This is a genomic window from Betaproteobacteria bacterium (assembly GCA_016709965.1).
Taxonomy (GTDB): Bacteria; Pseudomonadota; Gammaproteobacteria; order Burkholderiales; family Rhodocyclaceae; genus Azonexus; species Azonexus amarohabitans.
In genome coordinates, this window is record JADJLT010000001.1 from 284,468 (window position 1) to 342,138 (window position 57,671).

The following is a 57,671-nucleotide window of genomic DNA, read 5'->3' on the forward strand; positions in this document are numbered from 1 at the left end:
ATGATGAACTCGACGCGAGCCAGACCGACACCGGCATTCGGCAACTGAGCGAATTCGAAGGCCAGTTCCGGATTGCCAACGTTCATCATGACCTTGACCGGGACGTCCGGCATGGCCGAAATGTCGCGCGAGGAAATTTCGAAATCCAGCTTGCCGCGATAGACGTGGCCAGTGTCGCCTTCGGTACAGGAGGCGGTGACGATATCGCCTTCGGTCAGCGTTTCGGTCGCGTCACCGCAACCGACGATGGCCGGAATACCGAGTTCGCGAGCGATGATGGCGGCGTGGCAAGTACGGCCGCCACGGTTGGTGACGATGGCGGAAGCGCGCTTCATGACCGGTTCCCAGTTCGGGTCGGTCATGTCGGCAACGAGCACGTCACCCGGCCTGACCTGATCCATTTCTTTCGGATCCTTGACGATGCGGACCGGGCCGACACCAATCTTCTGGCCAATGGCGCGACCGGAGGCGAGCACCTTGGAGAAGGACTTCAGCTTGAACTTTTCAACCTTGCCGGCACCAGCCTGCGACTGCACGGTTTCCGGACGGGCCTGCAGGATGTACAGCTTGCCGTCGATACCGTCTTTGCCCCATTCGATGTCCATCGGACGACCGTAGTGCTTTTCGATGATCTGGGCGTAACGGGCCAGCTCCATGACTTCGGCGTCGTTCAGCGAAAACTGGTGACGCAGGGATTCTTCAACTTCTTCAGTGACCACGGACTTGCCGGCAACCTTTTCGGCCGAGAAAGTCATCTTGATCATCTTGGAGCCAAGGTTGCGACGCACGACAGCGTGCTTGCCGGCTTCGAGCATGGGCTTGTGAACGTAGAACTCGTCGGGATTAACGGCGCCCTGAACGACGGTTTCGCCCAAGCCATAGCTGGACGTAACAAACACGGCATCACGGAAGCCAGATTCGGTATCTAGCGTGAACATCACGCCGGCCGCGCCCTTGTCGGAACGCACCATGCGCTGGATACCGGCGGACAGGGCGACGTCAGCGTGCACGAAGCCCTTGTGCACACGGTAGGAAATGGCGCGGTCGTTGTACAACGAAGCAAAGACTTCCTTGATGGCGTGCAGGATGTTTTCAAGGCCGACGATGTTCAGGAAGGTTTCCTGCTGACCGGCAAAAGAGGCATCCGGCAAGTCTTCGGCCGTGGCGGAAGAGCGTACGGCGAAGGACATGTCGGTAGTGGAATCGGCCACCAGGCGCTGATACTGCTCGGTGATAGCGATAGTCAGTTCCATCGGGAACGGGGTTTCCATGATCCACTGACGGATCTCGGCACCGGCCTTGACCAGGGCGTTGACGTCATCAACATCCAGCGCGTCGAGGACGGCATTGATCTTGTTGTCGAGGCCGGACTGGGCCAGGAAATCGCGGTAAGCCTGCGCCGTGGTGGCAAAGCCACCCGGCACGCGAACGCCGGTATCGGCCAGCTGGCTGATCATTTCACCGAGCGAAGAGTTCTTGCCGCCGACTTTGTCGACGTCGTTCATGCGGAGTTTTTCGAAAGGTAGGACGAGCGGTTCCATGAGGATTCCTTGCTTAGAGGTCAAATTGAAAATCAGGAAGTGGATTCGGAAAAATCGGGACTGAGACGACGGGCGGCAGTCTCGCGACGGGCGACGCTGCGCAGGGTTTGGGCCAGGGTTTCGCGGACAAAATCGATATGTGTTTCGGCGGCAGCACGGGCGGCTTGCGGCTTGCGGCCGACAATCGCGTCGTAGATGGCGGCATGCTGGTTCTTGAGCAAGGCGCCAGCGGCCGGCACAGATTTCAACTCGCCAAGATTCAGGCGAATGTTGTCGTGCATCAGGCGCAGCAGCGCAGACGACAGATGGCCGAGCAGTGCGTTATGGGCGGCCTCGCCTACCGCCTGATGAAAGGCAATGTCGGCATCCGAGCGCTGGTCCATATTCTCGTGCGAGAACGATGCATTCAGCGTCGCGAAGCACTGACCGAGCCTGGTCAGATCGGCTTCGGTCGCCCGCTCGGCGGCCCATTCAGCGGCCTGGCCTTCGATCATGCGGCGGAATTCAAGCATGTCCTCGCGCAGGTTGGGATGGCTGCCCATCATGTCCTGCCAGGGATCAAAAAACGTGGCCTCAAGCGCGTTGGTCACATAGGTACCCCCACCCTGACGGCTTTGCACCATGCCTTTGAGGGCCAACTTCTGGATCGCTTCGCGCAGCGACGGGCGAGAGACGCCAAAGTCGGTCGCCAACTCGCGTTCCGGCGGCAGTCGATCACCCGACTTCAGCGAGCCTTCCAGAATACGGCGCTCCAGAGAGGCAGCAACAGCATCGGAAATACGCGGGACCTGCACTTTATTGAGGGGCATCTGACTCGGCTTGATTGGTAAGACCACTACATTCTAAACAGCGTTCCGGTAAAGCGCAAGTATAGGATAAACCCTTGGTTGATTGACTAAGTAACGGTATTCACGTAAATTTTCAATTGTTCGAATATTGGTCTTACCATTTGACCGTTAAATAATTCACACCGGAGACAACATGAACCGACCGGAATCTGTAATGCAACGACCCACCGACGTTTACTTCTTCGCCACCTGCGTGGTTGATCAGTTCTTTCCCGGCGCCGGCATGGATGCCATTACCCTGCTCGAACGTCAGGGCATCCGCGTGCACTTCCCTGAAGAGCAAACCTGCTGCGGCCAACCGGCCTACACCAGCGGTTTTCCGGATGAGGCGCGCAAGGTTGCAGCGCACCAGCTAACGCTGTTTCCGAATGACTGGCCGGTGGTCGTCCCGTCCGGTTCCTGTGCCGGGATGATGAAGCATCATTACCCGACGTTGTTTGCTGCCGACCCGGTCCGCAAGGCACAGGCTGAAGCACTGTCTTCGCGCATTTATGAATTGACTGATTTTCTGGTCCATGTGCTGGACTTCAAACCGGCAGACCTTGGCGGCGACTGCACCGTCGTGCTGCACACCTCCTGTTCCGCCCGACGCGAAATGGGCGTGCACCTGACGGGCCGTAAGCTGCTGGGCGATCTGGCCAATGTCACCATTGCCCAGCAAGATCACGAATCGGAATGCTGCGGTTTTGGCGGCACCTTCTCGATCAAACAACCCGAGATTTCCGGCGCCATGGTCGAAGACAAGGTGAAGTCACTGAAGGCCACGGGTGCTGAACGCGTCGTCAGCGCCGACTGCGGCTGCCTGATGAACATCCTTGGCCACGCCGCCTGGAAGGACCAACAGGCAGGCCTCTCCAAACCCAGCCTGCCGGGCGAACACATTGCCAGTTTCCTGCTGCGTCGTACCGACAAAGGAGCACAAAAATGAGCGCCCGCGATCGCATTCTAGCCAAGCTGAAAGCCACGGCACCTGCTGAAAACCGCCCCGAACCCGATGTTGCCGGGTGGTATTCTGGCCATCGCCTGGTGGAAAGCGCAGCCGATAAAGCCACTCGTTTCCGCAACATGATCGAACTGGCCCACGCCGAGGTTTATGCCGTCTCGTCGGCCAACTGGGTGCAAAAACTGTGGGAAGTGTTGAGCGCCAAGGGGCTTGCCCAACTGCTGGTGTCACCCAACACCGAACACGGCCAGCGCGCGATGAACCAGCTACCGGAAAGCGGCATTGCCTGCAAGAGCTACGACCGTGCGATCGAAGCGTGGAAGGATGAAATGTTCCACCACACACCGGCCAGCCTGACCACCGCCCGCGCTGCGGTCGCCGAAACCGGCACGCTGATTCTGTGGCCGGATGCCGACGAACCGCGCCTGATGTCGCTGGTGCCACCGGTGCATATCGTCCTGCTCGATGCTGGAAATATCTACAACACCTTCTATGAAGCCATACAGACCGAAGGCTGGAAAGACTGCCTGCCGACCAACGCCCTGCTGATTTCCGGGCCGTCAAAAACGGCCGACATTCAGGTCACCCTCGCCTACGGCGCGCACGGACCGAAAGAACTCGTTGTATTGCTGATGGGAGACGAAGCATGAGCGAACATGCAATGACTTTCATGCCCTCCGAAGGCTTCCGTTCTCGGGCCAAGGATGTGGTCGAAAACCCCTTCCTGCGCCAGAGTTTCCGCGGCGCGATGGATTTCCTGATCAACAAGCGCATCAGCCAGTTTCCCGACACTGAAGAACTGGAAAGCCTGCGCACGCTGGGTGAGCACATCCGCCAGTACAACCTCGGCAAGCTGCCCGAATTGCTGGTGCTTCTGGAAGAAAACTTGAAACGCAACGGTATTCAAGTGCATTGGGCGGAAACGCCGGACGAAGCCAACGCCATCATCCTCGGCATCTGCCAACAGCACTCGGCGAAGCTGATGATCAAGGGCAAGTCGATGGTCAGCGAGGAAATCGAGCTGAACCATGCGGCGGAAGCGGCCGGCATTGGCGCTCTGGAATCGGACATGGGCGAGTACATCGTCCAGTTGGCCGGCGAAAAGCCGTCGCACATCATCATGCCGGCCATCCACAAGACCAAGGAAGAAATCGCCAAACTCTTCCACGAAAACGTACCCGGCGTTGATTACACCGACAACGTCGATGCCTTGATCCAGATCGGCCGCAAAGTGCTGCGTGAAAAATTCCGCGAGGCCGACATCGGCCTCTCCGGGGTCAATTTCGCCGTGGCCGAAACCGGCACGCTCTGTCTGGTAGAAAACGAAGGCAACGGACGCATGTGCACTACGGCACCGCCGGTCCATATCGCCGTCACCGGCATCGAGAAAATTGTCGAAAAGCTCGAGCACATCCCGCCACTGCTCTCTTTGCTGACCCGCTCAGCCACCGGCCAGAACATCTCGACCTACTTCAACATGATCTCCAACCCGCGCCAGCCGGGCGAGAAGGATGGACCGGGAGAAGTCCACCTCGTTCTACTCGACAACGGCCGCAGCCAGGCCTATGCCGACGAACAACTGCGCAAGACCCTGCAATGCATCCGTTGTGGCGCCTGCATGAACCACTGCCCGGTATATACGCGGATTGGTGGGCACGCCTACGGCACGACCTATCCCGGCCCGATCGGCAAGATCATCTCGCCGCATATGCTCGGGCTGGAGGCGACCAAGAATATGGCTACCGCCTCGTCGCTGTGCGGGGCTTGTGGCGAGGTTTGCCCAGTGAAGATTCCGATTCCTGAACTGTTGATGCGCTTGCGGGAAGAGTCGTTTTCGGCGCCTCATGCGAACCCGGCCATGGTTGGTCAGGGGGCGGGATATAGCCGCCTGATGACTTTCGTTTGGCAGGGATGGGCGGCGGTCTATCGCTCTCCGGCGCTGTATGGCGTGGTGACTTGGCTGGGGAGTCGGTTTTCATGGCTGATGCCTTCGAATCAAGGGGCTTGGACGTCTGTTCGGGTGCCGTTGAAGCCGGCGCCGAAAAGGTTGCGGGATATTTTGAAGGAACGCGGGTAATGGCGTTCCCGTTGAACGAGCATGGGGTTCCGCCTTGCTGGCGGGCGTACTTTCTTTTGGCGAAGCAAAAGAAAGTGCGCCCCGCAAGGGCGAAACCCAGTGTTTATTAAGCATCAGCAATTAACAATCCGAGCCCCCCATGAGCGAACTCATCCAGCACCTCCGTCAGCACCTGCCCGACCACCAGATCATCATCGATGACCTGCGACGCCTGGCCTATGGCACCGATGCCAGCTTTTATCGCCTGACACCAAAAGTCATCACCATCGTCGAATCTGAAAATGACCTGAAAACTGTGTTGAGCGCAGCCAAACAGCACAAAACGCCGGTCACCTTCCGCGCCGCCGGCACCAGCCTGTCCGGCCAGGCGATCACCGATGGCATCCTGGCGCTGATCGGTGAAGGGTTCGCCACCTATGAACAGAATACGGATGCGAGCAAAGTCAAGCTTGGCCCGGGCATCATCGGCGGCGAGGTGAACCGCCGCCTCGCCCCGCATGGCAAGAAAATTGGCCCCGACCCGGCATCCATCGGCGCAGCCAAGATCGGCGGCATCGCCGCCAACAACGCTTCCGGCATGTGTTGTGGCACAGCACAGAACAGCTACCGGACGCTGGCCGGCCTGCGCGTCATGCTGGCTGACGGCGCGCTACTGGATACCGAAGACCCGCTCAGTATCGATGCCTTTTCGAAAAGCCACGCGGTCATGCTCGGCGAACTGGAACGGCTGGGCTGCGACACCCGTAATAATCGACCACTGGCGGAGCGCATCCGCCAAAAGTTCAAGATCAAGAACACCACCGGCTACAGCCTGAACGCACTGGTCGATTACGAACACCCGATCGACATCCTGGCGCACCTGATGATCGGTTCGGAAGGCACGCTCGGCTTCATTTCCCGTATCACTTACAACACGGTCGTCGAAGACCCGTTCAAGGCGAGCGCACTGGTTTTCTTCCCAGACATTCGGACTGCCTGTGAGGCCGTCATTCGCCTCAAGCCACAGCCGGTATCGGCCGTTGAACTGCTTGATCGCCCTGCCCTGCATTCCGTCGAAAACAAGCCGGGGCTGCCTGCGATCATGCGAAAACTAGGGGAGGAAGCTGCAGCGCTACTGATCGAAGTCCGCGCTGCCACGGTCGACGGGATAAATGAGCGAATTTCGCAAGTTCATGCGGCCATGGAAGGCGTTGCCACCGTCGAGCCGGTGCAGTTCTCGACCGACCCGGCGACCTGCGAGATGTACTGGAAAGTGCGCAAGGGCACCTTCCCCTCGGTCGGCGCCATGCGCCGCGCCGGCACCACCGTCATCATCGAGGACGTTGCTTTCCCCATCGCCTCGCTGGCCGACGCCACGCTCGATCTGCAGGCCCTGCTCCGTCACCACGGCTACCACGAGGCGATCATTTTCGGCCACGCGCTGGAAGGCAACTTGCACTTCGTCTTTACGCAGGACTTTGGCGATCAGACCGAAGTCGACCGCTACGCCCGCTTCATGGATGACGTTTGCGATCTGGTGGTGAAGAAATACGACGGCTCGCTCAAGGCAGAGCACGGCACCGGCCGCAACATGGCCCCCTTTGTCGAAATGGAATGGGGCAAGGACGCCGCCGACCTGATGCGCAAGATCAAGCGCCTGTTCGACCCGGACAATCTGCTCAACCCCGGCGTCATCCTCAACGACAACCCACAGGCTCACCTCGAAAACCTGAAACCGATGCCGGCCGCCGAGGACATCGTCGACCGCTGTATCGAATGTGGCTTCTGCGAACCGCTCTGCCCATCGCACCGGCTGACCCTGTCGCCCCGCCAGCGCATTGTCAGCGTCCGCGAACTGTCGCGCCGTGCCGCTGCCGGCGAGCCGGCAGGCACGCTTGGCGAGGATTACGCCTACATGGGCCTCGACACTTGTGCCGGTTGCGGCCTCTGTTCAACGGCCTGCCCGGTCGGCATCGATACCGGCGACCTGACCCGTCGCCTGCGTGGCCGCAAGCTGGGTGCCACAGCGCGTGCAATCAACACCTGGACCGGCGAGCATTTCGGCACGCTGGCCAATGCTTCGCGCCTTGGCCTCACGGTGGGTCACGCGGTTTCCGGCGTGCTCGGTGACAACGTCCTCGGCCGCATTTCCGGCGGCGCCTGGAAGAAAAACATGCCATATGCCGGCAAGGCCCCAACGCCACGCGCTACACAAGGCGACCCCGTCGTCTATTTCCCGACCTGCGGTGGCCGCATCTTTGGCCCATCAATGGCCGGAGACCAGCAACTGGGTGACGTGATCATCGAACTGCTCGGCCGTGCCGGCTACGCGCCCATCCTGCCGGAAGGCTTCGACCAGCTGTGCTGCGGCCAGATGTTGGCCAGCAAGGGCATGGCTGAAGAAGCCGACAGCATGTCCAACACACTGGAAGCGGCACTGATGAAAGCCTCGGCCAACGGCAAGTACCCGGTGATCATGGATGCCAGCACCTGCACCGCCCGCATGCAGCAACATCTGTCCGGCCGCCTGAAACTCTACGACTTCCACGAATTCGCTCACGACGCCCTGCTGCCACGCCTGATGATCCAGAAACAGGCTGGTCCCATTGCCCTGCACGTCAATTGCAGTGTGAAGAAGTCTGGTTCGGACGCCAAGCTGAAAAAGCTCTTGACCGCCTGTGTCGAGCAGGTCGTTGAACCTGCTGGCGTTACCTGCTGCGGATTTGCCGGCGACCGTGGTTTTGTCGTGCCGGAACTGAACCGACATGCCTTGCGCAAGATTCATGACGAACTGCCGGCCGCCTGCGGCTGCGGCGTCTCGACCAATCGCACCTGCGAAATCGGCCTCACCGCCGAGACCGGGCGCACCTATCGATCCATCGCATACCTGCTTGAGGAATGCAGCCGAAAGGAGAGCAATTTGACCTGCTGACGAAAAAACAGCCCAGCAGAAGGGGTTCTTGCACTGGGCCGAAAACTGAGACAAATCTGACACTAAAACGGTCACGCCACCCGTCTGCGCGCCAACGCAGCGAAGTGGTCAGACCAGATTCTAAAGGAGTTTCTCCATGATCTGGCAACAGATATATGATCCATTGGGCAGCATCGGGCTGTCCGCGTTACTGGCGTCCGTACCGGTCGTCGTCATGCTGGCTGCATTGGCATTTTTTCATGTCAAGGCCCACGTCGCGGCCATCCTTGCGCTCGTATCCGCCCTGCTCATTGCCATCTTCGGCTTTGGGATGCCGGCCTACATGGCCACCGATGCCGCCATGTTCGGTGCCATCAACGGTCTGGTCCCCATCGGCTGGATCGTGCTCAACATCATCTTCCTGCATCGCCTGACCACTGAAAACGGCTCATTCAAGGTGCTGCAGGACTCCATCGCCGGCATCACCGATGACCGTCGTCTGCAACTGCTGCTGATTGCCTTTTGCTTCGGTGCCTTCTTCGAAGGTGCTGCCGGCTTCGGTACGCCGGTCGCCGTCACCGGCGCCGTGCTGATCGGCCTCGGCTTCTCGCCCCTGGCCGCTTCAGGCCTGGCGCTGATCGCCAACACCGCGCCTGTAGCCTACGGTGCCCTGGGCACGCCGGTCATTACGCTCGCCAAGGTCACCGGCCTTGACGAGATGATGCTGTCGTCGATGATCGGTCGCCAACTGCCGTTCTTCTCGCTGCTCGTTCCGTTCTGGCTGATCTGGGCCTTTGCTGGTCGCAAGGGCATGATGCAGATCTGGCCGGCCATCCTGGTGGCCGGTGGTTCCTTCGCCATTGCCCAGTTCTTGGTGTCCAACTACCACGGCCCGATGCTGGTGGACGTTATCGCTTCCCTGGTTTCCATGGCCAGCCTGATCGCCTTCCTGAAAGTCTGGAAACCCAAAACGGTGTGGACATCGGCCAAGTTGATCGGCCACGAGGAAGACGGTGGCGAAGCCCATCCGCTACCCACCGATATCCCGCAAAAGGCCGACAAGGCCGCCGTTCGCCGCGCCTGGATGCCCTGGGTCATTCTTACGGTATTCGTCTTCGTCTGGGGCTTGCCCGAATTCAAGAAGGCCGTGGATACCTTGCCAGTCGTTGAAAACAGCCAGCCTGTACTCGATGCGAAGGGGCTACCCAAGCGCGCCGGTAATACCTTCTTCGCGCCAGTCTTCAAGTTTGAAGACATTCACGAGAAGATCGAGAAAGTGCCGCCCGTCGTCACCAAGGTCAAGAAGGAAGAAGCCGCCTACAAGCTGAACTGGTTCACCACGACCGGCACCGGCATCCTGCTTGCCGCGCTCTTCGCCGGCCTGATGATGGGATATCGTCCCATGCAACTGGTCAGCCAGTTCGGCAAGACCGTGTGGATGGTGCGCTACTCGCTGACCACCATCGTGGCCATGCTCGCCCTCGGCTATCTGACGCGTTTCGCCGGCATTGATGCCACGCTCGGTCTGGCCTTCGCCTTCACCGGTGTTTTCTACCCATTCTTCGGCACTTTCCTCGGCTGGCTGGGTGTGGCGCTGACCGGGTCCGATACGGCCTCGAACGTGCTGTTTGGCGGCCTGCAGCGGACGACCGCAGAACAGCTGGGAATTTCCCCCATCCTGATGGCCGCGGCCAACAGCTCGGGTGGCGTGATGGGCAAGATGATCGATGCCCAATCCATTGTCGTCGCCTCAACTGCCACGCACTGGTATGGCCATGAAGGGGAGATCCTGCGCTACGTCTTCTTCCATTCCATCGCGCTGTGCACCCTGATGGGGTTCTTCATCACGGCTCAAGCCTACCTCTGGCCTTTCACGGCCATGGTCCTCAAATAATCCGGAGCACTGACCATGTATCAAAAAATATTTGTCGCCATTGACGACAGCCCGACGGCCCAGAAAGCCCTGGCCGAAGCCATTGACCTCGCCGGCAACGCCAAGGCTGCGCTGTGCATCGCTCATGCCGCCGACGAAAGCCTGTTAGCCCAGCATGGCATGGGCCTTGGAAGCTATATCGACGTGGAAGGGACCAAACAGGCGATTCGCGATACTTCGCAAGCACTGCTCGAAACAGCTGCGGCAAAAGCCACCGCTGCTGGCGTCACAGCCGAGATTCGGCTGCTTGAAGCCAGCAACCAGCGGGTCGCCGAGCAGATCGCAGCCGGCGCCGCCGCCTATGGCGCTGACCTGATTGTGATCGGCACCCACGGTCGGCGCGGCTTTGCCAGCCTGCTGGTGGGCTCGGTCGCTGAAAATCTGGTGCGTATCGCAAACACATCACTGTTGATGGTGCGCGACCAATAAACCGCCATGGCAGGGCGTGCAGTCCAGACGCCCTGCCAGCTGCGGGAATTCCCCACATGGCGCCAATCATTAACTTTGCTACTTTTCGTTGCTATATCTTTTTGCCGAATCCTGTCTTAGTCCTCTCTTTGGAGAATAGCCATGTATAAAAATATTCTTGTCGCCATTGACGACAGTGAAACCTCGCGTTGCGCGCTGAAAGAAGCGCTGCACATCGCCAGGAGCAGCAACGCCAAGCTGTACATCACGCACGTCGCGGACGAGACGCTGCTCAGTATGCACAGCCGCACGGTGTCGACGACGCTGGATTTCAACCAGGCAGTTAGCGCAATTGCCGATGCCGGCCGAAAATTGCTGGATGAAGCGATGCAGTCAGCCGCTGGTGTCAACGCCGAACCGCTGCTGCTTGAAGCGCTCAATCGTCGCATCTCCGAAACGCTGGCCGACAAGGCCAAAGAATTGAATGTTGACCTGATCATCATCGGTCGGCATGGTAAACGCGGACTGGCCACGCTCATTCTTGGATCGGTCGCCGAACAACTCGCCAGAATCGCCCACGCCTCCGTACTTCTCGTCAGGAAACACTAAATGTCTCAGGTACCGCTCGACAGCAACAAGGATGAACCTCTCCGCAACGACATTCGCCTGCTCGGCCGAATTCTGGGTGATACCGTTCGCGAGCAGGAAGGCGAATCCGTTTTCGATATCGTCGAGCGCGTCCGGCAGACCGCCGTGCGCTTTGCCCGTGACGGTGATCCGGCCGCCCGCGACGAACTTGCTGCCCTGCTCGACCCCTTGCCAGGCGATACGACACAGGCCGTTGTCCGTGCCTTCAGCTACTTCCTGCAACTGACCAATATCGCCGAAGACGAACACCACATTCGCCGCCGTCGCGCCTACGACCTGGCCAACTCGCCCCCACGCGAAGGAAGTTTGATTTTCGCGCTGGATTCCCTGTCGACCGCAGCCGTCTCACCGGAAGCCATCGCCGACTTCTTCGCCCATGCCATGGTCGCCCCGGTGCTGACCGCCCACCCGACCGAAGTCCAGCGCCAAAGCCTGATCCGCAATCACCGGGATCTGGCCCGCCTGCTCGACCAGCGTGAGCGCCTGCAGATGACGCCGGAAGAAGAAGCCGACAACGATCTCGCGTTAGCTAACTCCATCCTGACCCTATGGCAGTCGCGCATGCTGCGCCCGGTACGCCTTAAGGTGCTGGACGAGGTCAAGAACGGCATCACTTATTTCAAGGAAACCTTCTTCACCGAACTGCCGCGCCTTTATATCCAGGCCACGCAGCAGCTACAAAAGCGCTACCCGGACAAAAAATGGGCGCTGCCGCCCTTCTTCCGTATTGGCAGCTGGATCGGCGGCGACCGCGACGGCAATCCTTTTGTCACCGCAGAAATCCTGCGCGAAGCACTGCGCCTGCAATCGGCCGCTGCCCTCAATCATTACCTCGATGAAATCCACGAGCTGGGCGGCGAACTCCCGCTCTCCGAGCTGCTGGTCAAGGTTACGCCGGAACTGCTGGCGCTGGCCGAGCACTCGACCGACCATTCACCGCAACGTGCCGACGAGCCCTACCGCCGCGCCCTCTCCGGCATCTACGCTCGCCTCGCTGCCACCTCCCGCGTGCTGGATCAGGTTGAGCCCGTTCGCCATGAAATCGGTCAGGCCGCGCCCTATGCCACGCCGGAAGCCCTGCGCGCTGATCTGAAGGTTCTGACCAATTCGCTGAAGCTGAACGGTAGCGCCAACCTGGCCGGTGGCCGCCTGCGTCGACTGATGCGCGCGGTGCAGGTTTTTGGCTTCCACCTGGCGCCGATCGACCTTCGGCAGAACTCCGAAGTCCATGCCCGGAGCGTCGCCGAACTACTCGCCGGTGCCGGTCGCTGCCCGGATTACGAAGCACTTTCCGAAAACGAACGAATTTCCCTGTTGACCGCGGAAATCACCACGCCACGTCCGCTTTACTCGCCATACCTGAACTATTCAGAAGAAACACAGGGCGAACTGGCCATTTTCTTCTCCGCACGCGAACTGCGCCAGCGCTATGGCGACGCCGCGCTACCCAACTGCATCATCTCGAAAACCGATGGCGTGTCGGACCTGCTTGAACTCGCCCTATTGCTCAAGGAATCCGGTCTGCTCTTGCCGGGCGCCAAGCCACAGCTCAACGTCAATATCATCCCGCTCTTCGAAACCATCGAAGACTTGCAGAAGAGCGCCGCGACGATGGCCGGCGTCTTCGCAATCCCCGCCTACCGCGAACTGATCACCGGCCGTGGTGATGAGCACGAAGTCATGCTCGGCTACTCCGACTCCAACAAGGACGGTGGCTTCCTGACCTCTGGCTGGGAACTCTACAAAGCCGAAATCCAGCTGGCGCAAGTTTTCAAGCAGCACAGTGTTCGTCTGCGGCTGTTCCACGGTCGCGGCGGCTCGGTTGGCCGCGGGGGCGGCCCGACATATCACGCCATCCTCGCCCAGCCGGCTGGCGCCGTTTCTGGCCAGATCCGCCTGACCGAACAGGGCGAAGTGATTTCGACCAAATACGGCAACGCCGACACCGGGCGCCGCAACCTCGAAGTGCTGCTCGCCGCGACGCTGGAAGCCAGCCTGACCGACCATGAAAACAAGGTCGAGCCGGCCGAAAAATTCCATTCGGTCATGGACGAGCTATCGCTACGCGCCTTCAACGCCTATCGCGGCCTGGTTTATGAAACACCGGGTTTCACGACCTATTTCCGCCAGTCGACAGTGGTTTCTGAAATCGCCCTGCTCAACATCGGCAGCCGCCCTGCCTCACGCAAAGCTTCGGAGCGCATCGAGGATCTGCGCGCCATTCCCTGGGTCTTCAGCTGGGCGCAATGTCGCCTGATGCTGCCGGGCTGGTATGGCTTCGGTGCTGCGGTCGACGGCTATTTATCGGCCAATCCGGAAGGGTTGACCACGCTGCGCCGCATGGTCAAATCCTGGCCTTTCTTCCAGAGTCTGCTCTCGAACATGGACATGGTGCTGGCCAAGACTGACCTCGCCATCGCCTCCCGCTATGCCGAACTGGTCACCGATGCCGAACTGCGCGAGCGTATCTTTAACCAGATCAAGGCCGAATGGGCACTGACCAAAAAGCACCTGCTGACCATTCTAGAACAGGTCGACTTCCTCGCCGACAACCCCATGCTCAAGCGTTCACTGCAACTGCGCTCGCCCTACATGGACCCGCTCAATCACCTGCAGGTCGAGTTGCTCAAGCGTCACCGCGCTGGCGAAACCGACGAGCGACTAGCCCGGGGCATCCACCTGAGCATCAACGGTGTGGCTTCCGGCTTGCGCAACAGCGGTTAAAATTACGGAATGCCTACCACTATCAAACGCACCGTATTTTTCGTGTCCGACGGCACAGGCCTGACGGTCGAAGCCCTCGGCCACAGCCTGATGACCCAGTTCGAGGATATCGAGTTCAAGCAAATCCGCATCCCTTTCCTCAAAACCGTGGAAAGTGCCCAGGAGGCTGTTGCCCGAATCAACGCGCAGGGTGAGTCCGATGGCATGCGCCCCATCGTGTTCACGACGCTGATCAATCATCAGTTGTCCGAGATCGTCCATCAATCCGATGCCTTCTGCCTATCCTACTTCGCCTCTTTCCTGGCACCACTGGAAGCCGAACTCGGCAGAAAATCAAACCACACCGTCGGCCGCTCGCACGGGTCGGCCGAGAGTTCGGAATACAAATCGCGCATCGAGGCCATCAACTACACGCTGGCCCACGACGACGGCATCACTGACCGCGACCTGGAGGAAGCTGACGTCATTCTGGTGGCAGTCTCGCGCTGCGGCAAAACGCCCACCTCGCTCTATCTGGCCATGCAATTCGGCCTGAAGGCCGCCAACTTTCCGCTGATTCCGGAAGATTTCGACCGCGGCCGCCTGCCAAGCACCCTCGAAAGACATCGCTCGAAATTGTTTGGCCTGACCATCCAGCCCGAGCGACTGACGCAAATCCGAGAAGAGCGCCGTGCTGGCAGCAAGTACGCGTCGCTGGCCAATTGTCGTTACGAGATTGCCGAAGCTGAAAAAATGATGCGTCGTGAAGGCATTCGCTGGCTGGATTCGTCGACCAAGTCGATCGAGGAAATCTCGACCACCATCCTTCAGGAACTCAAACTGCGTTGAGCAGCAAGTAACCCAGATGCGCAGCGTTCATTCCGCTGCGCTTCTTTCTTTGGTGTGCCCTATTTCAGGCGCGCAACTTCCTCCGGTTCGACACGAATATGGGCCATCATCCCGTGGTCTTCATGCTCGAGAATATGGCAGTGATAGACAAAATCACCGACCTGCGTAGCACCCAGCGGGACTTCAACATAAATGCGTCCGCCCAAGGGCACGGGAAAAGTGTCGACCAACCGGCCATCCGCCGGTGGACTGCTGACGCAGACGTTTGGGCCGGTAGCGCCAGGGCTGCACCCGAGCGCGTTATCGACACGCAGCACCTTGAACTTCATCTGGTGGATATGGAAGTTGTGCAACTCCCGATTGACACTGGCCGCATCTCCGCCCGCCCCGGCGATGTCATCAGCGAGCGGGTTGGCGATAATCCAGGTTTCCGTTCTCCCCGCCCTTGTACATATCTGCGGTTTCGGTCCTTGATTGTCAATGCTTCGGGTCTTGGCGGTATCCAGGGCTAGCCGCGTAATCGTTCCCTTGAGGTCGGGATCGTTCACCTTGATGCGATCCGCCCCGATGACGAACTCTTCGGTCGGGCCTTTATCGGGAATGTCGACCCGGCGAATGTTGACAACAACTAGACGAGCTTCATCGGATGCCAGTTTGCGCAAATCCTCTGCCGTACAGGGGTCACCCATGGGCATGCCAGCATGGGACATGCCGGAATGGTCATGGAAAACACTGCTGAACTGAGCCTTGACGTCAGCAATATTGGCTTTGATTTCCCGCGTTGCCTTGATGATCTGATCCGCACCACCGCTCTTCACAGTGATTCCTTCTGCAAGCATCCTTGCTGACCGCATACTGGCGCCATTTACAGGCATCGCCAAGGCATGCGTGCCGAGAGCAACCTTGCCGAGCACGACGGCTGGCCAGGCGTCACCTTCCGTTGCGAGAGAACCTGTCACCATGCCACGTGTAATCAGGCGTGCAGCATTACCCGCGCCACCCGCAGCAACCCATTGTGGCTTGACCAGCACGTCGATCCGACTGGCCGGCATCATCACGATGGGCTTGGTGCCGACCTGGGCGGGGCTCATGCTGGAATTGTCCTGAGCGATATAGACGCCGTCCCGCGAGAGCAATTGCATGTTGAGTGGGGTTTGCACCGCACCGCTAGAACCGGCGACCAGTTGGAGCGTATATGTCGTGTTGGCACTGGTGTTGGCAATATGCCAGATCTCACCTTCCGGCTTGTCCAGTGTCATGGTGGGCAAGACTTGACCATTGATGGTGAACAGCCATTTGGCATCGACACCACCGACCGTACCGTTGCAATAGCCTTCGTAATGCTCAGCTGATACGGTTGTATCACAATCCGGCAAATCATCTCCGCCGCCCTTTTGAAAGGTTTCCCACCCTCCATTTGCAAGCGTCTTCTTGAGAGGGAAGTCCTTGAGCATCATGAAACGCTCGCTACCGCGGTGGACCAGAAAATTATCATGCCCCCTGACCCAGATGAGGCCTGCGAGTCCGGCACCGACCTGATCGGTCGCCGCCTTGTGGATATGAGGGTGATACCAGAAGACACCTTCCGGATGGCTTGCAGGAACCTTGATGCGATAGTGGATCGAATCCGGCCGCGATGCAGTCGCCAAAGTATGGCAATACTCCCAAGCCTTTGCGTTTGGCTGGTTGATCTGATCGGTCGGTACTGAACAGACAAACACGTTGTCGCCAACCGTCCCCACAATCTGGTCACGCCCGTCCTTTTTGACCGTTTTGACACTTGGACTGACGATCATCCCGTGCGTGTGCAAATTGACTGCAGTCAGCCTGGAATCAGCATTACTGAGATGATTCTTCAGACTTATATCAAGGGTATGCCCTGCCTTAACACGCCAGACTTCTGGAACAATCGAGCCATTAAAGGTCAATGTATTAGCGACATTTAGCTCGCTGCCATCCGGTAACGAGAACGTGCTGGGAGTCTGACTGGCGGTCAAGTCGATTGACAGTGTTTTCAACCCGGGGTGACAGTTGCTGCTTCGTGTAGCGCTCGTGAAACGGTCTGAAATGATGCTGGAGCAAAGATTATCTTTCACAATATCTTTTAACTCTGCAGCATGGAGCCAGGACACGGTACTGACAAGGCCGATGCCCAACCAAATTGAAGTCTGCTTGATCACTATTTTCTCCTGATTCTGGCCGAACACCGGCCACTATCCTGAAATTGCCACGCAGGCCGACACCCCTCCGGCCACCGACTGTATCTCCTGCCTTGATCTTAACCACCAAGCAAATTATGACGCTTGCGAAATATGCTAAAAAAATTATTTCAGCAATGCCATACGCCAATGTACTTTCGCATACATCGCTACTGTCAACGGGGAAAAACATGAAATTTTGAAAACGACGATCTGCTGGAACAGGAGCGTCTGAGATGGCACCGAATGCGGGTTTCAGTTCAAAGGTCTGGCTTGCCTGCGCAGAGCCGACTAAATTCGGCCTTAAATATCGATGCGGCGATCAGGCCAATCGTCTCCGCATCATCTCGAAAAGACAAATGGCCGCTGCAGCCGCCACATTGAGCGATTCGACCGCGCCCGGCATCGGAATACGAATTCTGAGCTGGGCGGCGGCCAGCAATTCGGGGCTGACGCCTTGCCCCTCTGCCCCAAAAACCCAAGCCAGCGGCCCGTCCCAGCGAGCGTCATAAAGAGACGTGGCTTCCTCCAGTGTGGTCACCGCCGTCGTACCTTGATAGTCAGCCATGAATCCAGCCAGATCTACGTCTTCATGGATCGCCAGCGCAAAGTGAGCACCCTGCCCGGCACGCAAAACTTTGGGTGACCAGGCCGAAGCACATCCCGTCGATAGCAAGGCCTGGCCGATACCGGCCGCCGCAGCCGTACGCAGCAGGGTGCCGACATTGCCAGGATCCTGTACGCTATCTAACAAAATTGCGTTTTTTTCCCGGTTGACCGTGGCAATCGCCGTCGGCATCCTGGCGACGGCCAACAAACCACTCGGGGTATCGACCAAGCCAAGATCACGCAGCAGACTGTCGGCCAAAACTACCGTGTCGCGACCTTCGACAAAGACAGAAATCTCACCGCTCGCCAAAGCCGATTCGGCAACGATCAGTGTTTCAACCGGGCCAAATACAGCCTCGTAGGCCTCGACCAGATGCACGCCGTCAAGCAGCGTCTGCCCGGTTTTCCGACGCTCTCGCCCGGATTCAGCCAGCCGTTTCAGCGACTTGAAAAACGGGTTGTCGCGCGACTGAATCAGTTTCATAGCAGGGAAAGTTGCTTTGCCACCGGACCGAAGCTGCGGCGATGAACCGGCGAGGCGCCATGTTCCTGAAGCGCCTGAAAATGCGCTGCCGTCGGGTAACCCATGTGGCGGTCAAAACCGTACATTGGATATTGGGCGTGCAAGACCTGCATTTCCGCATCACGCACCGTCTTGGCAAGAATCGAGGCGGCGGCAATCGAAGCGATCTTGCCATCGCCCTTGACCACGGCTTCGCACGGAATATCCAGCTGCGGGCAACGGTTGCCATCGACCATGGCGCTGGTCGGCCGTACAGTCAAACCCGCTACCGCCCGCTGCATGGCAAGCATCGTGGCGTGAAGAATGTTCAGGCGGTCGATTTCTTCGACCGAGGCTGAAGCAACCGCCCAGGCGATAGCTCGCTCGCGAATCAGCACTGCCAGTGCATCACGCTTTTTTTCGCTCAGTTTCTTGGAGTCATTGAGGCCGGGGATTGGACGTAACGGATCAAGAATAACTCCAGCCGCCACCACCGTTCCCGCCAGCGGCCCGCGCCCCGCTTCGTCGATACCACAGACGAGGCCGGGCGGAACGATCAGTTCAGGCATTCAATGACCGCATTGGCGGCCTTCTCGGCAGTATTCTGGCGCAGCTGCCAATGCATGTCGGTAAACGCCTCTTCAACCGCCTCGGCATTTTCCTTGTCCTCATACAACTTGATGAGTGCCTCCGCCAGATTTTCCGGCGTTGCCTCATCCTGCAAAATTTCCGGCACGACATAGCGCCCGGCCAGCACATTGGGCAAACCAACATAGGGTTGATAGGCCATGCGTTTCATCAGCCAATAGGAAAACTTGGCGATCTTGTAGGTAATGACCATCGGCCGCTTGATCAGCGCCGCCTCAAGCGTTGCCGTGCCGCTGGCAACCAGCGATACATCAGCCGCGCCAAGCGCATCCTGGGCGTGACCGAAGAGCAGGCGAAACGGAATGTCAGCGGCTTGCTGGCGATAAATCGCCGCCTCGAATAGCAGGCGCGTCTCACGGGTGGTTAGTGGCACAACAAAAATCGCGTTGGGCAGGAAACGTTCGCAAATAATCTTCGCAGTCTGCACGAAGGTATCCGCCATCATTTCCAGTTCGCCCTTGCGACTACCTGGCAACATGGCAAAAATTGGATAGTCACGTGGCAAGGCCAGCTTTTCGCGAACCACCTTCTTGCTGGTTTGCATCGGAATGATGTCAGCCAACGGATGGCCGACATAGGTCACCGGAATATTCTCTTTTTCATAGAGCGGTGGCTCCATGGGAAACAGGGCGAGAACGCGATTGACCGCACTGCCAATCTTCTTGATGCGCCCGCCACGCCATGCCCAGATCGAAGGGCTGACGTAATGGATGGTGCGTACCCCGGCACTCTTCAAAGCGCTTTCCAGCCCCAAATTAAAATCCGGGGCATCCACACCGATAAAAATATCCGGCTTCAGGTCCAGCAAGCGCTTCTTCAACTGACGGCGAATACCGGCAATTTCGCGATAGTGCTTAAGCGCATCCCAATAGCCCATGACCGACAGCTTTTCCATCGGCCACCAGCTATCGAGCCCCTGCCCCTGCATCTTCGGCCCGCCGATGCCGTAGAAAACGGCATCGGGCAAACGCTCCTTGAGCGCCGCGATCAGGTGGCTGGCCAAGAGGTCCCCGGAGGGCTCTCCTGCCACCATGGCAATACGTACTGCGCTGCCCATATCAGCGAATGATGCCTCGCTTGGAAACCTCAAGGAAATCGACAAGACGCTGAAGGTCGGGCTGGGTCTTGGCATCTTCCGCCAGCTTCACCTTGGCCTCTTCAAGCAACAGCCCGGATTTATAAAGCGTACGGTACGCTCGCTTGAGCGAAGTAATCGAGTCGGCCGTAAATCCCCGACGCTTCAACCCCTCGACATTGATACCATAAGGCTGAGCCGTGTTACCAGCCGCCATCAAATACGGCGGAACATCCTGAAGGATGACGGTACTCACCGCAGTCATGACGTGAGCACCAATACGGCAGAATTGATGCACCCCGGTGAAGCCACCAAGAATGGCCCAATCCTCAACAATTACATGGCCAGCCAATTGCGAGTTGTTGGCAAAGGTAGTCTTGTTACCCACTTGGCAATCGTGAGCAATGTGGACGTAAGCCATGATCCAGTTGTCGTCACCAATCCTGGTAACGCCAACATCCTGAATCGTACCGAGATTGAAGGTACAGAATTCACGGATGACGTTCCGATCTCCAATTTCAAGGCGTGTAGGCTCACCGGCGTATTTCTTGTCCTGCGGAACCTCGCCCAGCGAGCAAAACTGAAAAATTCGGTTGTCGCGACCAATTCGGGTATGCCCCCGAATAACGGTATGCGGACCAATGGCCGTGTTGTCGCCAATCTCGACATCCGGACCGATGATGGAATAAGGGCCGATCTCGACGTTCGCGCCAATTTTGGCGGCCGGATCGACAATCGCGGTCGAGTGAATCATTTCAGAGAGCCCGCTGCGCGCACATCAGGCGCGCTTCAGCTACCAATTGACCATCAACGCGAGCCTCAGCCTTGAACTTCCAGACGCCGCGCATTTGGCGTTCAATCTGGGCATGCAGGTGCAATTGATCACCCGGTAAAACAGGCTTCTTGAATCGTGCCTCATCAATCCCGGCGAAATAAAAAACAGTGTCAGCCGACGGCTTTTCGGCCATCGACTTGAACGAAAGAATACCCGCAGCCTGAGCCAGTGCTTCCATGATCAACACACCTGGCATGACAGGATGATGCGGAAAATGCCCTACAAAAAATGGCTCATTGATAGTCACATTTTTGTAGGCATGGATTGATTTGCCCAGATCAATTTCTACAACACGGTCAACCAGCAGGAACGGGTAACGGTGTGGCAGATGCTCCATGATTGCTTGAATATCCATTTAATCAGCCCTCTATGTCTTTTTCTTTAAGTTGTTTCTCAAGCTGGGAAACCCGTTCCACCAGTTTGGACAAACGACGGATATGCGACGCATTACGCATCCAATGCTCATAGCTATCCAACGGAAAAACGCTGGCGTAAACCCCCCCGGGTTCGACGATACTACGCATTACCGTTGATGCACCGGAAATCGTGGTGTTGGGCGCCAGACTCAAATGACCGCTGATCATACTGGCCCCGCCAAGAATGCAGTGCTCACCCAGCGTGGTACTGCCAGCCATGCCCGTACATCCGGCGATGACAGAATATGCACCGATGTTGCAATTGTGGCCAATCATGACCAAATTATCGATCTTGCAGCCATCGCCAATGACCGTATCATCCAATGCGCCCCGATCAATGGTGGTATTGGCACCAATTTCCACATCGTTACCAATGGAAACTATCCCAATCTGCGGAATCTTGACCCATTCCTTGCCGTCTGGCGCAAAACCAAATCCATCTGCACCGATCACAACACCCGAATGAATAATTGCACGCTGACCGATACGGCAACCATGATAGATCGTCACATTGGGGTAGAGGAGGCTACCTTCCCCGATTGAGACTCCATCGCCAATTACGCATCCAGCATGGATGGTAACGTTCTCGCCGATGATTACATCCCTACCGATACAAACATTCTGTCTAACCGATACGGAATCGGGCAAGATCGAATCGACAAGGGCTGAAGCGTGAATACCATTCGAAGTGACAACAGATGGATTCAAAAGTGTCGCAACTCGAGCGTAGTAGGCATAGGGGTTGGCAGTCACAATACGCGGCCCGCCAAACCCTTCAGCGGCATCCGGCGCAAGTATCACCGCCGCTGCACCCGTCGTATTCAGCTGGCTTCGATATTTGCGATTGGCCAGGAAAGCAATATCACCCTTACCTGCCGAAGCCAGCGTAGCCACTTGCGTAATAACTGTTTGGCCGTCTCCAAGCACATCGCCGCCCAATTGGGCGGCGATGTCGGCAAGAGTCCATCCAATCTCGCCTTGGCCAATCATTACTTGCCTTCCGACAATGCCTTGATCACACGCTCCGTAATATCCAGGCGTGGGCTAACCCAAACGACATCCTGAAGAATCAGGTCGTATTTTTCCGTTTCAGCGATCTGCTTAATTGCCTTATTGGCCTTTTCAATGACCGCAGCATTTTCTTCGTTTTGGCGAAGATTTAGATCTTCGCGGAATTCACGCTGACGGCGCTGGAATTCGCGGGAAATTTCACCAAATTCTTTTTCCTTCGTGCGACGCTCACTCTCTGCCATCGTCACAGAATTCTTTTCAAGATTCTCCTGCAATCCCTGCAACTGCTTGGCCATCCGCTGAAGATCCTGATCACGCTTGGCAAACTCACCTTCCAACTTCTTGGCAGCTTTCTGAGCAGCTGGTGCGTCGCGGAAGATACGCTGCGTATTCACATACCCAACCTTCAATTCCGAAGCCAGCGCACTGGTAACGAACAACGCGGAAAGCAAGGATGCGAGGACAATAGACTTGATTTTCAACTTGATACTCCTGAATTAAAACGCCGTGCCCAACTGGAACTGGAACATCTCCGACTTGTCGTTGGCTTGTTTGTTAAGCGGCCGACCAATGCTGAATTTTAGCGGACCTATTGGTGAAATCCATGCGGCTGAAATCCCCGTAGAATAACGAAGCCCACCGGCGCTTTGATCACCATTACTGCCATAAACCTGACCCGCATCTACGAACCAGCCCATCCTGAAACTCTTTTCCATGCCGGGAACACTCCACAGCAATTCGGCATTGCCAATTACGCGACGATTCCCACCGACCCGATAGTCGGCTCCGCTAGTCAAGTCGTGCGTAATTGGCCCAAGGCTGGAAGCTTTGTACCCCCGGACCGAACCAATACCGCCCGCATAGAAATTCTTGAAAAACGGTAGTGCTTCACCGCCGTATCCAGCTGCATAACCAACCTCACCGTTCAGCATCAACGTAAACTTCGAATTCAGCGGAATGAAGTGCTGCAGCTGATAGGTTGCACGGTAATAGGTCAGGTCGCCACCGGGAACAGCAACTTCTAAACCAGCTTTTTGAAAAGTACCCTTTGTTGGGAAAAAATAACTGTCTTTACTATCACTTGTCCAGTTCAACGTCACTGGAATTGACAATTTGGTCACAGACGGATTGTTGGGATAGCCAACATAGTCTTTGTAATACTGCGGACTGTTGTCAAACGCTGTAACTTTGGTGGAATCGATTCCCAACCCAAACCCGAGCGACTCTTTTTCACCAATCGGAAAACCGAAACGAAGACCGGCACCAGTGGATGCAGAGCTGTAAGTAGCAATTGCAGTGGAAGTAGTATTTACCGTTCGGTGATAGATATCAAAACCCTGACTTACACCATCTTCCGTAAAATAGGGATTGGTATAGGAAAAGACATACGTCCGGTAGGATCGAGCAGAGTTAACCTGAATCGCGACGTTATTTCCGCTACCCATAAAGTTGTTCTGAGCGATTGATCCGGAAAGTATGATTTTGTCAGTACTGGAAGTACCAACGCCCAGCATCAAATTCCCGGTCGGCTTCTCCGTAACGCTCACATTGACGTCCAGCTGATCTGACGTTCCTGAAACAGCAGGCGTCTCAACCGAAACATCGCTAAAGTAACCCAAACGGTCTACACGCTGCTTGGAGGCTGTCACTTTCTCGGCGTCATACCAGCCGCCTTCCATCTGGCGCATTTCCCGACGAATGACTTCGTCACGTGTTTTTGTATTCCCGGCAACGTTAATACGACGGACATAAACACGTTTGCCCGGATCGACAAAGATGGTAAACGCTACGTTGCGCTTGCTCTTGTCGATTTCCGGTGCAGCGTTTACGTTGGCAAATGCATAACCTTCCTTACCAAGACGGTCACTGATTGCCTTGGTTGTATCGTTGAGCTTTTCGCGTGAAAAAACGTCCCCCGCCTTGACGCCAACCAGCTTCCTCAGATCATCCTCGGGAATCGCGAACTCCCCGGCCAATTTGACTGAAGAGACTTGGAAACGCTCACCTTCAATGATATTGACGGTGATATAGACGTCTTGCTTGTTCGGAGAAATTGAAACCTGAGTCGACTCAACAGAAAACTCCAGATAGCCCTGATTCATATAAAAGGACTTCAGTTTTTCCAAATCGGCCGAAAGTTTTTGACGAGAATATTGATCGTTCTTGTTATACCAGGTCAAAAGTCCCGGGGTCGTTAGTTCAAACTGGCTTAGCAGTTCCTTTTCGGAAAACGAATTGGCGCCTACCAGATTGATCTGCTTGATCTTCGCCGCAGAACCTTCTTCAATATTAAAGTTGATGCCGACACGATTACGCTCCAGCGGCGTTATCGTGGTTGTGATATTGGCTGCGTACTTTCCACGGGTCAGATACTGTCGTTTAAGTTCCTGCTCGGCTTTTTCCAGCAACGCCCGGTCAAAAATACGCCCTTCGGCAATACCTGTTTCCTTGAGAGCCTTGAGAATGACGTCTTTTTCGAATTCTTTCAGCCCGACAAAGTTCAGTGTGGCAATGGCTGGCCGTTCCTGAACAACAATGACCATGACGTTATTCTCGACTTCGACACGGACATCCTTGAAGAAACCGGTGGCAAAGAGAGCCTTGATCGATTGAGCAGCCTTTTCTTCGGTCAGCGTTTCACCAACCTTGACGGGCAGATAGCCAAAGACCGTACCAGCCTCAGTGCGCTGAATGCCTTCGACCCGGATATCCTTAACCGAAAAAGGTTCGAACGCCAAGACTGGCGCAGAGAACAGGCTGACGATCAGAACGGACAGCAGTGATTTTTTCATTATTCAGCCGTTAAACAGGCGGGTCAAATCATTAAAAAAAGCGAAAGCCATCAAGGCAAATAGCATGGACATTCCAACTTGCAGCCCAATTTCCATGGCTCGCTCCGAGAGCGGCCTGCCCCTGATGACTTCTATCATATGATACAACAAATGCCCCCCGTCCAGCACCGGGATGGGAAGCAGATTCAAGACACCAAGACTAACGCTAAGCAGTGCCATGAACTTCAAGTAGTAGTCGAGCCCAAGACGCGCTGACTGTCCCGCATAATCAGCAATAGTCACAGGTCCCGATAAATTCCGCCAAGAGACCTCACCGATCAGCATTTTGCCCATCATCACCAAACTGAATACCGACTGATCCCATGTTTCATTTAGTGCCTTCCCTGCTGCGGCCACAAATCCGTACCTAACAAACGTCTTGATATGCCGACGTGGGGTGGAAGGTTCTGCGACTGCCACCCCAATTTTTCCGACCATTTTCCCATGCTCGGACACCGCCTCTGGTAACACATCAACCGTAACAATTCCGCCTTGACGCTCCAGCTTCAGGCGCAAGGAACTTCCCTTAAAATCACGAATAGCTTCGACGAACGCATACCAAGATGAAATACCTTGTTCGTCAATCGCCAATACCCTGTCATTCGCCTGTAAACCAGCTCGTTCCGCCGGACCATTGGCCACCACTTTACCAATAATCGGGGGGAGATCGGGACGATAAAAACGAATGCCGAGGCGCTCAAGAGGATCACCTTCCCAGCCACTCTCGCCTACCGCTGCCAAATAAAGATGGTGAGTGGCAATGTCACCATGCTCGTTGATCACCTCAAGCGCTACGCTTTCCTGACCAACTGTATTTTTCAGGAGCAGCCATCTCAGGTCACTCCAGGTAGTCACCAAATGACCATCAACCGCCCTCACCTCGTCGCCATTGGCCACTGAAGCCATGGCGGCCGGGGAAGCGACAGGCGGCGTCCCCAGTATCGGTAGCAATTCATCGCTACCGTGCATAAAAATCGCCCAATACAGCAGAATAGCCAATGCAAAATTGGCCAACGGACCGGCGGCAACAATTGCACTTCGTTTTCCAACGCTCTGGCGATTGAAGGCGCGATGACGCTCTGCTTCAACCACCTCACCTTCGCGCTCATCAAGCATTTTTACGTAACCACCCAACGGAAAAATACTGATTGCCCATTCAGTCTGATCTACGCCAAGGCGTCGCTTCCATAACATGCGCCCGAAACCAACGGAAAAACGCAATACCTTGACGCCGCATAGCCTGGCCACCAGATAGTGCCCAAACTCATGGAAAATAATAAGGACGCCCAGAACGACTACAAAGGCAGCGAGATAGAACAAGAAACTATTCACGCGAAGCTACGGTCATGTACCATCTGGCGAGCAACCCGGCGGGCCTCGGCATCGGCAGCAAGCACATCAACCAGACTACCCTCCGGACCGGCCGGCAATGATTGCAGGACCGCCTCATCAAGCTGGGCAATACCCAAAAACGGCAAATTGCCATCAAGGAATGCTGCAACCGCAACTTCGTTGGCTGCGTTCAGGATAGCTGGTGCCGTGCCACCTTCCCGCAAAACATCATAGGCCAGTTGCAGACATCGGAAGCGTTCAAAATCGGGCGCTACGAAATCGAGACGAGCGATCTTGAACAGATCGAGTGGCTCGACCCCTGCCGCGATACGTTCAGGCCAAGCCATTGCGTAAGCGATCGGTGTCCTCATGTCAGGATTCCCCATCTGGGCCAGAACCGAACCATCGATATATTGAACTGCCGAGTGGATAACGCTTTGCGGATGCACGACGACCTGGATCATCTCAGGCGGCGCATTGAATAGCCAATGCGCCTCGATAACCTCCAGTCCCTTGTTCATCATGGTAGCGGAATCGACCGAAATCTTTCGCCCCATCACCCAGTTGGGATGAGCACAAGCCTGATCCGGCGTAACGCCAGCCAAATCCTCCAGCGGCGTATTCCGGAACGGACCGCCAGAGGCTGTCAGTAATATTTTCCGTACACCGCACTGATCCAACCCGCGTGTGAAATCGATAGGCAATGACTGGAAAATCGCATTATGTTCGCTGTCGACCGGCAAGAGCACTGCGCCATTTTCGCGTACCGCATGCATGAATAGCTCGCCAGCCATGACGAGCACTTCCTTATTGGCCAACATGATCTTCTTGCCTGCCTTTGCTGCGGCGAGGGTAGGCTCCAGACCGGCCGCACCGACGATGGCTGCCATTACGGCATCGACCTCGGGTGCTGACGAAAGGTCGACCAGCGCTTTAACGCCATGGCGAACTTCTGTTTTCAGACCTGCGGCGACGAGACGTTCGGCCAATTGGGCTGCAAGCTTTGCATCACTCAACACGGCAAAATACGGCTTGAATTCAAGGCATTGCTCGAATAATTTGTCGATTTGGCTATGGGCGCAAAGAGCGAAGGCTCGATAGCGGTCCGGATGACGACGAATTACGTCAAGCGTGCTGACACCGATCGAGCCGGTCGCCCCCAAAACGGTAATATTTTGCACCGTACTGCTCACCGGTACGAAAACAACAGCCACGCCAGCGCCACAACCGGCAATGTTGACGTCAGACTATCGATGCGATCAAGCACCCCACCATGACCGGGCAGGATGTTGCTGCTATCTTTTATTCCCGCCTTACGTTTGAGTAGCGACTCATATAAATCGCCAACAATACTTACTGCGGTGACGCCGGCAAGAACCAATATCCATAGCGGCAAAGGCATCAAATCCAAGGCAAGAACCTGGCGCATGAGCAGACCGTAAACGACAACGCCAATCCCGGCACCTATCGCACCTTCCCAAGTTTTGCCGGGGCTGATGGTGGGTGCCAGTTTGTGCTTTCCAAAAGCTTTTCCAGAAAAGTAGGCAGCAATATCAGCCATCCACACCACGGCAAAAATACTCAGCAGTACACCGGCACCGAGTGAACGCAATTGAACCATGGCGAGCCAAGTCGGAAACAGAACAACAGCACCAACCAAAATCCCGGCAACACCACTGAGTGACCATTTGTTTTTTAGCCATAGCGGCATGACGAGGCACCAAAATACAGCCGCGATGCCATATGAAATCAAAACCCATGAACGAGCTGGCATATAGGCTACAGCTTCGCCTGCGCCAAGAGCATTTGGATCGATCAATGAAATTGCCGCACAAATCAGCGCAGTCATGATGCCGATCACGACACGCCACAAACTTGACTTGCCGAGCAAGGCGCCCCATTCCCAGGCAGCGATGCCGACAAACCCGGCAACCAGCAATGCCCAGGCGGCCTGTGACAAATAGAACAGGCTGGGTAACAACAGTGCCATCAGAACCAGTGCCGTGATGACGCGCGTTTTAAGCATTGGGGCTTTCTGTCAGTTGTTCGCTGGTACGGCCAAAGCGACGCTCACGCTGCTGAAATGAACTAATGGCCTTACCAAACTCCGCCGTATCAAAATCCGGCCACAGGGTAGGCGTGAAGTAAAGTTCGGTGTAAGCTAGTTGCCAGAGCAAAAAATTGCTGATTCGCTGTTCGCCACCTGTACGAATAAACAAGTCGGGCTCCGGCGCAAAGCTCATCGAAAGATGCGGTTCGAGATCAGACTCTTCCCAGGCACCCAGCTTTTCGGGTTGCGCCAGGATCATTCGGTTGGTTGCCTGCATGATGTCCCAGCGCCCGCCATAGTTGGCAGCAACACTCAAATCAAGGCGAGTATTCGTGGCGGTCTTTGTCTCTGCCTGCCGAATCAACTCCTGAAGACGCGGCTCAAAGCGCGAAAGATCCCCGATCACGCGCAAGCGAACACCATTGCGGTCAAGTTTCTCAACCTCCTGCTCCAGCGCCTTAACGAAGAGCTGCATCAGCAGGGAAACCTCTTCCTGCGGTCGACGCCAATTTTCGGACGAAAATGCAAAAAGTGTCAGGTACTGAATGCCGCGCTCAAGGCAGGTGCGGACCATTTCCCGGACCAGTTCAACGCCTTTGACATGACCAGCAACTCGCGGCAGAAAACGCTTTTTTGCCCAGCGACCATTGCCATCCATGATGACAGCGACGTGCCTAGGCACAACTACCGCTGGCGGGAGCTGTTGCGTGGAACTGGAAAAGAAGGCCATGCCGCCGGAAGTCCGAACGGAACCGGCTTAAACCTGCATCAGCTCGGCCTCTTTGGCAGCGAGCATCTTGTCGACTTCAACAATGTAGCGGTCAGTCAGTTTCTGGACATCATCCTGGGCCTTTCGCTCGTCATCTTCAGGAATTTCGCCTTTTTTCAGCGCATCCTTCAGGTGAGTATTGGCATCGCGGCGCAGATTGCGAATCGCCACCTTAACGCCCTCGCCTTCAGTCTTGACGATCTTGATCATTTCCTTGCGACGCTCTTCGGTCAAAGCGGGCATCGGCACACGAATCAAATCACCTTGCGAAGCCGGGTTGAGACCGAGATCACAGTCACGAATCGCCTTTTCGACCTTTTGCAGCATGGGCTTTTCCCACGGCTGCACGCCAATGGTACGAGCATCAACCAAGGTGATATTGGCCACCTGATTGACCGGCACCATTGATCCGTAATAATCAACCTGCACATGATCCAGCAAACCAATGTGGGCACGGCCGGTACGCACTTTCTGGAGATCGGTTTTCAGTGCCTCCAGCGATTTTTGCATTTTGCTTTCGGCGGTTTTTTTGAGTTCAGAAATCATCTGTTGTTCTCCCTCAGCAATAAACCAGCGTACCTTCATTTTCACCACATACTACGCGCTTGAGCGCGCCAGCCTTGAAAATCGAAAACACGTTGATCGGCAATTTTTGATCGCGGCAGAGCGCGAAAGCGGTCGCATCCATGACCGCCAGATTCTTGGAGATCGCCTCATTGAAGCTGATCTTGTCAAAACGGGTCGCCTGCGGATCTTTTTTCGGATCAGCGGAGTAAATCCCGTCCACTTTAGTGGCCTTCAGCACGATTTCCGCGCCGATTTCTGAACCGCGCAAGGCTGCAGCAGTATCGGTGGTAAAAAATGGATTGCCGGTACCCGCACCAAAAATAACAATCTTGCCTTCTTCCAAATAGCGGATGGCTTTGCCACGAATGTAAGGCTCAATCACCTGCTCGATATTCAACGCCGACTGCACACGGGCATTCAATCCTGTTTGGCGCATGGCGTCGGAAAGGGCCATGGCATTCATGACCGTGGCGAGCATGCCCATGTAATCCGCAGTGGCTCTATCCATCCCGGTAGCCGTACCGGCCATGCCACGAAAGATATTGCCACCGCCGATAACGACGCCGATTTCCACACCCATATCGGCGACCGCCTTGATCTCTCCGCAAATACCCGCGATCGTCTGGGGGTTGATGCCATAGGCGTCGTTACCCATCAGGGCTTCGCCGGAGAGTTTAAGGAGAATGCGCTTGTACTTCGGGGCAGTCACGGCGTTCCTTTCAATTACTTCTTGGCTGCTGCAGCAGCAGCCTGGGCAGCAACTTCAGCAGCGAAGTCATCAACCTTCTTCTCGATACCTTCACCAACCATATACAGCGTGAAGCCGGCTACAGAAGCGCCCTTTTCCTTCAACAACTGTTCAATGGTTTGCTTACCATCGGCAGCTTTAACGAAGACCTGACCAAGCAAGGTAACGTCCTTCAGATATTTCTGAACGGTGCCTTCGGCGATCTTTTCCAGCATGGCTTCCGGCTTGCCGGCTTCGCGAGCCTTTTCGATGGCAACGCGACGCTCGGTATCGAGCAGTTCAGCGGAAACGCCGGATGAGTCCAAAGACTTCGGCTTGGAAGCCGCGATGTGCATCGCCAGATCCCTGCCCAGCTGCTCGTCACCACCCACCAGATCAACCAGCACGCCAACCTTGGCACCACCATGGATGTAGGAAACTAGCTGGCCCTTGGCTTCGCAACGCACGAAGCGACGGATGGTCATGTTTTCGCCGATCTTGCCGACCAGTGCGGAACGGGTAGACTCAACAGTACCTTCGCCCATCGGCAGCGCGGACAGCGCAGCGACGTCAGCCGGGCTATTGGCGGCGACTAGTGAGGCACAACCATTGGTCAGTGCAATGAATTCGTCATTCTTGGCAACGAAGTCGGTTTCGCTATTGACTTCAATGATGGAACCCAGCTTGCCATCAGCGGAGATGCTGACGGCGACGATGCCTTCCGCTGCGATACGGGCAGCAGCCTTGCTGGCCTTGTTGCCCAGCTTGACGCGGAGGATTTCCTCAGCCTTGACCATGTCGCCATCGGCTTCGGTCAATGCTTTCTTGCATTCCATCATGGGTGCGTCGGTCTTGCCGCGCAGTTCTGCCACCATGCCTGCGGTAATTGCCGCCATATTATTTCTCCAGAGCTTTTAAAACAGGCGGGGCTTGAAACCCCGCCGTTACAACCTTATTCAGCAGCGTCCACAACTTCGACGAACTCGTCATCACCGCCAGCGGCAACGATTTCCTGCATGACCTGGTTACGACCTTCGAGGATGGCGTCAGCCACGCCGCGAGCGTAGAGCTGAATAGCACGGGAAGAGTCGTCGTTACCCGGAATGACGTAAGCAACACCGTCCGGAGAGTGGTTGGTATCGACCACGCCGATAACCGGGATGCCGAGCTTTTCAGCTTCAGTAATGGCAATCTTGTGATAGCCGACGTCGATGACAAAGATGGCATCCGGCAAGCCGGCCATTTCCTTGATGCCGCCGATGGATTTCTGCAGCTTTTCCAGTTCGCGACGGAAGGTCAGTGCTTCCTTCTTCGGCATTTTTTCCAGTTCGCCGGCTTCAACGGCCACTTCCATGTCCTTCAGACGCTTGATGGAGGTCTTGACGGTCTTGAAGTTGGTCAGCATGCCACCCAGCCAACGCTGGTCGACGAATGGCGAGTTGGCGCGCTGCGCCTCTTCACCGATGATTTCACGAGCCTGACGCTTGGTACCAACGAACAGAATGGAACCACGATTGGCCGACAGCTTTTTCACGAAAGCCATGGCTTCGTTGTACTTGGCCAGCGTCTTTTCGAGATTGACGATGTGAATCTTGTTGCGGGCACCGAAGATGTACGGTGCCATCTTGGGGGACCAGAAACGGGTCTGGTGACCGAAGTGAACACCAGCCTCCAGCATTTCGCGCATAGTAACGGACATTGTAAAACTCCTTAAGGGTTGAACCTCCATCCGCCTGAAACGCCCGCCATCGTTGAACTCTGGCAGACACCCTTAATCGGCGGATGTGTGGATTTTGGCTATCTACACGATGCAGACAACCGTTTTTTCAGTCATGACGACCGAGAAAAACCTGCGGATTATAGCAGCACAACAGGCGTTCAGGAAGATCAATAGCCGTTCTGTTTGAGTGCCAATAATTGAAGCATGCGCGCCAGATATGGCGCCCAGTCCGGCATCTGCAATCCGAAATCACGCTCCAGGCGACTGCAATCGAGACGTGAGTTGGCCGGTCGACGGGCCGGCGTCGGGTATTCCTGCGTGTTAATCGGACAAATTTCTTCCGGCTTAAGCCGCAAATCAAAACCCTGCACCGTTCCCGCAAGCAATACAATGGTTCGCGCGAATTCGCGCCAACTGACCGGCCGAGCGGCCGCCAGGTGGTATAGATAATTTCGATTTTTGCCGCTTTTTTCCAGTTGACCGCAGCGCACCATCGCCAGCGCGATGCCAGTCACCGTAGCGATCAATGCCGCCGGTGTAGGTGAGCCGATCTGGTCATCGACGACATTTAACGCATCGTTTTCCTTCGCCAGACGCAGAATGGTCTTGACGAAATTCTCGCCCCGCGCCCCGAAAACCCAACTGGTTCTAAAAATCAGGGAGTGTCCATCAACCGCTCGAATTGCCTCTTCACCAGCCAGCTTCGATTGCCCATAAATGCTCTGCGGCGCGGTCGGATCGGTTTCCAAGTATGGCGATGTTTTGGCGCCATCATAAACATAGTCAGTCGAATAATGAACCAGCAAAGCCCCTTGTCGCGCGGCCTCCTCGGCGAGAGTGCCGGGAGCTTGAGTGTTGATGCGATGGGCCAATTCGGGCTCCGATTCCGCCTTGTCGACAGCGGTGTAGGCGGTCGCATTAACAATCACCGAGGGTCTGATTTCACGCACTACTGAACGAATCTGCTCCAGATCGGACAAATCACACTCGGCGCGACCGCAGGCGATTACCGGACCATGGGGCGCCAGGGAACGCTGTAATTGCCAGCCAACCTGTCCATCCTTGCCAAGCAGGAGAATAGTCATCGCGACCCCATCTGTTCCAAATTGGCAAGTATGCCACTCTGGCCGGCCCAGCTTTGCGAATCCCGCCCCATCATTTATCCTTCCCGTTTCCCTACGTACCATAGAGCAGCCATGAGCATCAGTATCAAGACCCCGGAAGAAATCGAAAAAATGAGAATTGCCGGGCGCCTGGCCGGTGAAGTCCTTGACTACATAGAGCCCTTCGTCAAGGCCGGCGTCACCACCGATGAACTGGACAAGCTCTGTCACGACTACATGGTGAATGTGCAGGGATGCATACCGGCACCACTCAACTACGCTCCGTCCGGCTACAACCCTTATCCGAAATCGATCTGTACCTCGGTCAATCAACAAGTCTGCCACGGGGTTCCCGGTGAGCGCATCCTGAAGACCGGGGACATCGTCAACCTCGACATCACAACGATCAAGAATGGTTACCACGGCGACACCAGCCGGATGTTCATCGTCGGCGAAGGTTCGATCCAGGCAAAGCGCCTGTGCGAAATCACTTTCGAATGCATGTGGCTGGGCATTTCAGTGGTCAAGCCTGGCGCGCATCTCGGCGACATCGGCGCCATCATCCAGAAATATGCCGAAAAGAACGGCTGCTCGGTTGTTCGTGAATTTTGCGGCCACGGCATCGGCGCGAAATTTCATGAAGATCCGCAGGTGCTGCATTATGGCAAGAGCGGTACGGGGCCACGTCTGGAACCGGGCATGATCTTCACCATCGAACCGATGATCAATGCCGGCAAGGCTGCAATTCGCGAAATGGCCGATGGCTGGACCATTGTCACCAAGGATCGCAGTCTCTCGGCGCAGTGGGAGCACACCATTCTGGTCACCGAAACCGGCTACGAAATCATGACACTTTCCGCCGGTGCACGTGCCAAGCCGGACTGGATCAATTGATGACCTGTGATATCGCCGCCCTGCGGGCCGAAGTCAAAGCCAATCAACTTCAGCTGAAGCTGAATTACGAACAAACCCAGGATGCTCGCGCCGTACTCGTCGAGCGTTGCCGGCAAGTCGATGCAACCCTCAAAAAGCTGTGGGTTTCATTTGATTTTCCAGCCTCCATTACCTTGGCCGCAGTAGGCGGATACGGGCGCGGCGAGCTCTACCCGGGTTCCGACATCGACCTGCTGATCCTGCTATCACAGGACGCCAACAGCGTTGTCCAGGAAAAACTGGAACGACTGATCGGGTCATTCTGGGACATCGGTCTTGAAATCGGACACAGCGTGCGCACCATCCAGGATTGTCTGGACGAGGCAGCCGGCGATATCACCGTTCAAACCTCACTCCTTGAAGCTCGGCTGCTCACCGGTAACAGCAAGCTATTTACCACCTTTCAAAAACGCTTGCGGGGCAATCTCGACCCACTGGTTTTTTTCGAGGCAAAGCGGCTAGAACAACAAGACAGGCACCTGCGTTTCAACGAAACCCCATTCAGCCTTGAACCCAACTGCAAGGATTCCCCGGGCGGCCTGCGCGATTTGCAGATCATTTTCTGGATCGCCAAAGCCGCCGGCTACGGTTCGACTTGGGCCGAACTACAACAGAACGGCATCATCACGCACGAAGGAATGATGCAGGCGGAAGGCTGCGAAGCATACCTTCGCCACTTGCGCATACGGCTGCATTTCATGCTCGGGCGGCGCGAAGATCGCCTGCTTTTCGACTATCAGGGCAATCTGGCCACCAAGTACGGATTCACCTCAAACGAAGCAAAGCGAGCCTCCGAACAATTAATGCAGGTGTACTATCGCAACGCGAAAACAGTCAGCATGCTCAATACGATCGTGCTGCAAAATATGGGCGCCGCACTCACCCCTGAAAACGAACAAACACCGCAACCCTTTGATGAAAACTTCCAAGTAGTCGGCAACCTGCTGGACGTCCGTGCAGACGATTTGTTTGAGCGCGAACCGACGTTGATTCTGGACAGCTTCCTGATCATGCAGGAGAGCCACGAGCTCTCCGGCATGACGACGCGTACACTGCGTGCACTATGGCGTGCCGGTGACCGCATCAACCCGACATTCCGTGCCAATCCGGTCAATCGAAGCAACTTCCTGAAACTGATGCAAAGCGACCGTGGCATCGTTCATGAATTTCGACGCATGAACCAGCTCGACATCCTCGGCGCCTACCTGCCGAATTTCGGGCGCATCGTCGGTCAGATGCAACATGATCTTTTTCACGTTTACACCGTTGACCAACATATTCTGCAAGTCCTGCGCAACATTCGCCGATTCACGATGAGCGAATTTGCGCACGAATACCCCTTGTGCGCACGCATCATCAGCGAACTTGATCGTCCATGGATACTTTATATCGCGGCACTCTTCCACGATATCGCCAAAGGGCGCGGTGGTGACCACTCCGAACTGGGCACGGTGGACGCCGAGGAGTTTTGCAGAAATCATGAATTAACCGAGGAAGACACCGAACTGATCGTCTGGCTGGTCAGGAATCACCTCGTCATGTCGCAGGTTGCCCAAAAAGAAGATCTCTCCGACCCCGCGGTCATTGCCAGATTCATTGCATTGGTTGGTGACGTACGACATCTGCAGGCCCTCTATCTGCTGACTCATGCCGACATTCGCGGGACCAGCCCAAAAGTCTGGAATCACTGGAAAGGCAAGCTGCTGGCAGATCTGTACTACATGGCCATGCACCATCTGACACGCGACGAAGCGCCGGCCGCCCATGGCGTCATCGCCGAGCGCCAAGCAGAGGCCATGCGACTGCTGCGCTTCTTCGCCCTGTCCGACACCGTGCACGAACGCCTTTGGAAACAGCTGGATACCGTCTATTTCCTGCGCCATTCGGCTGAGGAAATTGCCTGGCACACTCGCTCGCTGCATTACCGAATCTACAACAACCAACCCGTCGTCCGTGCTCGCCTGGCGCAAGCTGGGCAAGGCCTGCAAGTCATGGTTTACACCCAGGACCAACCCGATCTTTTCGCCCGCATCGTTGGTTTCTTCGCACGCGCCGGCTACAGCATCGTCGATGCCAAGATTCACACGACGGCCCACGGCTATGCGCTGGACAGTTTTGTCGTGCTGGATGTTGAGGATCGGGATAACAACCGCGAAATGGTTCCCTACATTGAACACGAACTGGAACAACGCCTGCTCCACCAGATGCCGCCGGATATTCCTTCAACGGGTAGGCTGTCACGTCAGGTCAAGCATTTCCCGATGAAACCGGAAGTCAGCATCAGGGGCGATGAAAAAGGAACGCATTTCATTCTTTCGCTCATCGCTGCCGACCGCCCGGGCCTGCTCTACCGCGTCGCAAATACGCTGGCCGAGCACGGCGCCCATCTTCACACGGCAAAAATCACGACGCTCGGCGAGCGTGCTGAAGACGTTTTTCTGATCAGCGGTGGCGACCTGCGAGACAGCCAACACCGCATACGTCTGGAAACGGAATTGATGGACCGTCTGAAAGTATCAGCCAATTGACGAACGCCCGGCCATTTACCCGGTCGGGCAAGTCAATCAAACCGATATACCCAACGGCAGGCAGTTGTCAGGACTGCCAACCAGTCTTTCGATGATGGCCTTGACCTGCCCCATGGCCTCATGCAGTACGTGTTCCAGGCTTTCGAAATGGATGCCGTTGACGCTGCTGCCCCGGCCAGCGGCATGGTTGGCTACCACATTGATGGCGGCATAACGCAAACCCAGCTCCCGCGCCAAAATCGCCTCAGGCATGCCGGTCATGCCGACCACGTCGGCACCATCGCGCTCAAAGCGATTGATTTCTGCAGCTGTTTCCAGGCGCGGCCCCTGAGTCGCGGCATAAACTGCATCGAGTTTGATATCGATGCTCAGTTGTTTGCCAGCAGCAAGAATGCGCTGACGCAAATCACCATCATACGGCTCGGTAAAATCGACGTGGGTGACCGGCGTTCCATTGCCGTCGAACATCGTCGACTTGCGGCCCCACGTGTAATCGATGATCTGGTGTGGCAAAACGATATCGCCGGGGCCCAGGTCAGGACGAATGCTGCCGACCGATGCCACAGAAATGACGCCACTCACCTTGTGATGCGCCAGCGCCCACATATTGGCGCGGTAGTTGACCATGTGTGGCGGAATGGTATGCCCATAGCCATGGCGCGGCAAAAATACCGCTGGTTGGCCGCAGATCTGGCCAAAAACCAGCGCGCCAGAGGCCTCACCATAAGGCGTTCGCACCACCTCGCGATGCGAAACATCCAGATTGGACAAAGTCGTCAAACCACTACCGCCAATGATTGCCAGCATATTATTTTTTCCTGATTGCCAGCAGTGAAGCCAGCGTTGGCACCACGCCTTTCAGCGCTGGGTGCGATTTTCTAAATGGAGCGGTGTTGACGGCGTCATCACCCAGCTTGCGGTACAGCGCGTGCGCCCGATCAGCTACCAGCGGCAAATCCAGCAGCGTTTTGCCACCATGGTAACTGACCAGCGTATCGCGCCCGATATCCTTTGCCTGCCAGGGAATAGCGGTCCGATCAACCAGATGCAGGGCCTGCACAGTTGGCAGGCTGGCCGCCAGTTCCGCCACCAGACGATGTGTTTTTTCACGGTAGGCTATCACTGCCCGCCCGGCATCGGTCGGCACCGCGCCAGTTGTTTCAGCCGGTGCGCCCATTAGCCAGCAAACCACTGTATCCGGCTCAAATGCCTCAATCATGGCACGCTGTTCATCGGTGAGTGCTTCAATTTCCGCCTGCATCAGCGTCACATCGCCCCGTTCAATCCGCTGGCGCGTGATCGCCAGGCACTCGGCCAGCGCATCGATGGAAAGCACCTTCAGGTCGCGTCGGGCGAGCGCCTGAGTAGAAAAGCCAACGCCGCTACCAATTTCCAGAACACGTCGCCCCGGTACCAGCGAGGCCATCCATTCATAGTCTCCATGACGGACGTATGCCTGGCCCTCACCTTCCCAGTAACCAATGAACTCGGCGACCGTTGCACCGCTCATTCATCGTCCTTCATGGCATAAACGGCGGGCAGATTGCGCCAGACGCCACCGGCATCCATGCCGAAACCAAAGACAAATCGGTCTGGTACGGTCAACCCGAGAAAATCGGCAGAAATCGGTTTTTCCTTGCCGTTCAATTTGTCGGCAAAGACCGCCGTCAACACTTCTTCCGCGCCCATGCGACGCAAGCTTTCCCTGACTGCAGCCAACGTTACGCCTTCGTCAAGAATGTCGTCGACCACCAGCACCGAACGCCCCTTGACTGACGTCCACGGTGCCGAGCGCCAGGACAGCTTGCCGCCCTGCGTTTCCGGCCCGTAGCGCGTGGCATGCAGATAATCAAAGTCGAGCGGAAAATTGAGTCTGGTCAGCAAATGGCCACAAAAAACAGCACCGCCCGTCATCACACAAAGCACCAGCGGATACTTATCCGCCAAGCGTTCGCGAATTTCTGCCGCCACTTTGCCAACGGCTGCCTGAACAACGTCTTCGCTGTGAATCAACTCGGCATTTGCCAGCATCGCCCGGGCCTTTTTTACATCCATCATGCCACCAGCGTCTTGAGGTATTCGTTGAAGGCTGAGCCGACTTCGTGATGACGCTGACCGAAAACGACTGTCGCCTGCAAATAGCCAAGCTTCGAACCACAATCGTAGCGGACACCGTCGTAGCGGTGGGCCAGCACCTGTTCCTCACTGAGCAACGAGGCAATGCCGTCAGTCAGTTGAATTTCGCCCCCAGCACCCGGCTTGACGTTTTCCAGGTGATGGAAAATTCGCGGCGTCAGGATGTAGCGCCCGACAACCGCCAGCGTCGACGGTGCATCTTCCGGCTTTGGCTTTTCGACGATGGCGTTGATCTGTTCGAGGCGATCGGCAACCCGACGCGCATCGACGATACCGTAGCTCTTGGTGTCAGCCCGCGGCACGTCCTGAACGCCCAGCACGGAACAGCGGTAATAGTCGAAAACGTCCGTCATCTGCTTCATAACCGGTGGCTTACCGTCGAGCAAGTCGTCGGCGAGGATCACGGCAAAGGGCTCGTCCCCGATCACCGGCTTGGCGCACAGCACGGCATGGCCAAGGCCAAGGGCTTCGGCCTGACGGATGTAGATGCAGTTGATGTTCTTTGGAATCATGTTTCGCACGAATTCAAGCAACTCGGACTTGCCACGTGCTTCGAGTTCGCTTTCCAGCTCGTATGCCTTGTCGAAATGATCCTCAATGGCGCGCTTGGAGCGGCCGGTGACAAAAACCATGTCGGTAATGCCGGCGGCCACCGCCTCTTCCACTGCGTACTGAATCAGCGGCTTATCAACAATAGGCAACATTTCCTTCGGACTGGCCTTGGTGGCTGGCAAAAACCGCGTACCCATGCCGGCAACCGGAAATACAGCTTTGCGGACTTTTTTCATTATTCGACTCCCTTTTCAAGCAATTTCAACAACCCTGCTTCATCGATCACCGACACACCCAGTTCCAAGGCCTTTTCCAGCTTGGAACCGGCTTCCTCACCGGCAACCACGTAATCCGTTTTCTTCGATACCGAGCCGGCCACCTTGCCGCCGGCTGCCTCGATCATCGCTTTTGCGTCGTCGCGCTTCAGCGTAGGCAATGTGCCGGTCAGTACCAGCGTCTGGCCGGCCAGTTGTTTTGGCCCTACATCTGCCGGCTCGCCTTCAACCCAATGCAGCCCGGCACCGAGCAATCGCTCAATGATTTCACGGTTATGTGACTCGTTGAAGAACGCAAGCAGGCTGGCCGCAACGATGGGGCCCACATCGGGCACCTGTTGCAGCGCCGCAGCATCCGCATGAAGTATGCGATCGAGATTGCCAAAATGGCGAGCAAGATCCCGCGCTGTGGCTTCGCCGACATTGCGGATGCCAAGCGCGAATATGAAACGCGCTAGCGTGGTTTGCCGGCTTTGATCAATGGCGGCAACCAGATTGCTCGCCGACTTATCGCCCATGCGTTCCAGCCCGGCCAGCGTTTGCACCGTCAGGCTGTAAAGATCGGCCGGCGAATGGACCAGTTCGGCATCAACCAGTTGATCGATCAACTTGTCACCCAGGCCTTCGATATCCATCGCCCGCCGGGCCGCAAAATGCCACAGCGCCTGCTTGCGCTGCGCCGGACAATAGAGCCCGCCGGTACAACGCGCAATCGCTTCGTCTTCGCCCCTTGCAACGGTCGACCCGCATTCCGGGCAAAACTTGGGCAGTTCGAATGACGGGTACAGCGGCTCACCACCAAACAGGTCGCGCGTCGGCCGCTTTTCGGGAACGATGGCGACCACTTCCGGAATCACGTCGCCTGCCCGGCGAACAATGACCGTATCGCCCACCCGTACATCCTTGCGGCGCACTTCGTCTTCGTTATGCAACGTGGCATTGGTAACCGTCACACCACCGACGAAAACAGGCTTAAGACGCGCCACCGGCGTAATCGCACCGGTACGACCAACCTGGACATCGATGCCGAGTACTTCGGTCAATGCCTCTTCGGCCGGAAATTTGTGGGCGATGGCGAAACGTGGCGCGCGCGAGACAAAACCTAGTTGCGCCTGCCAATCCAGTCGATTGACCTTGTAAACGACGCCATCGATGTCATACGGCAGGCCCGGGCGCAATATTCCGATTTTGGCAAAAAATTCCAGTAGACCGCGGGAACCGCTCACTACACCCCGTTCGGAGGCCACGGGAAAGCCCCAGGCTGCCAAGCGATCCATCAGATCACCATGTGTCCTGACGGCCAGCCCATCCGCACCAGCGCCGACCCCGTAGGCAAAAAATGACAAAGGTCTGCCTGCCGTGATCTTCGAATCAAGCTGACGCAAGCTGCCGGCAGCGGCATTGCGTGGATTGGCGAATTCCTTGTCGCCACGTTCGCGCTGGCGGGCATTGAGTTCGGCAAAGTCTGCCTTGAACATCAGCACTTCGCCGCGAATCTCGATCAGCGCCGGCCAGCCCTCACCTTGCAGCCGCAATGGAATGTCGCGCAACGTGCGTAAATTCGGGGTCACCTCTTCGCCGGTCACACCATCACCGCGGGTGGCACCGCAGGTGAATAGACCGTTTTGGTAGGTCAGGCTGATGGCCAGACCGTCGAATTTCGGCTCGACGGCGTAATCAATCGCTGAAATCGTTTCCAGACCGTCGCGCACGCGCTTGTCGAAAGCCTCAACCTCTTCAGGCGCGAACGCATTGTTCAGCGACAACATCGGTACGCCGTGCCGGCGCGGCGGAAATTCCTTGAGCGGGGCGGCACCAACCCGCTGGGTCGGCGAATCCGCGCTCAGCAGCTCCGGGTACTCTGCCTCCAAACCCTGCAATTCGCGAAACAGCTTGTCGTATTCGGCATCCGGAATGCTCGGCGCATCGAGGACGTAGTAGGCGTGGTTATGTCGATCCAGCTCGGCGCGCAGCCAGGCCGCGCGCTCCACTATCACGACGGGTGCCAGCATCAGGAGAAGAGCCGCAGCGCCTGTGGCGAACCGGCTGGCAGACTGAAACTGGCCATCGTGGCTTGTGGCTTGCCGATGAATTCCCGGCGAATATGATCGAGTTGCGACTCGCTCAACGGCTGGCGATTATCATCCACCAGCGCCCCCTGCAAGGTATCGCCAAAGCGCTTGGCGATCTCGGTCATTTGGGTAAAAACACGCTCGCCGTGGTCAACCCGCGGCACATCAAGCAGGAAAGTCAGGCCATGCGTCGTCACCGTGCGCAGCGAGTCGGCCGAAAATGGCGTGTTTTCGTAATTCTGCAGACTGAACAAAACCCGACCGCTATCGTCGTAACGGGTAAAGGCGCCGCTGACACCGAGCACCATGCCCGCCGCTTCAGCCAAGGCACGAATCTTGGTGCCCGAGAAGGCACCGGCGCGGCTGACCAGGTTAAGACCGATTTCAAGGTCCACCGCTGCACAGAATCGGTCGATTTCAGCCGCCTGGTCGCCCAGGCGCGACGACGGCATGTCAGCCACAGCCATCAGTTCATCGGCCAGCGCATGCATGGCGTTGGTGAAAATAGTGATGTCGCTTTCGGAGACCGGCCCCATGCGATTGACCAGTTGCAGGCCAACGCGCAAGCGACGCACCGGTGCTTCGCTATCCGGCGACAGGCGCTCCCACTCGCGGGTGCGCTCGTTGTAACCAACCCAATGCACCGGCTTGTTAACGCGATGCAGCGACGAACGCTGGGAATGAATAATCTGGATGGCCGATACTGGCTCGACCAGTTCCATCGCCACAATGAATTCAAGACGCGGGTCGAGCAATTCGGCCGGCATGTCAATTTCCGGTAAATCAGGCTCGTCGAGAACGACTTCTTTAACCACTGCAGCCGGCTCCGGCACTATCTGCGTCGGCGTTTCAAGCACTGGGCTGGCCTGGATTTCCGGCTCGCCGCTGACCGGCTCTACAGGCGAAACAGGTGTGGGTGGCAACTCATCGACAAACGTCGGCTCAAGGCGCACCGCCATCCGCGGCGCCGCATCAGCGCGGATTTCCGGCTCGCTGCGCGCCGCCACCGCAGGCTGCGCCGATGCCTTCGGCCCGTCACCGAGCAGCACGTCATCGTGATGCGGCTTCATGACCGCTTCGGCCAGCTTGCGCTGACGGTATTCCTGCCACTTGTTATAGCCAAACACGCCGACGACCGCCGTTGCGCCCAATCCTATCAATCCCATCTGGAGTTCTGTCATCTCAATCTCTTCCCGGGCGCGCCTTAGGCAGCGTCCCTCATTTTCAAGGCTTCCTGAATATCCACTTCGACCACGCGCGACACACCGGATTCCTGCATGGTGACGCCGACGAGCTGCTCGGCCATTTCCATCGCGATTTTATTATGGGAAATGAACAGGAACTGCGTTGCACCTGACATTTTCTTGACCATGGCACAAAAACGTTCGGTATTGCTGTCATCCAATGGCGCATCGACCTCGTCAAGCAGGCAGAAAGGTGCCGGGTTGAGCTGGAACATCGAAAAAACCAGCGCAATCGCGGTCAGCGCTTTTTCGCCGCCGGACAACAGGTGAATCGTTGAATTCTTTTTTCCCGGCGGCTGGGCAATCACCTGAACGCCGGCATCGAGGATTTCCTCGCCAGTCATCACCAGTTCAGCCCGGCCGCCCCCGAACAATTCCGGGAAAAGCTGCCCGAAATGGCCGTTGACCGTATCAAATGTGTTTTTCAGCAGGTCACGCGTCTCACGATCGATACGGCGGATGGCGTTCTCCAGCGTCTCCATCGCTTCGTTGAGGTCAGCGGCCTGCATGTCGAGATAGCCCTTGCGCTCGGTCGCAGTTTCCAGTTCCTGCAGCGCGGCCATATTAACGGCGCCAAGCTCGGCGATGGCACTGGTCAGCCGGGTAATTTCACCCTGCAGGCTGGCTGGCTTGGCATTGCCGATTTCTGATACCAACGCTTCTTCGTTGGCCCCGGCTTCGAGTAATTGCAGCGCGAACTGCTCGGTATTGAGCGCCGCCGCCTGCTCCTTCAACTTTAGATCACCAATCTTCACGCGCAGCGGCTCCAGCCCCTGCTCGATGCGCATGCGTTGCTCTTCGAAACCACGCAATGCATTGGTCGCCGACTCCAGCGCATCGCGCTTTTCGGCCAGAATTTTTTCGGCCGCCTGACGCGCTTCAAGCGCTGACTGCAACTGACCCTCCATAACATCCGGCGGTGCCGCTTCGACCTGCTCGGCGCACTGGGCGCGGTCCTTCTCGATACGGTTCAACTCGCGCTGCGCCACGGCCTGCTGGGTAAAAACGTCCTGCAGCTTGCCGTCACTTTCACGTAGCGAGAACTGCGCCTCACGCAAGGCGCGGTCGAGGTCGGAATTGCGTTCACGTTCGGCGCGCACAGCACGTTCGCACTCGTCAAGCCGCGTTTGGGCACCGTGCACCAGCACGCGAATGCGCGACAGGCCGTCACGAATTTCTTCGATGCGTTCGTCGGCCGACATTTCGCGCTCGCGCTCGCTCTCTTCTTCCTCGGCCAGCTCAGCCAGTTGTTCCTGCAGGCGCTCCTTTTGTTCCTTGTAGCGCTCGATGGTCTGCGCCAGCTTGACCACCTCGAGCTGCACGGCATGCACGCGCTGCTGGCGGTCGGCGACATATTGCCGGATTTCGCCAATTTCGGATTGCTTGTCCTCAATCTGCTCCTCAAGCATGGCCAGATGCTCGCGGATGGACTCGGCCTTTTCTTCAGCCATGGCGACGCCCTCGCCTAGCGCTTCGATTTCGCGCTGACGTTCGAGCAAACCATGTTCGCCCTGATCCGGCGCAAAGAAAGTCACGCTGGCCGGGCTGACCAAATCACCACCGCGGGTGACGACAACCGCCCCCGCCGGCAAATTCGCCCGCATGGCCAGCGCATCGGCCAGCGTTTCTGCCGTCTGCACCTGGCCCAGCCAGTCGTGCAGCACGGCCTGAATGGCCGGCGACTCGCTGCGCACCTTGGCGGACAGCGCTGCCACGGTCGACTGGAAATTTTGGCCAAAATCGAAATCACCGGGCAGCATTACACTCAACCGTGCTTCCGGCCGGTCGTGCAGCCATTCGTCAAGCTTGGCCGGATCGTCACAGGCGATGGCGCTCAGGCGTTCGCGCAATACCGCTTCGACGGCCTCTTCCCAGCCCGATTCGACATGAATCTTTTGCCATAAAGGGGGTGCCGATTCGAGATCATGGCGACGCAGCCATTCCGGCAATTTACCCGTCTGCTGCGTGCGCGCCTGCATTTGTTCCAGCGCCGAGCGTCTAGCCTGACCGGCGGCCAGTTCACGCTCGATGCGCTGCAACTCAGACTGCGCCTCCTTGCGACGTGCCTCGACCTGCGGCAGTTCCTGCTGCAACTGCTGCAACTGATCCTGATCACCGGCCAGTTCCTCGCGCAACAGGCTGAGCTCTTCTTCCTTCTCGGCAAGATCCGTTTCATCCGGCGCATCGCCACCGCCGGTTTCTTCGCGCAAACGCTCACGACGCAGCGTGATGGATTGCAAGGCGCGCTGGGCGTGCGACTTGTTGGTCAGCTCGACTTCCAGCTTCTGCTCACTGTTGGTCGTTCGCGTCTTCAGGCGCTGCAGCTCTTCCTGTGCCTGTACGTGGTCTTCCTCGACCTGCGGCGCGATGTTCATCTGCTGATGTAGTCGCTCCTCGGCTTCCTCGGCGCGGAGCTTGGTGATTTCCTGCGCTTCTTCCCATTTTTGCCGGTCGACCGTGAGCTTTTCGGCCGTCGCACTCCACTGCTTCAATTCGTCTTCGAGCTGGGTCAGGCGCGCTTCGAGCTGGCTGCGCGATTCGCGGCGATGGCGAATTTCCGCTTCCAGCCGGGCAACTTCGGCATTGGCCGAATACATGTCGCTCTGCGCGTTGTGCAGGGCATCGCCGGCAGCGAAATGGGCTTCGCGGGTTTCCTCGGCACGCGTCTCGGTTTCACGCAATGCGGCATTTTGCGCTTCGAGATCGGTCACCGCGCGCTCGACTTCGAGCGACAGGCGTTGCCGCTCAGCCTCGGCTTCGCGCTTTTTCAAGAGCCAGAGTACTTGCTGGCGCAGCACCAGTTGCTCGTTCAGGCCCTGATAACGACGTGCCACTTCGGCCTGGATTTCCAGCCGCTCCATCTGGTTACCGAGTTCAAGGCGGATGTCTTCAACGCGCAGCAAGTTTTCGCGGGTGTCCTCCAGACGGCCGTTCGTTTCCTTGCGCCGCTCCTTGTAGCGGGTAACCCCGGCCGCTTCTTCGAGGAAGACACGCAGATCATCCGGCCGTGCCTCGATGATGCGCGAAATCATGCCCTGACCGATGATGGCGTAGGCGCGTGGTCCGAGGCCAGTGCCCAGAAACAGGTCGGTGATGTCCTTGCGGCGGACCTTCAAATTGTTGATGAAGTAATCCGACTGCCCCTGCCGCGTCAGCGTGCGCTTGACCGACAGCTCGGTGTATTGCGACCACTGGCCGAGCGCCCGGCCGAGCAGATTCTCGAAAATCAGTTCCACTGAAGCGCGCGACACCGGCTTGCGGTTGGACGAGCCGTTGAAGATGACGTCCATCATCGATTCGCCGCGCAATTCCGAGGCTTTCGACTCGCCCAGCACCCAGCGCACGGCATCCATGATGTTGGATTTGCCGCAGCCATTGGGGCCAACGACGCCCACCAGTTGACCTGGAACGGCCACAGCGGTGGGATCGACGAAGGATTTGAAGCCGGCGAGTTTGAGCTTGGTGAGACGCATGCCTGATTTCGGCGGGGTATAAATGCCCCCGCCATGAAGGGGGTCGTATAATAACATCGACCTTCGCGCCCCAATCGCGGCCCTCGGCAGAGATCGCCCGATGATGCCGACCGGCCTGTTTTCGCGTGAGCCATAGAACTGACGTCCCTTGAACCCGGGATCGCCCGTCCTGCTTGCAATCCTGCCTGAATTCCTTGCTCATTCAAGGAGCCAAACCGATGCATCCAGCCACCGTCCCCTTGCGCGCCGAAACCTTGCAGGTCCTGCGCCTGATCGGCGAATTCGAGCCCATATTGATGCTGAGCGGCGACAAGGATGGCTTCGGTACGCGCTGGACGCTGTCCGGCCAAGAGGTACAACCGGCGATTGCCCGATTTCTAATGGAGTCCGGCTTCCTTGAGCAGACCGGCAAGACCGAGCTCGGCGCGATCAAACTCACACTGACCGACAAGGGGCGCGATTTCCGCGAAAAAGGTCAACAATGGTGGGCTGACCAGAACTTTCTGCAGAAGTTGAAGATCACCCTGCTCGGCTAGGTCAGCCGGACCGCAAAAGCTGCTTGTTACGGTCAACCGGAAAAAGCAGCCGATTTTGAAATTTTTCTTGTTCGCCCGAGCCCGCATGTAATTCGGGCAATGCCGCTAAAATGGCGTTGCATTCACCTCAACGCGCCCGATGACCCGTCCCTCGCTCAACACCCAGATATTGATCGGCTGCCTGCTCGGCATTGGCGGCGGACTATGGCTCGCCACGCAGTCAGCGTCGGCGCCTGTTGTCGACCAAACACTGTACGGCGTAAAAATCGTTGGCAACCTGTTTCTCGATCTGCTGCGCATGGTGCTGGTGCCACTGGTTTTTTCATCCATCGTCTGCGGCGTCGCCAACCTGCGGGCGCATCAGCAGATGCATCGGGTATGGACCACGACCATCGCCTTCTTTGCGCTGTCGATGGCCATCGCCATGGTCCTCGGTCTCGGCGCCGCCAGTATCTTTCGCCCCGGCGAAGGTCAGCATCTCGCCATGTTTGCCGACGCTACCCGCGATTTCCAGGCGCGGCAGATGCCGCTGCCGGACTACATCGCGCAATTTATGCGAGGCCTGTTCCAGAACCCGTTCAAGGCACTCGCCCAGGGCGACATCCTCGCCGTCGTCGTGATCGCCCTGTTTCTCGGCATTGCCCTCGTCGTCGGCGGGGAACGCTACAAGAATGTGCGTGTACTGATTCAAGAATTGCAGGAACTCTGCCTGCTCATCGTCGGCTGGATCATGCGCCTGGCCCCGTTTGGCCTGGCTGCACTGCTGCTGCAACTGGTCGCCACGCAAAATGCGACCCTGCTCGGCAGCCTCGCCCACTTCATCGCGGTCGTTGTCGGCACCACCCTGTTTCATGGCATCGTCGTCCTGCCGCTGCTGCTCTGGCTGGTCACCCGCATGACGCCGCTACACTTCTGGAAAGGCGCGCGCGATGCGCTGATTACCGCCTTCGCCACCAGCTCCAGCGCGGCCACGCTGCCCATCACCTTGCGCTGTACAGAGCAGCACCTGCACGTCAAAAAGGACATCGCCAACTTTGTCGTCCCGCTTGGCGCCACCATGAACATGGACGGCACCGCGCTCTATGAAGCCGCCGCCGCGCTCTTCGTCGCCCGCCTCGCCGGCATCGAACTCGATCTCGCCCACCAGCTGATCATCTTCTTCGTGGCCATGCTTGGCGCCATCGGCGCCCCGGGGATTCCCAGTGTCGGCATGTTGAGCATGGTGCTCGTGCTCGAATCGGTTGGCCTGCCCACCGCTGCCATCGCCATCCTGCTCCCCATCGACCGCATCCTCGACACGGTGCGCACGGCGGTCAATGTCGAAGGCGACATGGTGGGCAGCCTGATCGTTCAGAAGCTGACGGAATCGGCCAGCGACCGGGACAACTGAGTCCCCAGCTGCTTAAACTGCGGCCCGCCGATCAACGCCGGGCAACGAACTCCACTGGCGTGTGGACACTGTGGCCACCGCCACTTTCCAGCACGACATGCAATTCATCCCCCTGCAGCACGGCGCGATAACGATGCGTCACGTCGCGCCCCGGTCCATCGCCGAGCACCTCCTGGCTGTGCGTCACGAAATTCAGTTGCTCGCCCGCCAGCGTTCCCTGCTCTACCGTTCGCGGCACCCCCAGATAGCTCGCCGTGCCATGCACCTCGTCGTTTTCCAGGCGCAGATCGAAGCGCTCGGCGTGCTCGGCGCCCCAATCGTATTTCACCGTAGCCCGCCACTGCCCGGAAAGCGCCTGGACCATTTCCGCAGAAACCGGCGCTACGGCACCCGTGGAATGACCAGTCCAGTTCATCTTCAATCCGGTGAACAGCGCCGCGACCAGCGCCAGACCCGCCAAGCTCCAGCCCAACCATGATCGTGAGCGTGGCGGCTGAACCATGGGGAAAGACGGCTTGATCGTTTCAATCAGGCGCGCCACATCCGACGCCCAACCGGTATCCGACAGGATGAATGACTGGCGCCGTGCCAGCGCCCGGATCGCCAAAGGCAATTCCTTTTCCGCCGGCATGGACGCGCCGCCGACCAACACCGGCAACAACATCTTGCCGGACTTCAAGCCGGCCTCGATCTCCATCCTGACAAAATCCTCCGGCTCGTCCAGACGGCGAACGCCATGCCGACTGACCGTCAGCCAGGCCGGCCCGATGATGACCAGAAAGACATCGACCGATGTCAGTTGCTGATTGATGGCATCGACAAAATCCTCGCCCGGATGGATATCCTCAATATCGCGAAATACATTGTCCGCGTCGAAAGCCAGACCAAGCGCATCCGCCAGACGGCCGGCGAAACCGGCCTGGTCATCGCGACGGTAACTGATGAATATTCCGGGCATGGGACTGGCCTCCTAGATGAAACACCCTGATGCTCAAAGTTTGGCAACGCTTTACTGAACTGCACACATCAAACTGCCGACCGTAAAGATTGCGCGACTTGCCACGGTCAACCCGAAAAAACCGGCGAATTTGAAACTTTTTATTGCGAGAGGAAGGATACAAGAACTACGACCTGAACGCCTTTGCCCGGGCCAGGCGCCACCTTCAACGCCCCCGGATTTTGGTCTATGATTCAAGCAGATATTCCCGCCGGAGGCTAGCATGGTGGTCATCGTATTCCGCACCCGACTCAAGAATGGCACCGACGAACAAGCCCTGACGGCGCTGGGCGAGCGGATGTACGAAATTGCCTCAGCCATGCCAGGCTTTATTTCCTACAAGGACTTTGTCGCCGCCGACGGTGAAAACGTGTCCATCGTCGAATTCGACAGCATGGAATCGCTCGCCGCCTGGCGTGATCACCCAGACCATCAAGCGGCGCAGGAAGATGGACGGCAAAAATTCTTCGCCGCCTATCAGGTCCAGATCTGCACCCCCGTGCGCAGCTACCGGTTCGATGGCAAGCACCGGCAAGCACTGGACTAGACTACCATGCCCACCAACGCGCCTCTCCATCTGCGAATATTCATCTCCTCGCCTGGCGATGTCGGAGACGAACGAAACGCGGCTCGCGAAATCATCGAATCCCTGCCCCGCGACCCAGCTTATCGCGGCAAGATCACCAGCGAAGCGATTGCCTACGATGATCCCGATGCGCCGTCGCCCATGCCCGCCGGCGTCACGCCCCAACTCGGCGTCAATTTCTACAAGGGGCCGGCCAGCGCCTGTGACCTGACCATCGTCATCCTGTGGAGCCGGCTCGGTACGCCCGTTTCAGCCGATTGCGTACGCAGCGATGGCAGCCGCTACGAATCCGGCACCGTCTCCGAATATGAAGACGCCCTCGCGGCCGGCAAGGAAGTCTGGGTTTTCCGGCGCACCGAAAAACCCCGGGTCGAGCTCGATGATCCGGATCTCGACGAAAAACTGAAGCAATACCGTGCCGTCGGCCATTTCCTAGAGCGCCTGGCCAATGCTGATGGTTCGGCGGCCGGCGGGCGCCATGACTACGCCAACCCGACGGAATTCGCCAGCCTGTTCCGCAAACTGCTCAGCGCCTGTTTCACCGCATATCTGGATCGCCGACCCAAGGATGAAAAGGCGGTACCAGAGCAGCCACCTGCTACCGAATTCGAGCCGCCTTTCCTGGCCCCCGAATTTGATCGCGACCACGCCATCGTCGGTCGCGACGAACTGGTTCGTCAGGTTTGGGAACGGGCCATCCAGGGCAAGAGCCAAAGCCTGTTGTTCCTGCCCGGCGTTGGCAAGACAACCGTTGCCCAAGCCCTGCTGGCGGATCGCGAGCAACTGCTCGCGCATTTCGACGGGGTTCTCTGGGCTGACCTGGGTCGCCAACCGCTGCTTGGCGAGCAACTGCGCCGCTGGGCAACGGCCCTGCAGGTTCCCGACGAGCGCAAGGCCAGCCTGGCCAGCATCGACGACTGGAAATCGACGATCAAGAAAGTCATTGGCAATCGCCGAATCCTGGTCGTACTCGACGACGTATGGGAGAACAAGGCGGCAAAAGAGTTCATGCACCTTGTTCCGAAAGGGGTGTTCATCATCACCACGCGCTGCAAGGACGTCGCCGCCATGCTCGGCGACCCCGAGCTGGTGCCTGAACTCGATGCCACCACCGGCCTCGCGTTGTTGACCGAGATTGCCCCGAAGGCAGTCGCCTTCGATCCCGACGGCGCCCACAATCTGGTCGGCGCTGTTTATGGTCTGCCTCTGGCACTGGTCCTGATCGGCAAATACCTGCGCCGTGAATCCGCAGATGGCGACCCCGACCGCACCGCCGCCGCCTTTCAGACCATGGCCGAGGCCGGACACCGCCTGGCCATCAACCCGGGCGACGATGACACCTCCCACTCGCTGGCCGAAATCATTGAAGTCAGCTTCGCGGCACTGCGCACGGACCAGGCCAGGCGGGCCATCCTCAATCTGGCCATCTTCCGACCCAAGCCCAACACGTTTTCCAAAGACATCGCCCGCCAGGTAGCCGGTACCGAACCCGCCGTGCTCTACGACCTGAGCGACATCGGCCTGATCGAGCACTATGGCGACGGCGAATACACCATGCATCGGGTGATCGCCGAATATGCGCGCACCAAGTTGCCGCTGACCGAATCGCAGGCGCTGCATCACAAGGCCGTCAATTATTACGCCCGGCAATTGCAGCAGGACATCGACGACAATCCGGTCGCCTATCTCGGCTGGTACCGCTACGAGCAAACCGACTGGCAGGCTACCAAGGATGCCTGGCTCTATCACCTCGCCCATGCCGGCAATGCCGTCAGCGGCGTGCAGGCCTTCCTGCGCGTCTATTTCGATGCGTTCTGGTGGTGGGGCTATTACCAGCGCTTCCCGTTCTGCGAGCGCCTTTTGCTCGAATGGCAGCAACGCCGCAGCGTCGATCCCAAGGTACGCCTGGGCCTTGAACAACTCGCCACCTTTCAGGCGGCCTATCCGGAAGGCTATGAAAAATCCACCCGCGGCGACTGGGCAAAGGTCGAACACTCACTCACCCGACTTCGGCAAAGTCTCGGGCTGGAGGGTGAGATTTCAGCGATCCACGACGAAGACGCGCGCCGGGTGCGGGGCTTCACCGATTTTCTGCTCGCCGAGGCCTATGCCTACGGCCGCCATGATCACGAAGGCGCCCTCAAGCGCTACGCCGCCGCCCACGACATTTTCCATCTCGACGGTGACCTCTGGGTTGCTGCCTGGCTCTGCTTCTATGTCGCCCAATACCTGCTTGAACAAGATTCCCTCGCCACGTCGGCAGCGTATGCCCGGCGTTCGCTGTCCGAAGCAGGCTGTGCCGCCGGCGGCGAGGATGCCCCGCTGGCTGAACGCGACGCTGAACTGCTCGCCAACAACTACCGACTGCTGGGCGATCTGGCCATTGCCGATCGGCAGTTTTCGGAAGCCACCCGACACTACATCCGTGCCACTTTCTATGCCTACGCCTTCCAGGCAATCCCCGAACCTGCCGATACCTACACCATGGCTTTCTACCAGGAAATCACCGGCCGCATTGCCGAGCAGGCTGCCCACCTCGCCGGGCGTGATCGGGCCGCCGCCAAGACCTTATGCGAGCCAATCGGCAGCTATTGGCAGATCTATTGGCAACGGCATCCGGCGCAGATCGGCTCGAACGATCTGGATACCGCGCTGGACAATGCCAATCCCGCGGCCATCGCAGCAGTACTTTTCCCGCCGCCGATCACTGGCGACATCCTGAGCGGTGCCGCCGATTACGCCAGAGAAGTTGAGGCAATCATCACCCCGCTCACCGCGGCTCTCGACAAACCGGCAAGCAACCAGCCGTAATCGGCAAAGCACTATCCTGGCCGACGTAGAACCACGTTCGCCCACCATATGGTTATCTCCATGCTCGGTGCAATCCAGCTCAACATCGACCCTACCTCGGCACAGTGCGCATGGTGGTCAAGATCGCAGGTGACATTTTTAGCCGCCTGATCGTCCAAAAGCGGACGGCATCGGGCAACGGCAGCCACGCCTGAGCCTCCCAGCACAGGCGGTCAGCCAATAGGTCCTCGAAACCGGCTTGCTGCGGTCAACCGGAAAAATCCGCCGAATTTGAAACACAGTCGCGCCACCGGCGTTAGCGGAAGATCCGGTTAACAAAGCAGCCCGATCAATCACCTCAGTAAAACCTGTGTGCGCCAGCGAACCGATACCGCTGCGCTGGGCGCCTATAAACACTGTGCAGCACCAATTCGATGGGTACAGTTTTACTGGAGAAATGATGATGACTAGAAATTCCGAGCTATGGCTCAAGCTAACTTGCGCTATTGCCGTGGCCACGATGGTTGGTTGCAGCAGCATGAAGACGCCGGCAACAGCCGACGTAGCGGTCTCGAAGGCAGCTGTCGACAGCGCGGCCAGTGCAGATGGCGCCCAATACGCGCCGCTCGACATGCGTTCGGCTCGCGAAAAACTGGCCAAGGCCAACAAGGCGATGGCTGACAAGGACTACGAGCTCGCGTCCGAGATGGCGAATCAGGCCCAGGCTGATGCCAATCTGGCCCAGGCCAAGGCGGATTCAGCCAAGGCAAAGATGGCAGCAGATGCCCTGCAGGATGACATTCGCGTTCTGCGCGAAGAACTCAAGCGCTCACGCAAGTAATAGCAGCCCGGTCGCCATGCCGCTTGCCGGCAACGCCACCCCAACCCCAAGGATTTGATGATGAAAACAACTAAATTTACACCCGTATTGCTGGTAATCGCCGGCCTCCTCGGCGCCTGCGGCTCGGTGCCGACCACCAATCTGCTTGAACAGACACGCAGCGATTACCAGGCTGCGCGAAATAGTCCGCAAGTCGCGAAATACGCGCCGCTGGAATTGAAGCAGGCCGACAGCGCCATGGCTCAGGCCAATGCTGCTGCCGCCGACAAGCAAAGCAATGAGGACATCGATAAACTGGCCTATCTGGCCAAACAAAAGATTGCCTTGACGCAGGAAAAGGCAAAACAGAAATCCGCTGAAAGTGACGTTGCGACGTCCAGCAAGGAACGCGACCAGTTACGCCTTGAACAGCGTACCAACGAAGCGGACCGGGCCAAGGAAGCCACCGCGGTCGCCAAGGGGAATACCGCTTACGCCCAAAACCAGACACTTGAAGCCCAGCGCCGCACGGCCCAACTTGAAGCCCAGTTGGCAGACCTGTCGGCCAAGAAAACCGAGCGTGGCATGGTCATCACCCTCGGCGACGTGCTGTTTCAAACCGACAAGACTCGCCTGAACCAGAATGGCCTGGACACCAGCCGGAAACTGGCCAAGGTCCTTGAAGAAAACCCCGAACGCACCGTGCTGATCGAGGGCTTCACCGACAGCACCGGCTCAGCCGCCCATAACCAGCGCCTGTCTGAGCGCCGTGCCACATCGGTGCGCCAGACGCTCCAGGAAATGGGCGTCAGTCGCAACCGCATCGCCATTCGCGGTTTTGGCGAATCCTATCCGGTCGCCAGCAATGACACGAGCGAAGACCGTCAGATGAATCGGCGCGTCGAGATCATTCTGTCCAACGACAAAGGCGCCATTCGCCAGCGTTAAGTAATGGCTATGTAATCTTTGCATGTTGGTCTATAACAAAGTTATCTGAATCAATCGGATAGGTGTTGCGATGAAGCCCAATGATTTCCGGAAACTGTCGAGTGCGTTGAAGGAATTGACGCCGCACCAGCGGCAAGTCTTGATGGATCGGCTGCAACCGGCGGCGCAGGAGTCGGCGTCCTACCAAGTGGTTGAGACCCGGATGACCGAGAAGCCGCACTGTCCGCATTGCGCACACGAGCAGGTTTCCCGCTGGGGTTCGCCAATGGCTTGCAACGTTATCGCTGCAACGCCTGTCGAGCGACTTTCAACGCCCTGACTGACACACCGCTAGCAGGACTTCGGCACAAAGCGAAATGGATGGACTATGCGAAACAGCTGGCTGAGGGGACGAGCATCCGCAAAAGTGCCGCTGCGGTGGGGATTCATCCCAACACGGCATTCCGCTGGCGCCACCGCTTCCTGAACTTGCCCAATGGTCAGCAGGCGATCAGCCTGGCGGGCATTGCTGAAGCCGATGAGACGTATTTCCTTGAGTCACAGAAGGGCAGAAGACAAGGTTTGAGTCGTGCTCCCCGCAAGCGGGGCGGCAAAGCCAGTAAGCGCGGCCTGTCGGAAGAACAGACCGCTGTCCTGATTTGCCGGGATCGTACCGGCAACACCGCAGACTTCATCCTGGAGAAGGCCGATAAGGCACACCTCGGGGCGGTGCTCAAGCCGCTTTTGGCGACCGATGTCATTCTGTGCACCGACGGAGAAAAGGCGCTGGCGGCTGTTGCCAAAGAAATGGGCATCACCCACCGGCCGGTCAATCTGGCTGCTGGTCAGCGTGTTGTGGCGGGGGTCTATCATGTGCAGAACGTCAATGCCTACGATAGCCGACTCAAGGAATGGATACGCCGCTTCCACGGCGTCGCCACCCGCTACTTGGGTAACTATCTGGGCTGGCGACGATTGATTGAGCGACACGACCGCGATATTTCCTCTGACGATTTCCTCCGTGCCGCTTTGGGGATCGATGGGGTTCAACATACTATGGGTACATAGCCTAAGTAATTTCCCGGCGGAATATCGGTATTTCCGCCGAATCAGCCCGGCAGATGGCTGAAAAGCTATCGGCTGCGGTCAACCCGAAAAATCAGCCGATTTCCAAATTTATCTTCGCCGTGTCCTTCAAAAGAGCGGCACGTTATGGCCGACCACCGCACCGGAATTTCCCGGCCATCGCTGCAGCGAACGACGCCCTTTCCGGTCTCGCCTTCACAACTGCCGGGAACCGGCGAAACATCAGGCGGCGCCAGTCGTCCATCGCATTGCAGACGTCCGTCGCGATCAGCCAACGCAAATCTGCCGCCGCCCGTTGAACTGCCGGGAAAAGCCTTGCCCGCCATGTCGCCGGACACGTCGCTCAGGCTACCTCGCGCTTGATAGCCGATGGAACAGCCGGCAAGTGTGGCCGACAGGAAGATCAACAGGAAAATTGGGCGTTTGTTCACAAGGCAGCGAAACGGTTTTCAGGGATAATCTGCATTTTTACACCCATTCGACGCCCCACGTGAATCCGCATCTCGCCCAACTCCAGCCTTATCCCTTCGAAAAGCTGCGCGCCCTGTTCGCCGGCGTCACCCCGAACCCGCAATACAAAGAGATCAAGCTCTCCATCGGCGAGCCGCAACACGCGACCCCAGCTTTCATCATGGAAGCCCTGGCCAACGGTTTGAAGGGGCTGGCCAACTACCCGACGACGCAAGGCGTCCCGGCACTGCGGCAGGCCATCGCCCACTGGTGCCAGCGCCGCTACGATCTGGCACTGAATCCGGAAACCGAGATCCTGCCGGTCAACGGGTCACGCGAGGCGCTTTTCTCCTTTGCACAAACGGTCATCGACCCGAGCCGTGCTCACGTGCCGCTAGTTGTCAGCCCTAATCCTTTTTACCAAATTTACGAAGGTGCAGCCTATCTGGCCGGCGCCGAACCGCGTTTCCTCAACAACCTACCGGACAACGATTTCGCCTTCGACTACAGCAGCCTGTCGGAAGAGGAATGGTCACGCGTCCAACTCTTCTACGTCTGCTCGCCGGGCAACCCGACCGGCAAGGTACTGTCGTTGGCCGACTGGAAAACGCTTTTCGACCTTTCCGACAAATACGGCTTCATCGTTGCCTCCGACGAGTGCTACTCGGAAATCTATTTTGACGAAACCAACCCGCCGATCGGTGGCCTGCAGGCGGCAAAGCTGCTTGGCCGCTCGAATGAGCGCGTCGTCATGTTCTCCAGCCTGTCGAAGCGATCCAACGTGCCGGGCATGCGTTCCGGCTTTGTGGCCGGCGATGAAAAAATCCTGAAGAAATTCCTGCTCTATCGCACCTACCACGGCTGCGCCATGGCACCTCCGGTACAGACGGCCTCCGTCGCCGCCTGGAACGATGAGGCGCATGTACTGGACAACCGCAACCAGTACCGCGAAAAGTTCGCCGCCTGCACGCCGCTGATCGCCGAAGTGCTCGGCACTGGCATGCCGGACGCCAGCTTCTACCTGTGGGCAAAGACACCCATCGCCGACACCGAATTCGCCCGCGGTCTGCTCGAACACTATAATGTCGTCGCCCTACCGGGCAGCTTCCTGGCCCGCGAAGTACGTGGCGTCAATCCGGGTGCGAACTTTATCCGAATCGCACTGGTTGCCTCACTCGCCGAGTGCCTCGACGCGACCCAACGAATTCGTCAATTTGCCCAACAACTTTAAACAGAGAGAGCCCTCATGACGCATCCCCTGCAAGCCACCATCGAAGAACTCTGGGAACGCCGTACCGAGCTGTCCCCGCAATCCCCGGCCGAAACCATCGCCCTCATCGAATCGGTGATCGGCGACCTTGATTCTGGCAAACTGCGCGTGGCAGAAAAGATCGACGGCGACTGGTTCACCCATCAGTGGATCAAGAAAGCCGTGCTGCTCTCCTTCCGCATCCGCGACAACCGCGTTCAGGATGGCGGCGATGTCCGCTTCTACGACAAGGTCGACACCAAGTTCCAGGGCTGGACTGAAGAACAGTTCCGCCAGGGCGGTTTCCGCGTCGTACCGGGCACCATCGTTCGCAAGGGTTCCTACGTTGCCAAGAACGCCGTGCTGATGCCGTCCTTCGTGAACATCGGCGCCT

General features: G+C 57.5%; 48 protein-coding genes and 1 pseudogene (2 of these 49 running past the window's edge). 20 read left to right on the top strand and 29 right to left on the bottom strand.

Annotation, left to right across the window (positions count from 1 at the left end; translation table 11 throughout):
- Both ppsA and IPJ12_01500 read right to left on the bottom strand, forming a co-directional pair.
- Positions 1 to 1,541, bottom strand: the 5' portion of a protein-coding gene (gene ppsA, locus IPJ12_01495; protein ID MBK7645873.1) for a phosphoenolpyruvate synthase. It extends 835 nt beyond the left edge of the window; the window shows 1,541 of its 2,376 coding nt (coding positions 1–1,541); its start codon is at positions 1,539 to 1,541; its stop codon lies off the left edge, out of view.
- A 32-nt stretch (positions 1,542 to 1,573) separates the two neighbouring features.
- Positions 1,574 to 2,350 carry a GntR family transcriptional regulator gene (locus tag IPJ12_01500; GenBank protein ID MBK7645874.1) on the bottom strand — a complete coding sequence of 259 codons (777 nt, stop codon included), beginning with the start codon at positions 2,348 to 2,350 and terminating at the stop codon, positions 1,574 to 1,576.
- A 172-nt stretch (positions 2,351 to 2,522) separates the two neighbouring features.
- On the opposite strand from IPJ12_01500, the gene IPJ12_01505 reads away from it, so the two are divergent.
- From IPJ12_01505 to IPJ12_01545, 9 genes are all read left to right on the top strand, one after another.
- Positions 2,523 to 3,317, top strand: a complete 795-nt coding sequence (locus tag IPJ12_01505; GenBank protein MBK7645875.1) for a (Fe-S)-binding protein — start codon at positions 2,523 to 2,525, stop codon at positions 3,315 to 3,317.
- Complete coding sequence (locus IPJ12_01510) at positions 3,314 to 3,982, top strand: lactate utilization protein C (GenBank protein MBK7645876.1); 669 nt, start codon at positions 3,314 to 3,316, stop codon at positions 3,980 to 3,982. The genes IPJ12_01505 and IPJ12_01510 overlap by 4 nt, the downstream gene beginning before the upstream one ends.
- Positions 3,979 to 5,409: an iron-sulfur cluster-binding protein gene (locus IPJ12_01515; protein MBK7645877.1), complete on the top strand. Its 1,431-nt coding sequence runs from the start codon at positions 3,979 to 3,981 to the stop codon at positions 5,407 to 5,409. Before IPJ12_01510 ends, IPJ12_01515 begins: the two co-directional genes overlap by 4 nt.
- A 139-nt stretch (positions 5,410 to 5,548) precedes the next feature.
- Entirely contained in the window at positions 5,549 to 8,320 is a 2,772-nt protein-coding gene (locus IPJ12_01520) for an FAD-binding oxidoreductase (protein ID MBK7645878.1), read from the top strand.
- 136 nt (positions 8,321 to 8,456) lie between these two features.
- On the top strand, positions 8,457 to 10,193 hold the full coding sequence (locus tag IPJ12_01525; protein ID MBK7645879.1) for an L-lactate permease: 1,737 nt from the start codon (positions 8,457 to 8,459) through the stop codon (positions 10,191 to 10,193).
- A gap of 15 nt (positions 10,194 to 10,208) precedes the next feature.
- Positions 10,209 to 10,661 carry a universal stress protein gene (locus IPJ12_01530; protein ID MBK7645880.1) on the top strand — a complete coding sequence of 151 codons (453 nt, stop codon included), beginning with the start codon at positions 10,209 to 10,211 and terminating at the stop codon, positions 10,659 to 10,661.
- A 141-nt stretch (positions 10,662 to 10,802) separates the two neighbouring features.
- Complete coding sequence (locus tag IPJ12_01535) at positions 10,803 to 11,249, top strand: universal stress protein (protein ID MBK7645881.1); 447 nt, start codon at positions 10,803 to 10,805, stop codon at positions 11,247 to 11,249.
- The gene (gene ppc, locus IPJ12_01540; GenBank protein ID MBK7645882.1) at positions 11,250 to 14,012 is read left to right on the top strand and encodes a phosphoenolpyruvate carboxylase; all 2,763 of its coding nucleotides are present in this window, start codon (positions 11,250 to 11,252) and stop codon (positions 14,010 to 14,012) included. It begins immediately after the preceding gene.
- Positions 14,013 to 14,021: 9 nt separating this feature from the next.
- The gene (locus tag IPJ12_01545) at positions 14,022 to 14,840 is read left to right on the top strand and encodes a kinase/pyrophosphorylase (GenBank protein ID MBK7645883.1); all 819 of its coding nucleotides are present in this window, start codon (positions 14,022 to 14,024) and stop codon (positions 14,838 to 14,840) included.
- A 59-nt stretch (positions 14,841 to 14,899) separates the two neighbouring features.
- On the opposite strand, the gene IPJ12_01550 is transcribed toward IPJ12_01545, so the two are convergent.
- From IPJ12_01550 to rfbD, 18 genes are all read right to left on the bottom strand, one after another.
- Entirely contained in the window at positions 14,900 to 16,636 is a 1,737-nt protein-coding gene (locus IPJ12_01550; protein ID MBK7645884.1) for a multicopper oxidase domain-containing protein, read from the bottom strand.
- Between the two features lie 724 nt (positions 16,637 to 17,360).
- The gene (locus tag IPJ12_01555) at positions 17,361 to 18,131 is read right to left on the bottom strand and encodes an RNA methyltransferase (protein ID MBK7645885.1); all 771 of its coding nucleotides are present in this window, start codon (positions 18,129 to 18,131) and stop codon (positions 17,361 to 17,363) included.
- Positions 18,128 to 18,718: a ribonuclease HII gene (gene rnhB, locus IPJ12_01560; GenBank protein ID MBK7645886.1), complete on the bottom strand. Its 591-nt coding sequence runs from the start codon at positions 18,716 to 18,718 to the stop codon at positions 18,128 to 18,130. Before rnhB ends, IPJ12_01555 begins: the two co-directional genes overlap by 4 nt.
- A complete protein-coding gene (gene lpxB, locus IPJ12_01565) occupies positions 18,706 to 19,854 on the bottom strand; it encodes a lipid-A-disaccharide synthase (protein ID MBK7645887.1) in 1,149 nt (382 codons plus the stop codon). Before lpxB ends, rnhB begins: the two co-directional genes overlap by 13 nt.
- Position 19,855: 1 nt before the next feature.
- Positions 19,856 to 20,626 (bottom strand): acyl-ACP--UDP-N-acetylglucosamine O-acyltransferase, encoded by a 771-nt coding sequence (gene lpxA, locus IPJ12_01570; GenBank protein MBK7645888.1) that lies wholly within the window; start codon positions 20,624 to 20,626, stop codon positions 19,856 to 19,858.
- Position 20,627: 1 nt separating this feature from the next.
- Positions 20,628 to 21,062: a 3-hydroxyacyl-ACP dehydratase FabZ gene (fabZ, locus tag IPJ12_01575; protein ID MBK7645889.1), complete on the bottom strand. Its 435-nt coding sequence runs from the start codon at positions 21,060 to 21,062 to the stop codon at positions 20,628 to 20,630.
- Between the two features lie 4 nt (positions 21,063 to 21,066).
- Positions 21,067 to 22,113, bottom strand: a complete 1,047-nt coding sequence (gene lpxD, locus IPJ12_01580; protein MBK7645890.1) for a UDP-3-O-(3-hydroxymyristoyl)glucosamine N-acyltransferase — start codon at positions 22,111 to 22,113, stop codon at positions 21,067 to 21,069.
- Positions 22,113 to 22,616, bottom strand: coding sequence for an OmpH family outer membrane protein (locus IPJ12_01585; protein MBK7645891.1), 504 nt, complete (start codon positions 22,614 to 22,616; stop codon positions 22,113 to 22,115). Before IPJ12_01585 ends, lpxD begins: the two co-directional genes overlap by 1 nt.
- A 15-nt stretch (positions 22,617 to 22,631) precedes the next feature.
- The gene (gene bamA / locus IPJ12_01590; GenBank protein MBK7645892.1) at positions 22,632 to 24,926 is read right to left on the bottom strand and encodes an outer membrane protein assembly factor BamA; all 2,295 of its coding nucleotides are present in this window, start codon (positions 24,924 to 24,926) and stop codon (positions 22,632 to 22,634) included.
- Positions 24,927 to 24,929: 3 nt separating this feature from the next.
- Complete coding sequence (gene rseP, locus IPJ12_01595; GenBank protein ID MBK7645893.1) at positions 24,930 to 26,297, bottom strand: RIP metalloprotease RseP; 1,368 nt, start codon at positions 26,295 to 26,297, stop codon at positions 24,930 to 24,932.
- Positions 26,294 to 27,490, bottom strand: coding sequence for a 1-deoxy-D-xylulose-5-phosphate reductoisomerase (locus tag IPJ12_01600; GenBank protein ID MBK7645894.1), 1,197 nt, complete (start codon positions 27,488 to 27,490; stop codon positions 26,294 to 26,296). Before IPJ12_01600 ends, rseP begins: the two co-directional genes overlap by 4 nt.
- On the bottom strand, positions 27,487 to 28,323 hold the full coding sequence (locus IPJ12_01605) for a phosphatidate cytidylyltransferase (GenBank protein MBK7645895.1): 837 nt from the start codon (positions 28,321 to 28,323) through the stop codon (positions 27,487 to 27,489). The genes IPJ12_01600 and IPJ12_01605 overlap by 4 nt, the downstream gene beginning before the upstream one ends.
- Positions 28,316 to 29,077: a di-trans,poly-cis-decaprenylcistransferase gene (gene uppS / locus IPJ12_01610; GenBank protein ID MBK7645896.1), complete on the bottom strand. Its 762-nt coding sequence runs from the start codon at positions 29,075 to 29,077 to the stop codon at positions 28,316 to 28,318. Before uppS ends, IPJ12_01605 begins: the two co-directional genes overlap by 8 nt.
- A gap of 27 nt (positions 29,078 to 29,104) precedes the next feature.
- Positions 29,105 to 29,662, bottom strand: a complete 558-nt coding sequence (gene frr, locus IPJ12_01615) for a ribosome recycling factor (protein ID MBK7645897.1) — start codon at positions 29,660 to 29,662, stop codon at positions 29,105 to 29,107.
- A 13-nt stretch (positions 29,663 to 29,675) separates the two neighbouring features.
- Positions 29,676 to 30,392, bottom strand: a complete 717-nt coding sequence (locus IPJ12_01620; protein ID MBK7645898.1) for a UMP kinase — start codon at positions 30,390 to 30,392, stop codon at positions 29,676 to 29,678.
- Between the two features lie 14 nt (positions 30,393 to 30,406).
- Complete coding sequence (locus tag IPJ12_01625) at positions 30,407 to 31,306, bottom strand: elongation factor Ts (GenBank protein MBK7645899.1); 900 nt, start codon at positions 31,304 to 31,306, stop codon at positions 30,407 to 30,409.
- Positions 31,307 to 31,362: 56 nt separating this feature from the next.
- Positions 31,363 to 32,109 (bottom strand): 30S ribosomal protein S2, encoded by a 747-nt coding sequence (gene rpsB, locus IPJ12_01630; protein MBK7645900.1) that lies wholly within the window; start codon positions 32,107 to 32,109, stop codon positions 31,363 to 31,365.
- 188 nt (positions 32,110 to 32,297) lie between these two features.
- Complete coding sequence (rfbD, locus tag IPJ12_01635; protein ID MBK7645901.1) at positions 32,298 to 33,215, bottom strand: dTDP-4-dehydrorhamnose reductase; 918 nt, start codon at positions 33,213 to 33,215, stop codon at positions 32,298 to 32,300.
- A gap of 111 nt (positions 33,216 to 33,326) precedes the next feature.
- Here rfbD and map point away from each other — a divergent pair, with 111 nt between their 5' ends.
- Both map and IPJ12_01645 read left to right on the top strand, forming a co-directional pair.
- Positions 33,327 to 34,127, top strand: coding sequence for a type I methionyl aminopeptidase (gene map / locus IPJ12_01640; GenBank protein ID MBK7645902.1), 801 nt, complete (start codon positions 33,327 to 33,329; stop codon positions 34,125 to 34,127).
- The gene (locus IPJ12_01645) at positions 34,127 to 36,694 is read left to right on the top strand and encodes a [protein-PII] uridylyltransferase (GenBank protein ID MBK7645903.1); all 2,568 of its coding nucleotides are present in this window, start codon (positions 34,127 to 34,129) and stop codon (positions 36,692 to 36,694) included. The genes map and IPJ12_01645 overlap by 1 nt, the downstream gene beginning before the upstream one ends.
- Positions 36,695 to 36,730: 36 nt before the next feature.
- On the opposite strand, the gene IPJ12_01650 is transcribed toward IPJ12_01645, so the two are convergent.
- The 7 genes from IPJ12_01650 to smc are packed head-to-tail and all read right to left on the bottom strand — an operon-like array spanning position 36,731 to position 46,446.
- Positions 36,731 to 37,501: an S-methyl-5'-thioinosine phosphorylase gene (locus IPJ12_01650; GenBank protein MBK7645904.1), complete on the bottom strand. Its 771-nt coding sequence runs from the start codon at positions 37,499 to 37,501 to the stop codon at positions 36,731 to 36,733.
- Between the two features lies 1 nt (position 37,502).
- A complete protein-coding gene (locus IPJ12_01655; protein MBK7645905.1) occupies positions 37,503 to 38,204 on the bottom strand; it encodes a class I SAM-dependent methyltransferase in 702 nt (233 codons plus the stop codon).
- A complete protein-coding gene (locus IPJ12_01660) occupies positions 38,201 to 38,752 on the bottom strand; it encodes a hypoxanthine-guanine phosphoribosyltransferase (protein ID MBK7645906.1) in 552 nt (183 codons plus the stop codon). Before IPJ12_01660 ends, IPJ12_01655 begins: the two co-directional genes overlap by 4 nt.
- The gene (galU, locus tag IPJ12_01665; GenBank protein ID MBK7645907.1) at positions 38,749 to 39,618 is read right to left on the bottom strand and encodes a UTP--glucose-1-phosphate uridylyltransferase GalU; all 870 of its coding nucleotides are present in this window, start codon (positions 39,616 to 39,618) and stop codon (positions 38,749 to 38,751) included. Before galU ends, IPJ12_01660 begins: the two co-directional genes overlap by 4 nt.
- Positions 39,618 to 41,669: an NAD-dependent DNA ligase LigA gene (gene ligA, locus IPJ12_01670; protein ID MBK7645908.1), complete on the bottom strand. Its 2,052-nt coding sequence runs from the start codon at positions 41,667 to 41,669 to the stop codon at positions 39,618 to 39,620. The genes galU and ligA overlap by 1 nt, the downstream gene beginning before the upstream one ends.
- Positions 41,669 to 42,910 carry a cell division protein FtsZ gene (locus IPJ12_01675; protein MBK7645909.1) on the bottom strand — a complete coding sequence of 414 codons (1,242 nt, stop codon included), beginning with the start codon at positions 42,908 to 42,910 and terminating at the stop codon, positions 41,669 to 41,671. The genes ligA and IPJ12_01675 overlap by 1 nt, the downstream gene beginning before the upstream one ends.
- Positions 42,911 to 42,933: 23 nt before the next feature.
- Positions 42,934 to 46,446: a chromosome segregation protein SMC gene (smc, locus tag IPJ12_01680; protein ID MBK7645910.1), complete on the bottom strand. Its 3,513-nt coding sequence runs from the start codon at positions 46,444 to 46,446 to the stop codon at positions 42,934 to 42,936.
- 218 nt (positions 46,447 to 46,664) lie between these two features.
- Between smc and IPJ12_01685 the strand changes: the two genes are divergently transcribed.
- Positions 46,665 to 46,982 (top strand): hypothetical protein, encoded by a 318-nt coding sequence (locus tag IPJ12_01685; protein ID MBK7645911.1) that lies wholly within the window; start codon positions 46,665 to 46,667, stop codon positions 46,980 to 46,982.
- Between the two features lie 139 nt (positions 46,983 to 47,121).
- A complete protein-coding gene (locus IPJ12_01690; GenBank protein ID MBK7645912.1) occupies positions 47,122 to 48,372 on the top strand; it encodes a dicarboxylate/amino acid:cation symporter in 1,251 nt (416 codons plus the stop codon).
- 31 nt (positions 48,373 to 48,403) lie between these two features.
- Here IPJ12_01690 and IPJ12_01695 read toward each other — a convergent pair whose 3' ends face one another.
- Positions 48,404 to 49,330: a toll/interleukin-1 receptor domain-containing protein gene (locus tag IPJ12_01695; protein ID MBK7645913.1), complete on the bottom strand. Its 927-nt coding sequence runs from the start codon at positions 49,328 to 49,330 to the stop codon at positions 48,404 to 48,406.
- Positions 49,331 to 49,592: 262 nt separating this feature from the next.
- On the opposite strand from IPJ12_01695, the gene IPJ12_01700 reads away from it, so the two are divergent.
- From IPJ12_01700 to IPJ12_01720, 5 genes and pseudogenes are all read left to right on the top strand, one after another.
- Complete coding sequence (locus IPJ12_01700) at positions 49,593 to 49,916, top strand: antibiotic biosynthesis monooxygenase (protein ID MBK7645914.1); 324 nt, start codon at positions 49,593 to 49,595, stop codon at positions 49,914 to 49,916.
- Between the two features lie 6 nt (positions 49,917 to 49,922).
- Positions 49,923 to 52,766, top strand: a complete 2,844-nt coding sequence (locus IPJ12_01705; protein MBK7645915.1) for an NB-ARC domain-containing protein — start codon at positions 49,923 to 49,925, stop codon at positions 52,764 to 52,766.
- A gap of 442 nt (positions 52,767 to 53,208) precedes the next feature.
- Positions 53,209 to 53,586 carry a DUF4398 domain-containing protein gene (locus IPJ12_01710; GenBank protein ID MBK7645916.1) on the top strand — a complete coding sequence of 126 codons (378 nt, stop codon included), beginning with the start codon at positions 53,209 to 53,211 and terminating at the stop codon, positions 53,584 to 53,586.
- 60 nt (positions 53,587 to 53,646) lie between these two features.
- Positions 53,647 to 54,513, top strand: a complete 867-nt coding sequence (locus tag IPJ12_01715; protein ID MBK7645917.1) for an OmpA family protein — start codon at positions 53,647 to 53,649, stop codon at positions 54,511 to 54,513.
- A 70-nt stretch (positions 54,514 to 54,583) separates the two neighbouring features.
- A pseudogene (locus tag IPJ12_01720) lies at positions 54,584 to 55,560 on the top strand (IS1595 family transposase).
- A 65-nt stretch (positions 55,561 to 55,625) separates the two neighbouring features.
- On the opposite strand, the gene IPJ12_01725 reads toward IPJ12_01720, so the two are convergent.
- A complete protein-coding gene (locus tag IPJ12_01725; protein ID MBK7645918.1) occupies positions 55,626 to 56,009 on the bottom strand; it encodes a hypothetical protein in 384 nt (127 codons plus the stop codon).
- 59 nt (positions 56,010 to 56,068) lie between these two features.
- Between IPJ12_01725 and IPJ12_01730 the strand changes: the two genes are divergently transcribed.
- Together IPJ12_01730 and dapD are read left to right on the top strand one after the other, a co-directional pair.
- Positions 56,069 to 57,259: a succinyldiaminopimelate transaminase gene (locus IPJ12_01730; protein ID MBK7645919.1), complete on the top strand. Its 1,191-nt coding sequence runs from the start codon at positions 56,069 to 56,071 to the stop codon at positions 57,257 to 57,259.
- 15 nt (positions 57,260 to 57,274) lie between these two features.
- Positions 57,275 to 57,671: the 5' portion of a 2,3,4,5-tetrahydropyridine-2,6-dicarboxylate N-succinyltransferase gene (gene dapD, locus IPJ12_01735; protein MBK7645920.1), read on the top strand. The gene runs 422 nt beyond the window's last position; the window shows 397 of its 819 coding nt (coding positions 1–397); its start codon is at positions 57,275 to 57,277; the stop codon falls past the right edge of the window.

What these genes read in the sequence shown, in the direction of transcription:
- ppc (MBK7645882.1), top strand. Translation starts at nt 11,250, where the DNA reads ATGTCTCAGGTACCGCTCGACAGCAACAAGGATGAACCTCTCCGCAAC.
- IPJ12_01715 (MBK7645917.1), top strand. Translation starts at nt 53,647, where the DNA reads ATGAAAACAACTAAATTTACACCCGTATTGCTGGTAATCGCCGGCCTC.
- IPJ12_01650 (MBK7645904.1), bottom strand. Translation starts at nt 37,501, where the DNA reads ATGCTGGCAATCATTGGCGGTAGTGGTTTGACGACTTTGTCCAATCTG.
- IPJ12_01700 (MBK7645914.1), top strand. Translation starts at nt 49,593, where the DNA reads ATGGTGGTCATCGTATTCCGCACCCGACTCAAGAATGGCACCGACGAA.
- IPJ12_01515 (MBK7645877.1), top strand. Translation starts at nt 3,979, where the DNA reads ATGAGCGAACATGCAATGACTTTCATGCCCTCCGAAGGCTTCCGTTCT.
- ligA (MBK7645908.1), bottom strand. Translation starts at nt 41,669, where the DNA reads ATGCTGGCACCCGTCGTGATAGTGGAGCGCGCGGCCTGGCTGCGCGCC.
- IPJ12_01645 (MBK7645903.1), top strand. Translation starts at nt 34,127, where the DNA reads ATGACCTGTGATATCGCCGCCCTGCGGGCCGAAGTCAAAGCCAATCAA.
- IPJ12_01500 (MBK7645874.1), bottom strand. Translation starts at nt 2,350, where the DNA reads ATGCCCCTCAATAAAGTGCAGGTCCCGCGTATTTCCGATGCTGTTGCT.
- lpxB (MBK7645887.1), bottom strand. Translation starts at nt 19,854, where the DNA reads ATGGGCAGCGCAGTACGTATTGCCATGGTGGCAGGAGAGCCCTCCGGG.
- lpxD (MBK7645890.1), bottom strand. Translation starts at nt 22,113, where the DNA reads ATGATTGGCCAAGGCGAGATTGGATGGACTCTTGCCGACATCGCCGCC.
- IPJ12_01550 (MBK7645884.1), bottom strand. Translation starts at nt 16,636, where the DNA reads ATGATCGTCAGTCCAAGTGTCAAAACGGTCAAAAAGGACGGGCGTGAC.
- IPJ12_01675 (MBK7645909.1), bottom strand. Translation starts at nt 42,910, where the DNA reads ATGACAGAACTCCAGATGGGATTGATAGGATTGGGCGCAACGGCGGTC.
- frr (MBK7645897.1), bottom strand. Translation starts at nt 29,662, where the DNA reads ATGATTTCTGAACTCAAAAAAACCGCCGAAAGCAAAATGCAAAAATCG.
- rpsB (MBK7645900.1), bottom strand. Translation starts at nt 32,109, where the DNA reads ATGTCCGTTACTATGCGCGAAATGCTGGAGGCTGGTGTTCACTTCGGT.
- IPJ12_01710 (MBK7645916.1), top strand. Translation starts at nt 53,209, where the DNA reads ATGACTAGAAATTCCGAGCTATGGCTCAAGCTAACTTGCGCTATTGCC.
- IPJ12_01505 (MBK7645875.1), top strand. Translation starts at nt 2,523, where the DNA reads ATGAACCGACCGGAATCTGTAATGCAACGACCCACCGACGTTTACTTC.
- IPJ12_01530 (MBK7645880.1), top strand. Translation starts at nt 10,209, where the DNA reads ATGTATCAAAAAATATTTGTCGCCATTGACGACAGCCCGACGGCCCAG.
- IPJ12_01655 (MBK7645905.1), bottom strand. Translation starts at nt 38,204, where the DNA reads ATGAGCGGTGCAACGGTCGCCGAGTTCATTGGTTACTGGGAAGGTGAG.
- IPJ12_01525 (MBK7645879.1), top strand. Translation starts at nt 8,457, where the DNA reads ATGATCTGGCAACAGATATATGATCCATTGGGCAGCATCGGGCTGTCC.
- galU (MBK7645907.1), bottom strand. Translation starts at nt 39,618, where the DNA reads ATGAAAAAAGTCCGCAAAGCTGTATTTCCGGTTGCCGGCATGGGTACG.
- IPJ12_01535 (MBK7645881.1), top strand. Translation starts at nt 10,803, where the DNA reads ATGTATAAAAATATTCTTGTCGCCATTGACGACAGTGAAACCTCGCGT.
- IPJ12_01625 (MBK7645899.1), bottom strand. Translation starts at nt 31,306, where the DNA reads ATGGCGGCAATTACCGCAGGCATGGTGGCAGAACTGCGCGGCAAGACC.
- bamA (MBK7645892.1), bottom strand. Translation starts at nt 24,926, where the DNA reads ATGAAAAAATCACTGCTGTCCGTTCTGATCGTCAGCCTGTTCTCTGCG.
- IPJ12_01660 (MBK7645906.1), bottom strand. Translation starts at nt 38,752, where the DNA reads ATGATGGATGTAAAAAAGGCCCGGGCGATGCTGGCAAATGCCGAGTTG.
- rnhB (MBK7645886.1), bottom strand. Translation starts at nt 18,718, where the DNA reads ATGCCTGAACTGATCGTTCCGCCCGGCCTCGTCTGTGGTATCGACGAA.
- smc (MBK7645910.1), bottom strand. Translation starts at nt 46,446, where the DNA reads ATGCGTCTCACCAAGCTCAAACTCGCCGGCTTCAAATCCTTCGTCGAT.
- IPJ12_01685 (MBK7645911.1), top strand. Translation starts at nt 46,665, where the DNA reads ATGCATCCAGCCACCGTCCCCTTGCGCGCCGAAACCTTGCAGGTCCTG.
- map (MBK7645902.1), top strand. Translation starts at nt 33,327, where the DNA reads ATGAGCATCAGTATCAAGACCCCGGAAGAAATCGAAAAAATGAGAATT.
- IPJ12_01510 (MBK7645876.1), top strand. Translation starts at nt 3,314, where the DNA reads ATGAGCGCCCGCGATCGCATTCTAGCCAAGCTGAAAGCCACGGCACCT.
- IPJ12_01520 (MBK7645878.1), top strand. Translation starts at nt 5,549, where the DNA reads ATGAGCGAACTCATCCAGCACCTCCGTCAGCACCTGCCCGACCACCAG.
- IPJ12_01555 (MBK7645885.1), bottom strand. Translation starts at nt 18,131, where the DNA reads ATGAAACTGATTCAGTCGCGCGACAACCCGTTTTTCAAGTCGCTGAAA.
- rfbD (MBK7645901.1), bottom strand. Translation starts at nt 33,215, where the DNA reads ATGACTATTCTCCTGCTTGGCAAGGATGGACAGGTTGGCTGGCAATTA.
- IPJ12_01545 (MBK7645883.1), top strand. Translation starts at nt 14,022, where the DNA reads ATGCCTACCACTATCAAACGCACCGTATTTTTCGTGTCCGACGGCACA.
- IPJ12_01690 (MBK7645912.1), top strand. Translation starts at nt 47,122, where the DNA reads ATGACCCGTCCCTCGCTCAACACCCAGATATTGATCGGCTGCCTGCTC.
- IPJ12_01695 (MBK7645913.1), bottom strand. Translation starts at nt 49,330, where the DNA reads ATGCCCGGAATATTCATCAGTTACCGTCGCGATGACCAGGCCGGTTTC.
- IPJ12_01705 (MBK7645915.1), top strand. Translation starts at nt 49,923, where the DNA reads ATGCCCACCAACGCGCCTCTCCATCTGCGAATATTCATCTCCTCGCCT.
- lpxA (MBK7645888.1), bottom strand. Translation starts at nt 20,626, where the DNA reads ATGATTCACTCGACCGCGATTGTCGATCCGGCCGCCAAAATTGGCGCG.
- uppS (MBK7645896.1), bottom strand. Translation starts at nt 29,077, where the DNA reads ATGGCCTTCTTTTCCAGTTCCACGCAACAGCTCCCGCCAGCGGTAGTT.
- fabZ (MBK7645889.1), bottom strand. Translation starts at nt 21,062, where the DNA reads ATGGATATTCAAGCAATCATGGAGCATCTGCCACACCGTTACCCGTTC.
- IPJ12_01605 (MBK7645895.1), bottom strand. Translation starts at nt 28,323, where the DNA reads ATGCTTAAAACGCGCGTCATCACGGCACTGGTTCTGATGGCACTGTTG.